Genomic DNA, 57,671 nt, shown 5'->3' with positions numbered 1-57,671 from the left:
GGAGAGTTTTACGAATTCGCCAATGTTCACAGCAATCGCTACGGCACGCTCAAGAGCGAGATCCAGGACAAGCTGGCCGCCGGCACCGATCTGCTCCTGAACATTGACGTGCAGGGAGCCGCCACATTCCGAGAGGCGGGCCGTGAAGATCCGCTGCTTCGGGGCAAGGTCGTGACGGTTTTTATCATGCCTCCGAGCATGGAGGAACTGGAGAGCCGTCTGCGCCACCGCAGCACGGACGACGAGGACGAAATCCGGCGGCGCATGCGAGTAGCCCGCGACGAGATGAAGCAGCGGGAACTCTACGATCACTGCATTCTTTCCGGCACCCGCTATGAGGACTTCGAGGCCCTGCAAAAAATCTACCGGGAAGAAAAAGCCCACCGTTCGTAGTGTGCTGAGTTAGTCGTCGAGGTGATTTATCCCCCGACCCGAAGACAAGTCTGGTGTCAGAGTGCCCTGAAAGCTTCAAGTGGATGGAAACGCTCCGCATGCCAGTCGATTCGATGTCGCTACTACTCTCGATCGCGCGATGAATCACCCCGACGACACTTCCAGTTTTGATTTATATCGATTAATGCTAATTCGGAACCCTAGTGACCCTACTCCATGTAGCGGCTCATTTGACTTTTGAAGCACTCCCCTCTTTGTAAAGAGGTATGAAGCGAACTGTTCTCTACCCAATCTTTGCGATTCTCTTTTGCACCGTCGCCCAGGCCAAACTGGTGCACGAGCAGGTGACCTACGAATTAGACGGCACGAAATTCCGGGGCCATCTCATCTACAATCAGGACGCTGCCATGGGGCGACAAAACCTGCCCGGCATTTTCATGGTGCCCAATTGGATGGGGCCGGACAAAGCTTCCACTCTTGAGAAGGCAAAACAACTCGCCGGAGAGACGTTTGCCGTCTTCGTGGCCGACATGTACGGTGTCGATGTGCGCCCAACCAGTGCCAAGGAGGCCGGAGTAGCCGCGGGATTCGTCCGCTCGGACCGTGAACTGATGCGCGCCCGCGCACAAGAGGCACTCGATTCTTTTAAGGCACTCGCCAGCGAGCACCCGATTGATACGAGCAAACTACTCGGAGCCGGCTTCTGTTTCGGCGGCGGTACGCTTCTTGAATACGCCCGCACCGGATCAGAAGACCTTGACGGTATCGTCTCGTTTCACGGCGATCTGGCTTCGCCCACTTTGCAAAGTGATGCTCAAAAGGTAAACATTCCGCTGCTCGTGCTTCACGGTGCCGATGACCCTTACGTACCACAGGAAGACGTGCAGGCATTCATCAAAGCGATGCGCAAGGGCGGAGTCGACGACTGGACGCTCGTGCAGTTCAGCAACACTGTGCATTCCTTCACCGACCCGACCGCACAATCCGATGGCGCCCACTATCAGCCACGCACCGCCAAGCGCGCTTTTGCGATGATGGAGGACCTTGCCAACGAGGTTTTAGAGTTGGAGAACTAATTTTTTGCCCCCGCCGAGCGTGATACATAGTATTACATTATGGTCAAGAAGTTGGCTAAGGTTGGAAACTCTCGCGGCATCATCTTCGATGCGGCTTTGATTGAGCAGGCCCACCTAAAAGAAGGCGATGAACTTAACATGACTGTGCACGATGGTGGCACGATCACACTCACCCCGATTCGTCGGTCGATTGACACTGCCCGTGAGTCAGCCAAGCGCATCATCAGTAAAAATGAGAAGCTTTTTAAACGTCTTTCCTGATGAAACAGTGTGCGCATCCGAGTTTGGACGCCATTCTTGTTATCCATGAAGAAGTGCTCGCTGCGCACGGCGGCTCGAGTGGCATTAGGGAAAAGCTTACTGGAGTCAGCTATCGCTGCTCCGCAGGCGACTATGTCCGGTCATGCCATTTTTGAGGACGGTGTCGAAATTGCAGTCGCTTATCTCTATTATCTATGCCAAAACCATCCCTTCGTTGATGGTAGTAAACGCGTCGCGCTGGCAACTTGCTTGATTTTCCTTTCTGAAAACGGGCTGCTTGAAAGGGAAACTCTCGACTCTGATAAATTCGAGAAATTCACCCTCGATGTGGCTAAAAGTCAGCTAAATCGGGAAGAAACGACAGTCAGACTAAGGAAATTACTAAACTAATTCTTCGTTTAAATGATAGTAGCTTCTTACTTTTTCCGGTAAGATCAGATTTTTCGCAACTCGAACACCCCGCTTTGACAAGCGAGGCTAGTAGCCTTGACGGAGTTTTTACGGAGATGGCGCAGCAAACTCTGTTTCGTGGTTTTCGCATTACCGGATGATGTCCGGCATTGGTATTCGTTACCAAGTATACTCCACCGTATAGCTGACGGTTCTGGTTCCATCCGGATCCACAGTGACGGCAAACTCGATGGTCTGGGCATCTTTCTTTTCAAACTTCTGGCTCGGGTTTTGGATCTCCCAGTTCGACCAGCGGAAGAGGTTCTCGACCACCTGTACGGTAACTTCCCCTTCACTGCGGTTGCGGATCTCAATTTCGTATGTCTCCCGGATCAGATCACGACTGGGATGCTTATAAAAATCGGTCCGGGTACGTTCGCCTACAAGGTCGAATGCATTCCCCAGATAGACACGGATGGTCTCGTTCTTGGGCGTGTGGTCGATGGTATTCTCGCCGGTAAACTCCAGTTGACCATCGCTGTCCATACGATAGAAACGGGTTTTTCCTGCCGGCAAGGCCACGCCGAGTCCGTTTTCCTCGCTGTTCTTGAACTCCCGGTAAATGGCCACGTCCGGCTGTGAATTCGTCCCGTAGTTCGGGTTGGTGTTGCGCCCGCCATGAAAGCGCCCGCTGAAGCCGTCGTACACGTAGAGTTTCTTGGTCTGCACTTTTTCCGCACGTACAAATTCGACCTGCTTGGTCTCTCGGTCACGCAGAGTGGTGGCGAGGGGAAGCGAATACATGTGAAACTCGTCGAACTTCTTGGTCTCGACCTCGGGAGCAGCCAGGGCATCACTCGCCATCGCTCTGGCGTATACCATTTGGCTCTGCGGTGGCTGAGCTTTCTCTTTGTTTACGTCGCCGGCGATCAGCTTGATCTTGGCTTCCTCGAAGGAGGTTCCGGTATTGTTTTCAATCGAGACCCATCCGGTCAGGGAGACCACATCGCCCTCTTCCGGAAGCACCAGGTTGTAGTCGGACTTCCAGGACATCCCATCGGTGAGATAGCTGAGCTGAGCTTCCAACTTGGCGGCCTTCGACGAGAAGAGTTTCCAACTGAGTGTGGGCTCGAGAATGGAATCGTCACCAAGACTGGGGAAAAGCGGTTCGCCCGGAAGCCGGGTCAAAAGCTGTCCGTCCACCTCGATGATCGGCTCGAGATTTTTCTGGTATTGGCCGCCTCGCGGGTTTTTCGCCATCACCAGTTTCGGGGCGCGGATGACGCGACCTTTGACGACGACTTCCTCGTCGCCCACCGTTTTGTAAAAATCGATGGTCTGTCCCTCAAACATCTGCAGAAGGCGCGTCTGATCGACGGGGTCGCCCCGGTAGCTTTGCTCGACGATGCTTAGATCAATCTTACCGGAAGGGTCACGCAGAACCACCGACTCGGGCTCAAGCTGAGAGGTCACACCGCTATAGCTGGCCTCGCTGACCCCGGCACTGAGATCGAGTGGCACCCTATCGCGCACCACCCCGAAGTTCTCGTTGTAGACGGTGATGGCAGGACCGGTCGCTTCGGTGGCGTCCTTTGGCTCGGCTTGCATGCAGCCGGCAAACAGCACTGCGGCCGCGGGGAGTAGGGATAAGTGTTTCATTTTCATCATGAGTAATAGACGTGTGGATGAATGTTTTTATTAGAAAAAATTCCAATTATGTGGGAGATACCTTAGGGCGCATCCAGCGCATCGGCCAAACGGAGCAAGAGTTGCAAAACCGCCTCAAACCGTTCGCGACAGGCATCGCTGGCAATCAAACCCAATTCGGCATACGCCATGACGCCGGATCCGATGTAAATGCTCCCTTTCCCTTTCTTCAGGACAGAGATAATGTCAGACTGAAGATCGCCTTCAAGAAGACGACCCAGTACGCCGCCGTCGTTGGTCCGGGCATCCACCGCATGGTCGAAACTTTCGTTGCCACTTTTCCAGCGTTCCATCCCGCGGCTGTCGCGTTGGCGAAAGCTTCCCAGCAAGCCCGCTCCGGTGAACTGGGCGGCAAACTTGTTGTCGGTGATTTCCAACTTCAGGACCGTCTCGATCTGCCGGGTGTTTTGCAGACCTTTACCGGGAACGGAGATCGAAATCTCACGCTCTTTAATTTTACCATAGACGGAAGGCTCGGGGCGGATGAAGCCAGCCATGACCGGCTCGGGCTGATTCAATTCAAGCCCATAACTATCTGCGAGCGCAACATATTGCTTGGCTATCTTCTCCGCCGAGTTTTTCAGCACCAGCCAGTAAAGTGCTCCTATCCCAACAACAAGAGCGACGAAGTATGCAACCACCATACCCTAAGCTAAGCTGCCGGCTTGGAAGCTTCAACAATCTTCTCATAGATCGCGTCAACCGACATCTTGGCCAGCTCACGGGTGGAAATACGAGGCAAATTGATCTCGGGTAGTTCGTCCAGAGACTCGGAGAGACAAACATCGCGGTTGGCCTCGACCTCCTCCACCCGGTCAATGGGGGTAAAATGCGGCGCCGAGAGCAACGCTTGCGGGTGCTCCGTGATCAGCCGGCGAATGGCCTTAACCGCATCCGCAAAACGATCGAGTTCCGCCTTGGTGTAACTCTCCGTCGGCTCAATCATCAGACCCAGCGGCTCGGGCCAGGCCACCGTCGGCGCGTGAAAGCCAAAGTCGAGAAAGAGCTTTCCGATCCGCATCGCGGAATCCGCTTTGCGCAGTCCGACAGACTCGAGCTGCGCGTAGTCCTCGTCGTGCAACGTAATGATAAACTCGTGCATGCGCGGCTCGCTATCGGCACCCTTGGGTAGTAGGGCATACTCTTTGTCCAAAAGGTTCTGCGTGTAACGCGCGCTGAGCACGGCCACGGCGGCCATCCGTCGCACACCTTCACGTCCGAGCCGGAGCAAATAAGTGTAGCAGCGCACCTTGTGGGCAAAGTTACCCCAGTGCCGGTGGAAGGACCCGATCGATTTTTCCGGTTTCACCGGCCGATACATCTCGCCGTCCTTCTCGATTTGATAACCGGGCAGATACGGCAAGAGCCGTTCACTGACGGCAACCATGGCATCGCCCGGGCCACCGCCACCATGAGGAATCGTCCAGGTCTTGTGCAAATTATTATGAACCGCATCGACGCCGAGCGCGCCCAGGTCGACCCAGCCTGCGATGGCATTCATGTTGGCACCATCCATATAAACCAGCCCGCCGATGGCGTGAATCTTCTCGGCAATCTGCTTGAACGAGGTTTCGAAAATTCCGGAGGTATTGGGATTCGTGATCATGATGCCCGAGATTCGATCCCCGTATTCCTCAATGCGGCGGTCTAAATCTTCATTGAGAACACGTCCGGCCACATCCGCCTCCAGATAAACAATCTTACCCAGCTTACCCGCGAAACCCGCCATGGTGGCGGTGGCGAAATTGGTGCCGTGCGCCGAGCGGGGAATGAGCATCACGTCACGTTTCTCGCCGCGATCACGATGGTAGGCCTGAAAAAGCTTCAGCCCAACCAGTTCCCCCTGCGCCCCGGCCAGCGGCTGCGTCGTGACACCGGGCAGCCCGGTAATCTTTTTGAACCATTCCTGGATTTCGTGAAGCAGATAGAGGCAACCCTGCGCATCTTCAATCGGTGCCTGCGGATGCACATCGGTGAAGCCAGGCAGCCCCGCCGCCCAGTCATTGATCTTGGGGTTGTATTTCATGGTGCAGGAGCCCAGCGGATAACACCCGTCGTCCGGGCTGACATTCAACTTGCCCAGCTCCTGGTAGTAACGAACGACCTCATCCGCATGATAGCTCGGGAGCTGTGGCGGCGTAGCCCGTGCAAGGTCAGCGTTTGGAGCCTTGAGCTTGCCAGCTTCATCGGATGCCTCACCAAATAAATCCTTAAAGACCTCGATCAAGGGAGCCAGGTCTTGTTCACGATTGCTGAAGGAGAGTTTCAACAGATGGCGTTCCCCGGAAATACGGTCCGAAACATCCGCCCCGGCCAAAATTCCGGCCGAGTGGGCCGCTTTCAGTACCTCTGGAGTCGCCTTCGACAACTCCAGTGTCACTTCGTGGTAACTTATGGAGTCCGGGAAAGCGAGCTTTACGCCTTGGAAGCGGGTCAAGGCATCGACCGCTTGGCTGAGCTGGGACTTCATCCCGCTGAGAATCTGCTCCAGACCGGGATCGCCCCGTTCCAGTAGGGCAGCACCAACCAGTGTAGCAATAAAAGCCTGATTGGAGCAAATGTTGGAAGTAGCCTTGTCTTTCCGGATGTGCTGCTCACGGGTGGACAGCACCCCGACGCGGCATTCACGACCCGAGCAGTCGCGGGCCCGCCCGATGAAGCGCCCCGGCGCGGCACGCACGCCATTGCGGTCTTTTTGCGAGAAACGAACACCGAAGAGCCCAAGGCCGGGACCGCCAAAATTCGGCGCCAGAGCGAGGTGATGGGCTTCACCAACAATAATATCGACACCTTCCTCACCGAACTCGGAGGGCGGCTTAAGCCCGCCGGGGCCAAGCAAAAGCGGGTCAATGACCGCAATCGACTTGATCCCTGCGTCAGCAGCACGACGGGTCAATGCATCCACATCTTCAACCAGCCCGAATGTGTTGACATGCGGAAAGACGAGCGCCGCCAGTTGGTCCCCCACCTCGTCGATGGCAACTTCCAAGGCCTGCGCATCAATCAGGCCGGTGCTTTGATCGGCCGCGACTTTGACCAAACGAACATCCATACCTTCGACCAAAGTCTCCAGCACCTCGATGTCGCCCGGATAGAGCGTTTCCGGGATGAGGGCGGTATTCTTGCCCCGGCTCATGCGGATCGCCGCGCAGATGCCCTCGAAAATTGAGGTCGAGCGGTCGTAGAGCGACGCATTGACCGCTTCAAAACCGGTCAACCGTGCCATGGAACATTGATAAATCCAGTGGGCCAGCAGCGTACCCTGGCTAAGCTCGGGTTGGTAGGGCGTATAGGCCGTGGTCAAATTCCGGATATTGCAAATTTGTGCGACCACCGGCGAAGGGGAGATGTCGAGCAGACCATCACCGAGAAAACTCAGTCCCGTGCGGTTTTTGTGGGAGATTCTCTCCAGTTCCTCGCTCAGTTGCTCATAAGGGAGCTCTTCGGGCAGGTCCGGCAACTCCTGAAAGCGCACCGCTGCGGGGATATGCCCAAAAAGGGCATCCAAATCGGGCTTGCCCACGGCATTGAGCATAGCGGTGATGTCCTGCTCGCTTGCCGGAATGTAGTGGCGGGCCTGTTCGCGAAAGTCTGTTGTGGAAGGTTCCATAATGTGTTTACGAGTAAAAAGCTGCGGTCTGCACTTGTCCCGCCTGCAATTTGTACAATTGTCAGGCAAGCAATCGGTTCAACCTTAGCAAGTAATCTTCGAATTAATTTAAGCGACTAACCCATACGATAAGATGTCGGAAATACAAGAGATCCCCCTACGAGAGTTCCACGCCAAGCATGGTGCCCGCTTCGTCAACTTCGGCGGCTGGAATATGCCGGTACAGTATACCAGTATCCTGGAGGAACATCAGGCCGTCCGCAAGGCCGCTGGCCTCTTTGATGTCAGCCACATGGGTGAGTTCTTCGTTAGAGGGACCGATGCCGGCGCGTATCTGGACCGGTTGGTCGTGAACCGTATCGCCAAGGCTCCGGTAGGCAAAGCCATCTACTCGCCCATGTGCACCGAGGATGGCAATGTGGTCGACGACCTGATCGTTTACTGCATCAGCGCCACCGAATTTCTGATCTGCGTCAACGCCGGCAACATCGAGAAGGATCTGGCCTGGTTCCGTGATAAGGCGGCCGCCTGGCAGCTCGAGCTGACGGTCGAGGATCAGTCTGAGCAGTTTGCCTTACTGGCTCTGCAGGGGCCTGTGGCGGAGGAAATTCTTGTGGCAGCGGGACTCGATGCCGCCGCGGAGCTACAACGCTTTTACCATCAATCCCTAGCTTGGGACAACGCCGAGCTGCGCATCTGCCGAACCGGATACACCGGTGAGGATGGATTTGAAATCTACGTCCATCCGAATGATGCCGAGAAGCTGGCGCAGCGCATCATGGAGGCCGGGGCCGAAAAAGGTCTGAAGCTTTGCGGACTTGGGGCGCGCGACAGTTTACGCCTGGAAGCAGGCCTGCCACTCTACGGACATGAGATTTCGAACGAAATTTCCCCGCTGGAAGCGGGACTGGGCTGGACAGTGAAATTCAAGAAGCCCGACTTCGTCGGTAAAGCGGCCCTCGCCCAACAAAAAGAGTCGGGGCTCAAGCAGCGTGTCATCCACTTTAAGTTGGAAGGTCGCCGTATCGCCCGTGAGGGCACGGATGTGGTCAGCGAGAACGGCGAGCGCGTTGGTCGGGTCCTCTCGGGCACACTTTCGCCCATGACATCCACGCCCATCGGCAGTGCTCTCGTTGCTACAGAAGCACTTGACGCGGCACTCTACGTAGACCTGCGGGGGAACAAACAGACGCTACTGACCGCCAAGCCACCTCTGCACAAGTAGTTTGGCTACTGAGCAACTGCCTGTTCCGGGGTTGTGGCCCCTTCGCCGGTCTGACTTTCTGCCTCTAGATCAGTCTCGCCTGGGTCGTTTGGCTTCTCGCTCTCTTCAGACGGGGCTATTTCCGGGACATCTTCCGGTCGGGGCAATGTCTTAACCGAAACTTCCTGAATCTGTTTATCCCGCTCAAATTTGATCGAGGTATATTGATTCGCCCGAGTGAAGAAAATTGCCCCACGCACATCGGTCACTTCCTGAATCTCACGTCCACCGATGGCGAGCAGTCGATCTCCCTCCCGTAAACCCGCTTTGGCCGCTGGTGCATCCGGGTGTACCTTGGAAAGAATAACCTCATTGGAATCCAAATCATTCAGCTCCGCTTTCACTTCAAAGCCCAACCAGCTGTGAATGATCTTACCTGAGAAAATCAGATCGTCGCGCACACGCACCAGCGCATCTACGGGCAGGCAGTAGGACCCACCTACGTCAGGAATCGAAGCAACCGACATGCCGATAAACCGTCCGTTGATATCCAAAATGGGGCACCCGCCTTGCCCTGCATCGACCGGGATTGTCGTGCGAATATACTCGGTCGGGAATATTTGACGGGCCAGTTTTTTATCAATTCCTGTGAAGATCCCCATTGAGGGAGAGGGGCTGAAGTCCAGAGGACAGGCAATCGCAACCGCAATCGCTCCGAGCTTGGGGTGACCCACACTCGTATCCAGATTGATAATAGAAAATTCTTCCGGGGGAGTCAGGACCCGCAGTACGGAAATATTGGTGAGTCGGTCATGCCCGATCGGTTCGGTGGCATAAGACTTGCCTTCGTATTCGACCCATACCCGGTTGGCTCCGGCAGCACGACTGGCACTGACCAGCACATGCCCCTCCTTACTGATAAAAAAGCCCGTGCCGACGCGCAGCATGATCTTGGCCTTACCATCGACCACCTCGGGCTGAGCATAGGCCGCTTTAACTCTGACAATCGCACCTTTGTTCTGCTCAAACACCTCGATCAGGCGTTGTTGCAGAGCCAAAGCGTTGGGAAGCTCTGCGCTGAGAAATTGCGCAGCGAAGCAACCTAGCGTGACGATCCAAGCAAAGCGTGATAGCATTTGTAATGCTTAATACACGAGGCTCGCGACGCCTGTCGAGGTAAAGCCGGAAAGCGACATGTCTGCGGAATACGCATCGCTTTCGTAACTGGCCACCTCGATGCGATCCAGGCCGAAGTCCTGAGTAACCACATCCGAGTCGTGGGCAGATGCAGCGGAGAGCACTTCGATTTTGTAGTCGGCCTCGGCCATAAGTTCCGTGTTGAGATCATCTTCCGAAGCTTCCGGCGCCACGGACTGCTCGATGCTGGCAGTCGCCATCGTCGCTTCGCCCTGCTCGCCGGATGCGACAAATGCGGGGCGGATGGCCATCAGCGCAAGAATTGCCGCCGCGGCCCCGATTGCCGTGGTTTGCGCAAACTTGCCGGAGATTCCGCGCAAGAGCTGTACGGGCCAAGGGTCCTTCTTCACCAAGGTCTGCATCATCCGCTGATGCAACTCACTGTCGAATTCTTTCCAGAATTCCTGGTCGGGCTGCTCTGCTTTTTTAAAGCGAAGCAGCTCTTCCAAGCTGACTTTGTTACCGCTGTCTTTGGTAGAATTTGCCATGTAGTATTGGGTTATCCGGGGAAGTCGTAAAAGGTTATCTACGTAAGGTAGTCTTGTAGGTAGGATTGTAATTGCTGTTTGGCGTAATGAAGGCGGGAGCGCACCGTGCCAGGAGATGTCTGGGTAATTTCAGCAATCTCGGCATGTTCCAGCCCCTCAATTTCATGTAAAACAACAACAGTGCGATGTTTAGGAGACAATTTTTGCAAGGCGTCGTTCAATTTTTCCTGTAATTCGCTGACCAGAGCTCCTTTTTCGGAACGGTTTGAGGCCGTCAGGCGTTCCACGATTTCCGAGCTGGAAGCCTCCTCATTGATATTCTCGTAGCTAATGTAGCGACGTCGGTTACGCTTTTTGAGGAAGGTCATCGTGGTGTTGACCCCAATACGGTAGATCCAGGTAAAGAACGACGACTTCCCCCGAAACCGGCCAATCGCCTGAAAGGCCTTGATAAATGTTTCCTGAGTCAGATCCGAAGCATCCTCTCGATTGCTGGTCATGTTGTAGATGACCGAAAAAATTTGCTCCCGATACTTTTGTACGAGCTGATCAAAAGCACCGACATTCCCGGCCTGCACCTTTTGGACCACCGCCCAGTCCAAATCACGATCCGTCACAGGCGCGTCCTGTGCCGGGAAGATTGATTCGGTCACTGAGCCCGAGGTAGACATGGTATAAGAATCAATCAGATTTCGCCCTAAAAGCAAAGCCTAATGATCAAAGCCTCAGCGAGGGTCCACCATCCTTCTTGGAAACGACATTACTTCCCCTTCGTGACAGAGAAAAATTTGACTTTGCGCATACCAAACCACGTCATTTGAAGAAGAATAAAGCCGTGCCGGAAGCGCGAAATATTGGTATCACCATACTGACGGTCACGATAACGCACCAGCACATCGCGGATACGTAAATCCAGCATCGAGCTGCCAAAAAGCAGATTAAAATCACCGAACGGATCAAAATCACCCAACACTTCGATTCGCGCCAGCAGCCTTTCGTAATCCGAGCGGAGCATCATCTTCGTGCCGCATAAACTATCCTTGAGATTCTGCCCCAGCACGAAGCTCAGGGACATGGCAAAGAATTTGTTTCCCAGCAGATTGAGAAAGCGCATGGCCTCGGACTCCATGGGGTAGACCAACCGGCAACCATTGGCAAATTCACAATGCCCTTCCTTGATTGCCTCGAAAAATTTCGGCAGGTCTTCCGGGGGTGCCGTCAAATCTCCGTCCTGGATCACGAGCACATCGCCCTCAGCCACCTCGAATCCGGCATGCACCGCGTCCCACTTCCCTTTGCCCGGTTGTTGCAGGTATTTAATCTTATGTGGCCCGTTGTACGCTTCGGCTTCGCGCTGGATCACCTCCCATGTATCGTCCGCGCTGTTCCCTTCCACGAAGATGACCTCAGTTTGCTTCCCGAGCACCGGGATGCGCTCCAAAGCCGCTCGGATGTTCCCCGACTCGTTTCGGGCCGGCACCACCACCGAGCAGGAGACGTCTCCCTGGAGTTCCGGTTTGGCAATAGGGCGGCTCACCACCACCTCCGACATACCAAAGTGGCGGAAGAGAGGAAGGCGCGCCAAAAAGTTATTGAAGATGGCACTGAAGATCGGAAGCCGGAAGGGCAGGATCTGCTCAGTCGACTGTTCCACCACCTCAAAGGAATTCAGCTCCAGGATATTACATAAGTCCACGCTGCTGATCCAGTTGCAATCCTTCGGCTGTTTGGTGACCAGCCCGCAGAGCTTGCCGAGTTCGAGCAGCGGTTTCCAGGCGTGGTTTAACGAGAGCACGTAAATACGGGTCCTCGGGTGGCACGCCGTTCTCAGGTTGGCCACGCACTGATGAATGTCCTGAAGATAGCCCGGCAAATAGTCCAGGATGATGACGTCGAATTTCTCGTCCACCTCCATCTCGTGAAGGTCCCCTTCCCGAAATTCCAGATTCTTGTCGGGATGAGCCGCCTTGGCACGCTCGACCATCTTAGGGCTAAGATCAATCCCCAGCCCCCGTGAGGGCTTGAGCGCTGCCAGCAGATCACCGGGCCCACAGCCCCACTCCAGCACCCGCATGCCCTCCTGAATGTGAAAGCGTAGAAACTCCCGGGTCTGGGCCCGAAAGCCACGTTGCCATTGGCGCGGTCTCGTATCGTTCTCCGCGACCCAGTTGAAATGCGTTTTTAGATTATCCATCCTAGCAGTCATCAAGTCCAACGCCAAGAACACCCTAAAACAATCTCGAAAACGCAGCATGTGCAGATAATCGGGATGCCGGTATTGCTGGAACACTTTATCGTCACGACTCCATCCGGCCGGCAAAAAGGTTCAACCCAACTCAGCTGCCGAATCACCGCATGAAGGCGTATTTCATGATCACATAGAAAGCCCGAACGCCATCCTTCCAGCCGATCTTCTTCCCCTCTTCGTAGGTTCGGCCGTAGTACGAGATCCCCACTTCATAGATACGCACGCCCAGCTTGGCCACTTTTGCCGTCAATTCGGGCTCAACCCCGAAGCGATTCTCTTTCACCTCGATCCGATCGAGGACCTCCTTACGAAACACTTTGTAACAACATTCCATGTCAGTGAGGTTCAAGTTCGTCGTCATGTTACTCAATAACGTCAGCAATTTGTTCCCCAGCATGTGCCAGAAAAACACGACCCGGTGAGCTCCGCTTCCCACAAAACGTGAGCCGAAGACGACGTCCGCCTGATCCTTCAGGATCGGCCGAATCAAAGCAGGTAATTCTGCTGGGTCGTACTCCAGATCTGCGTCCTGAATGGCCACAATCTCACCGGTCGCTTCCGCAAAGCCGGTGCGGAGCGCCGCCCCTTTTCCACGGTTCACCTCGTGAAAACACTTCTTGAAAATCGGCTCGGAGAACTCGGACTCGAGCAACTTTCGAGTCCCGTCGGTCGAGCAATCGTCCACCAGAATTATCTCCTTAACCGGCATCCCCTCGACCGCACGTACGCGGTTGACGATTTCGTGCAGCGTCTCACGTTCGTTGAAGACCGGTATGACAATAGACACTTGCATGTCAGGAAAAAATGCCAGCCTGCACCGGAGCGCAATATTTATAGTCACTGCGGAGGGAAAGTCTGCTTGCCTCGAAGCCACCCAAGGCCAAGCTCCATAGCACTTTCCTATGTCTGCCGAAGCGAAACTCTCCATCGTCATACCTTTGTGCAACGAGGCGGAAACATTGGTCCCGCTTTATGAAAAAATTTCGACGACTGCGGACGCAAACGACATTGACGCATTTGAAGTCATTTTCGTCGACGACGGCAGCACCGATACTTCCTGGGAAGTCCTGGAGTCTCTAAAATCAGAGCACCCCGAAAGGATTAAGGCGCTTCGCTTCCGCCGTAATCTGGGCAAAGCTGCTGCTCTTTCGGCCGGCTTCGAGGTCACCCGGGGAGAAATTGTCATCACTATGGATGCCGATCTTCAGGATGAGCCTGCGGAAATCCCGCGTTTTCTGGAAAAACTGGGCGAAGGTTACGATTGTGTCTCCGGTTGGAAACAACTCCGCAGGGACCCGCTGGGCAAAACATTGCCTTCGCGGGTGTTCAATGCCGCGACCCGGGTCGCTTCCGGCGTCAAAATCCACGACTTCAATTGCGGCTTCAAGGCCTACCGCGCCGAAGCAATCCACAGCATTGAGCTTTATGGCGAATTGCACCGCTACATCCCCGTGCTCCTCGCGGCCGAAGGATTCACGACCACGGAAATTCCGGTAGAGCACCACCGGCGCACGCACGGCGTCTCCAAATACGGCTGGAAACGACTGATTAAAGGAGGCCTCGATTTGATTACGGTGGTTGTCCTGACCCGCTACCTGAAACGACCGGGACATTTTTTCGGCGGTTTCGGCCTGCTCAGCGGACTGATTGGTTTCGCCATCCTCGCGTGGCTCACTGCCGACAAAATCATTTTCGGCAGCAGCATCGGGCAACGCCCGCTTTTGCAGCTGGGCATTCTGCTGGTCATCCTCGGCGTCCAACTGGTTTCCACCGGCCTGATCGGTGAACTTCTCAATTTCAACAGTAAATCCAAAGGCTCAAACGCGCCGCATGTCATTGAGGAACTCTGATTCCGGAAGCCCGCTAATTTGTCGTCTATAATTTTCTGCTTTAATCGACTCATGAGGATAATAGGTAGCGCAGTTCTATCCCGTCCACCTGTCGTCGTTTAGTCTCCAAGATCCGAACGAGAATGCGCATACTGATTGAAACCCATCATCCCTCGGACATCCACTTCTGGAAGTATGTCGTTCGTCAGCTGATGGCTCAAGGGCATACGGTGAAGTTACTGAGCCGCGACCGGGATGTGATGAAACAGCTGTTGACCGCTTACGATTGGATTCCATCAGAGATCATTACCTCAATGTCGGGCAATAATAAGATTCCGCTTTTGGAAATGCTTGGCCGGCAGTTCAAAGTCGCCTCGGCCATCCGGAAATTCAACCCCGATGTCGTGGTCAGCCTCTTTGGCAGTTATACCCAATCCGCCAAACTGCTGGGGAAACGCAATTTGATCTTCACCGACAGTGAGTTTCAGCACTTCAACCACAGGATCGCGCATCCCTTCGCCGATCTCGTCTATACGCCCGAATGTTTCTGGAAAGACCTCGGAAAAAAACACCGGCGCTACCGGGGCTACCACGAACTCGCGTTCCTTCATCCCAAATATTTTACCCCCCGCCCGGAAGTCCTCGAGAAACTGGGCGTAGCTGAGGGGGGCTATTTGATGCTCCGCCTTTCCGCCTGGAACACACTGCACGATATCGGACAAAGCGGATTGGGAGACTTAGCCTATAAATTTGTAGAGGAGTGGAAAGATCGCTACCGGATATTCATCGTGCCCGAAGAAGGGAAATGCGACCCACGCTTACGGGATTATATTTTCAAACTTCCGCCGGACTGGTTTCACGACGCGCTCTACTACGCGAGACTTGTCCTGACCGAGGGCGCTTCCACCGCAAGCGAGGCGGCCTGCATGGGCGTGCCGACCGTTTATGTCAACTCGACGGAACACCGGGGCTATCTCGATGAACTGGAAACGAAGTTTGGTCTTGCGCACTGCTATGCCGAAGGAGCCCCCGGCATCGAAAAAGCAAGAACACTCCTGAACGAAGAGGCGACCCTGCAGCGCAAGCGACTGGAAGAAGCCCGCGAGAAAATGCTCACCCACAACGAAGACGTCACTGAGTTCGCGGTGAAGGCCATCACCGGGCAGACCGCCTGACAGCATGACGGATCGTCCACGACAACTCCTATACTTCACCAACAACGATTCGGGCCGCGACGTCGAAATCACGCTGCCCGTGCTTCACTTCGCGGAACGTTTTCTCAATTGTGAAGTGCGGGCAACCCTCACCACCAACATCCATGAAATCCACCGCCTGCGGCCGGATTGCGTCGTGGTCGCCAACACCATCGGCGCACTCCTTCATTTTCACATTTCCAGGGAGGCCCACAAATTGGGCATCCCCGTTTTCGCGCTGATCTCCGAAGGCAACTTCAAGACCGATGGCAGCTTTGATTATTGGGGCTACAATACGGACAAGATCTTCTATCAGAGCTACCTTTGCTGCTGGTCGCGAAGGACGCGCGATTTCCTGCGCGAGGAATTACCGCAGATGAAGGATCGTATTGTCCTGACCGGCGGCACGGGCTTCGACCGCTACCGCATCTACCAGTTCGAAAGCCGTCGCCCCTTCCTCTCAAGGCACGGGGTAGACCCCGCGAAATTCGACCGGATAATCGGCTACGCGGGTTGGGGATTCGGTAAGCTCGCCCACCCACGTGGACGGAGCGAACTCCTCAATTACTTCAAAGGCGACGCCGCCATGCTCGATTGGGCGGAGACCCAAAGACTGGCGGTGGAGGACATACTCCGCCGGTCGATTGAAGCCCATCCTGACACCCTCTTTATCCTGAAAAAACACCCCACCGAGACAGTTGCCGCCGAACCCGGCGCTGAAGATAACGAAATGGCGGCGCTTAAGGATTACCCCAATGTCCTCTATCTATTGGACGAGCAACTACACGACCTGATCAACATCGTCGACCTCTGGTGGGTCTACGAATCGACGACGGCACTGGAAGCAGACATGATGGGAAAACAAACCCTCTTCATCGTACCGGATCCGGATTTCCCACGCGTCACCCTTTTTGAAGGGTTCCCGCAGGCGGAAAGCTTTGAAGAGGTGGATGCAATGAGCGAAACCTTCTTCACCTCCGGAAATCTGCCCGGATACCGAGCGGAGGAGCGCATCCAACGCCGCAGGGAAATTGTCCGCGAAACCATCGGCTACGACGATGGCTGCAACCACATACGGGCCGCGTATTACCTGAAAAGGACTCTTGAGCAACCGCCCCGGGGCAGGAGGGCACGCTTATCCCTCTACTACTTTTTCGTTTATTGGACTCTGAGGGCCTTGGTTCCGCTTTACCGCCCTAATTTATTTGCAAAGATTCCCTGGTTGAGACGCAAACTCTGGGTCTTTGACAAGTACCCTCTGCGCGGGCTACCCGAACTAAAAGCCAGATATGAAGCTTATCTGGACAAATTTTACGAGGATGCGAACATTGCCGAACGCTTTAAACAAGGAACGCTTTTTGACGACCTTCTCGACTCACCCCCATCGGAGAAAACATAGAAATGGATCTTAACGGAAAATCGATACTCGTCACCGGGGGCACCGGTTCTTTTGGCCAACATTTTGTACGCACGATCCTTGAGCGGTGGCCGAAAGTTCGTCGGTTGGTGATTTTTTCCCGCGACGAACAGAAGCAGTTCCAGATGGCGCAAGGCTTTCCTGCCGAAAAGTATCCGGCGCTGCGTTATTTCATCGGGGACGTGCGTGACGCGGACCGCTTGCACCGGGCCTTTCAGAACGTTGACTACGTGGTTCACGCGGCCGCCATGAAGCACGTTCATATCGCGGAATACAACCCGGTCGAGTGTATCAAGACCAACGTCTACGGAGCGCAGAATGTGATCACCGCCGCCCTGGACACGAATGTGACACGTGTCGTCGCTCTCTCCACTGACAAGGCTTCAGCCCCCATCAACCTCTACGGGGCGACGAAGCTGTGTTCGGACAAGCTCTTCATCGCGGCCAATAACTTCAAAGGAGACAAAGACATCCGCTTCTCTATTGTCCGGTACGGCAATGTGATGGGCTCGAATGGATCCGTTATCCCCTTTTTCCTAAAGCAACGAAGTTCCGGCGAGCTTACGATCACGGAGCCGAATATGACCCGCTTCAATATCACTCTCAGTGATGGCGTGGAGATGGTGCTCCGCGCCTTGTCCGACGCGAAGGGTGGCGAGATCTTCGTCCCAAAAATTCCGTCCTATCGCATCATGGATCTGGCCGAGGCAGTCGGGCCGAACTGCGAGAAGAAAATCGTGGGCATTCGCCCGGGCGAAAAGATCCACGAGGAAATGATCAATCCGGGGGACGCCCCGAATACGGTCGAGCTGGACCAAGGCTATGCAATCCTGCCTTCGGGAGATCAAAGAATGCGTGACGCTTACGTCCGGGAGCACGGGGCACGCCCAGTGGAGAGTGGGTTCGGTTACAGTTCGGGCGACAACAAAGACTTTCTCGATATCGAAACCATCCGCCAGCTGATCCGGCAACACCTCGACCCCGACTTCTCCGTGTGAATCCGACGAATGCTCAAAGCTCCCCTGCCCATCAGGCCAGTTGGGCGACGACTTGGGCATATCTGGGCATCGCCATTGGCGCGGCCAACTTTATCCTTCTTCTGCCACGCCTGCTGGATGTCGATGAAGTTGGCCTCGTCCGGCTGGTCGCCGCGGGATCGCTTATTTTTATAAAGTTCGCTTTCTTCGGGCTCGATACTTCTGCCGTACGCTTTCTCGCCGGGGAAGAGCCAGGAAGCTCCAGGTATCAGAGCCAGTGGCGCTTACTCCTCCTCCTGTGCGTCATCGGACTTTTCGCAGCGATCGGCCCAGCTCTCCTTATCTTGCTGAAACAATGGTCGGCTTCAGGAGTCAAGTCGATCGGACGAAACCTGGCGATTTTCCTGATCCTTGCTCTCTGCATCGGCATGCTCTGGCAACGCTTTGCCGAAAGTATTGCCCAAGTTGCCGGAAAGACCGCCCAGGCCGCCTTTTGGAGAGACCTCGCGCCACGGGTTTCAATTCTCATCGGTGCCATTGGAATTGCCCTCCAGAGATGGGATTTCGCCGGCCTTCTCATTCTTTGGGCGTCGACTTATCTAATCGGCGCAGTCTGGCTCAATCGATCCGTCCAACAAGGCGGGCTTTATGCGCCACCGTTTGGCCCTCTGCCCGGAGCCAGGCAAATCCGCGAAACGCTTCGCTTCGCCAGTTACAGTTTCATGGGCACCGCTGCCGCGACGATGCAAACGACCCTCGATTCCATCATGCTCGCGGCGCTGGTCGGCCTCAATGAGCTGGGCGTCTACACGCCCTTTGCCTATGCCGCCACGCTCATTATGATTCCGATGCGTTCGCTGACGGCAGCCTGTTATGCCCGCTTTCGCCAAGCGGTGGAAACAGCCGATCTTAAAACGGGGCGAACGCTGTATACAGATGTTTCCCTACTCCAGCTCAGTGCCAGCGGCCTGATCTTTGTTCTGCTTGGCATCAATCTTCCGATTCTTGTCTCCCTGCTGGGCGAGGGAGCGTATGCCGCGGGCGCTCCGGTTCTCATCATTCTCGGGATGGGCTTTTGGTTCGAGGCCGCGCTCGGACAACCCTCGCAAGTCATCCTCAGCTCCCCCCATTATCGCCTTCACGGCTTTATCAATACGCTTTCCTTACCCGTCGGCATCCTCTTGAACTTTCTCTTAATTCCCCTGCTCGGGGGTATCGGGGCCGCGCTTGCGACCGCAGCCACGCTTACGCTTGCTGCAGCAGTGAAAGCCTGGCTTGTATGGCGACAGTACCGCATGCACCCATTCTCCACTCCCTATTGGGCCACGCTTGGTCTCTTGCTTTTTATATTCGCCTTGAATACCGTTTTCTCCATCGAGCGAAGCCCATCGTTTTCCAGTTGCGTCTTCCGCTCCGCCATTAGCTGCATTTTTTTGTCAGCCTTCGCATGGAAGCTAGACCTTTTGCCTCATTTCCGACAAACCTTGTCGCGTCTGAATCGAACCAATGCCTGAACCCAACCAGTCCCCGATCCCCTACGGACGGCAATCGATTAGCGAGGAAGATATCACAGCCGTCACCCGGGCGTTGCGCTCCGACTTCCTGACGACGGGTCCGGAAGTGGAGGCTTTCGAACGGGAGTTCGCGCAATTTGTCGGGGCGAAACATGCGGTGGCTGTGGCCAATGCCACCGCCGCACTGCACCTCGCCATGCGGGTCGCGGGTCTCGAGCCCAACGAGCGGGTTGTCACCTCCCCCAATACTTTCGTCGCTTCGGCCAACTGTGCGGCCTTTGTCGGGGCACGGCCGGACTTTGCCGACATCGACCCGACCACTTACAACCTTTGCCCCAAATCACTCGAAGCCAATTGGCAGAAGGATACCCGTGCGGTCATCCCCGTCGCTTACGGTGGCCAAAGCGCCGACATGCCGCGTATCGCCGGAATTGCCCGCAAGCGCGGCGCCGTCGTGATCGAGGACGGGTGCCACGGAACGGGCGGCGGCTTTATCCACGACGGAGAATTCCACCGGATCGGCGGTCACCCCTGGGCCGACATGACGACCTTTTCATTCCATCCCGTGAAGACCATGACCACCGGCGAAGGTGGTATTTTGCTGACCGATAACGACGGCTACGCCGCGATGGCGCGCCGACTGCGCAGCCACGGCATCGAACGCGACGAAGGTCATTTTACAGGCCTGGGCGCTGGCAGTGGCCCTCTGGCCGAGCGCGGACCGTGGAGCTATGAGATGCAGGATCTCGGCTACAACTACCGGATCACCGATTTCCAATGCGCCCTCGGTCGCAGTCAGCTCAAGCGCTTACCCACATTCATCCAACGACGACGCGAGATCGTTGCACGCTACAATGAGGCCTTCAAAGACCTCGACTGGCTTCGCACCCCAGCGGTCTCGGACGAGGCAAACCGGGCCACAATTTCCTGGCACCTCTACACTGTACAGATTGACTTCCCCGCCCTCGGGCTGACGCGAAGCGAGGTGATGCAGCGCCTGCGCGAGGACGGCGTCGGCAGCCAGGTGCTCTACATCCCGGTTTACTTGCAACCATGGTATCGCCGGACTTATGGCTACGGGCCGGGTAAATGCCCGCAGGCAGAGGCTTTTTACGCCAACTGCCTGAGCCTGCCTTTATACCCCGACTTGACCGAAGATGAAATCGGGCGCGTCATCGAATCCGTTTCCAAGCTAAAATGAATCTCGCCATCATACCGGCGCGTGGCGCCAGCAAGCGAATCCCGCGAAAAAACATCCGCAATTTCAGCGGACGTCCTATGATCGCATGGTCGATTGAGGCGGCGCGGGAAGCCGGCTGCTTTGAACGTATTATCGTCTCCACGGACGACCGGGAGATCGCCGAGGTCGCTGAATCATATGGGGCGGAAGTCCCCTTCATCCGACCGGCTGACTTGTCGGACGATCACACCCCGACCATCCCGGTCATCCGCCATGCCATTGATCAGCTGGAGGCAGAAGGCTGTAGACCTGATTATATTTGCTGCCTTTATGCCACCGCACCATTCGTCACAGCCGAACTACTTAGGCAGGGGCTGGCGGACCTGCGCGCGAACCCCGACACCGAATTCGTCTTCTCGGCTACGGAATTTAATTTCCCGATCTGGCGCAGCCTGAAACTGAAACCGAGCGGCACGGCCACCATGAATTGGCCGGAACATGAGATGACCCGATCCCAAGACCTCCCGCCCGCCTATCACGACGCCGGTCAGTTCTACTGGGGCACCCCTGAAGCTTACCAAAAGAACGAAGGCATTTTCTCTGCCAAATGCAGGCTGTGCCTCGTGCCCTCTTATCGTGTGCAGGACATCGACACCGAAGACGACTGGCGCCGGGCTGAGCTTGCCTTCCAAGCCCTCAAAACAAAGGAGACATCATGACCGCAGCATCTCCGAAGAAAACAGTTTTGATCCGCGCCGATGCCGGCGGGCTTCTGGGCTCGGGCCATATCATGCGGATGATCGCCCTCGCGCAGGCGCTGCGGCAGCGTGACATCAAAGCAGTTTTTATCAGTGTACTCTGTCACCCGAGCATGCGCGAGCGCCTGCAAAAAGAAGGCTTCCGACATGTGCTGATCGAAGACGCCGAAGTCGGCGACACCCGCGACGCGCAGCAGACCATCGCACTGGCCAAGGAACTGGGCGGCGAATGGATCGTCCTCGACGGTTACCACTTCGACCTCCCCTACCAAAAGCAAGTGCGGACCCCCGGCTTCAAGGTCGCCGTCATGGAAGACAACGACCACTGCGAAGAGTGGTACGCCGATCTGATCGTCAACCAGAACCTGGGCACAGAAGGCAAGGTTTATCAAAACACCTTAACCGAAGGGAAGGCCCTGACAGGCTGCCACTTCACACTGCTACGCGAAGAATTCCAAGCCTACCCGGAAAGGGAGAAAGCGCCGGCGTGGCCGCCGAAGCGAATCCTCGTCACCATGGGCGGAGTCGACTCCGACGATGCCACAGGTCTAATCTTACGCAGCTTGGAAGTAACCGAACTGACGAATCTTGAGGTGAAGGTGATCGTCGGCGGCGGCAACCCGAACGAGGCAGGATTGCAGAAGGCGGCAGCCAAGTCGAAGCATCGGGTCGAACTACTCGTCAATGTCACTGACATGCCCTCGCTTTACCAATGGGCAGATGCCGCCATCACGGCCGGCGGCAGCACCTGTTACGAATGGATGCGCTACGGCCTGCCGGCCGCTGTCGTGACCATCGCAAACAATCAAGAGCCTATCGTCGAGGCGCTGATTCAAAAAGAAGCCGCCCTCTCTCTGGGCAAGATCGGGCACTTAAACGAAACGGCCGCGGCGAAGCAGCTGCAGGAATGGTTCAAAGAAGCCCCCAGAGCGGCCACCAACCCACTCGTCGATGCTCATGGGGCACGCCGCGTCGCCGCGTATCTGGACACGAAACTTATCATCAGTATCGCCTCCGCCAAAGATTCTTGGATTAACCCATCGATCAAGAAATTCATTCAAACCCTATCAGAGAATGGCCACGAGGTCGTTTGGGTTCACAATGCCAGCGAGGCGCCGCCGTCGGACATACTCTTTCTGCTTTCATATTGGAAAATCGTTTCGGCGGCGGTGCGCGCGAAACATGCGCATACTCTCGTCGTGCATGGAAGCGACCTGCCCAGGGGTCGCGGCTGGTCGCCGGCCACTTGGCAGATTTTGGAGGGCTGCAACCGGATACCGATGTGTTTACTTGAAGCCGCCGACGCCTTCGACACAGGTGACATTTACCTGCGTACGCAAATGAAACTCAGAGGCGACGAACTGATCGACGAAATCCGTGAAGAACAAACCGCCGCGACCTTCAGGCTCTGCGAGATGTTTATTGACCAATATCCTGCGATCACCACCCGGGGCATACCGCAAGAAGGAAGCCCAAGCGAGTATCCGCGTCGCCGTCCCAAAGACAGCGAGCTTGATCCGGAGCAAAGCATTGCGGAGCAGTTCAACCGGCTGCGAGTCGCCGACAACGAGACCTATCCGGCTTTTTTCAAGCACAACGGACACTGCTATACTCTTAAAATAGAACGAATGGAGGCACCGGAATGAATAAAGGCAGCCGCCTCCGTCCGAACGATCGGGCCTCTCAGTGAACTATGAAACCTTTTGCAATCAATGACCGCCTGATCGGCCCGGGGCAGCCCGCGTATATCATCGCGGAGTTATCGGCGAACCACCACCAAAACGTTAATGAAGCGATTCAGCTAATCCGCCTCGCCAAAGAGTCGGGTGCGGATGCAGTAAAAATTCAAACCTACACCGCCGATACGATGACGATCGACTGCGGGAACGAGCATTTCCAAATCGGCGCGGGCACGATTTGGGAAGGCAAGAGCCTCTACGAACTCTATGGCGAGGCCTACACCCCTTGGGAATGGACGCCCCGGCTTATTGAAGCCGCCGAGAAAATCGGCATCACACTCTTCTCGACACCTTTCGACGAAAGCGCGCTCAACTATCTGGAGCTGTTGGAAATGCCCGCACACAAAGTCGCCTCATTCGAATTGGTGGATCTGCCATTAATCGCGAAGATCGCCGCCTGCGGCAAACCGGTTATCCTCTCGACAGGCATGGGCACGCTGGAGGAAATTGAAGATGCGGTACGCACGCTTCGTGAAAACGGCTGCGAGCAATTTGCGCTTCTAAAATGCACGAGCGCCTACCCCGCACCTATGGACGAGGCGAATCTATCGCGTATCCCGGACATGATTAATAGGTTCGGCGTTCCAGTCGGGCTCTCCGACCATACGATGGGCGGGCTCACCCCAGCCATCGCAGTGACACTCGGCGCATGCATCATCGAAAAGCATTTTACCCGATCCAGGAAAGTCCCTGGTCCGGACAGCGCTTTCTCGATGGAACCAGCTGAATTTTCGGAGATGGTGCAACAAGTTCGTGCAGCGGAGGCGGCACTGGGCTCGGCAAACTATGAGCTGACCGCCAAAGAAGAATCCAGCAGGGTTTTTCGGCGTTCTTTGTTTGTCGTTGAAGAGATGAAGGCAGGCGAAGCGTTCACGGAGCGAAACACCCGCGTGATACGCCCCGGGTTCGGCCTGGCACCCAAACATTTGGAAAGCATACTGGACAGTACCGCCGCATCCGATATCAAGCGCGGCACGCCCCTGACCTGGGAACTGGTTCAGAGAGTAACTTAATCGCCGCAAGTAACCGGGTCCCGCCCCGATCGGGGAATATAGTTGCCGCGACTCTTCCTTCATGGTTTCCAGTCACCTTGCGATGGAAAATTTAAAGCGGAACTGGAGACATCTCGTACTCTGCGCACTTACCGTCGCGACGATCTTGCTACTCTTCGGCAATACCGCTCTTTGGCAGACAGCCATTGGCCCCATGCACAATGCCGAGCTGACCGGCTATCCCTTCTCAGACATGGGCGCGCGGCTCTGGATGTCAGAGAAAGCCGCCGGTGGCCACGACATCAACCAAGAGTTCGGCAACAATAAGCCTCTCTACACAGTTACCCTGATGAAGTGGTTGGGCCTGAATTCATCCAATAAGGTTGCATTGGGAATTCTTTTTCTCGGCCTGTATACCCTTTGGAATCTCTTGCTGTTGCGACCACGCCGCACGGTCGAGTTGTTGATCTCGATTGGCGTATTGCTTTCACCGCCGTGCTTGATGCTGATTGAGCGCGGCAACGACGACATCATTATTTATTCTCTCATTTGCGGGGCCCCTTTGTTGTTGCAGCTGAACTCAGGCCTCGGCCGGTTTGGAGCCTGGGCGGTAATTTCCATTCTACTGCCCATGAAGTATTATCCGGCAGCGGCTTATGCAATTCTGTTACACCGGGAGCATTCATTCAAACGGCTGACCGGCTTCGTACTACTCTCTTTTGCGTTCCTGATAGCGTTTTCCTTATTCGCTTGGCAGGAAATGAGTGAAATTCACGACCGCATACCGGTCGCTTCAGTCTTTTGTTCTTTCGGAGGCGGCCTACTTTTCGATGCGGTGTGGATCGATCCCGCAATCGGACAAATCTTCCTCATTTTCGGCTTTGGGGGCCTCTTGTGCGCCGCTTTCTTTGTTCTATTCCGGGCTGAGCCGATCGCAGTAGAGCGCCATTCAACGAAAGGATGCTATTTCCTGCTAGGGAGCTCCGTTCTGACATTTTGCTTTTTCATGAATGGCAATTGGGACTACCGCTTGGCCTTTTTAATTCCAACCCTTCCGCTCATTTTCCGGTGGCTCAACACCGACAATAAAAAGGCCCGCGTGCTGGCGACCATCTATGTTTCGTCGATGCTGTTCACCCTTTGGCCGGAGTACGTGTACTACACCAGCGTCCATGAGGGTTACAGCACTTGGGTCCACAAAGACAATTTGCACGTTGCCTCGATCGTCCTGAAGCACGCCGCTTCCTGGGTGATGATCGGAAGCCAGATGCTGATCGCGGCTTACCTGCTTCAACCGGACCTGCGGTACCTGATTGAAGATTCCCCCTTCTCACCGAAACGGAAAGCCCGTGCGAATACCTGAAGAACTGTCCGCAGTGCCCTACTCTTTATTTGAATCAGGCATTTTGAACACAAAACAAAGCGGGACTCCGTGTCGCTGGACAACATGCAGGATCTCCGCCTCCGGATAGCTCGTATGAAGATTGAAACGCGTCACAGAGACGAAAAAGTCCGCTCCCTCGCGGGGCTCCCACATTTCAAAGCGTTCCGGGTTAAGCGCTTCCTTTAGCATCCAGCGCGTGTAACGTTGATGGACCTTATAGGTCTTGCCACCAACCGCATCCACGTTCTCGACATATTCATTCAGCCATTCCCCCGCTTCTTTGTGGGACAGTCCCCAATAATCCGTTTCATCCCGCATGTAGGCTCCCGGAAGACCGCCTGACGTTTGATTGAAATATACGTATTGGTAGGGGTGCAGCCGTAACATTTCGTAGGCGACAAGACCCAGGGAAAGGAAAGCGGCCGCTTGAATAGCTTGAGGTAGCCATCGAACCGAAGTCGATGCGGTTTGCCGCAAAAGCCATTCCAGACTCAACGCGCCGATCGAGGCCATGGGGGGGAGAACAAATAAGAAGTGGCGCATCCCGTCGTAGAGAACCGGATCTCTAAAGACCATGTAAGCGACAGGAAAGACACCGGCAAATACGATGAAAAACCTCGGCAGCCAAATCTCCGGCTCCGGCAAGCGTCGCCTCCGAATCATGGCATAGAATTTCAGGAAACCTGCGACACTCCCCAGGCCGATGAGTAAGAGCAATGGCTCCGGCAAGGTACGGAACAACCAGTAGGGCACGTAATAAATCGGCAGGTCCTGAGCCTTCCAAAAGTGCCCGTCCATAAGCACCAAACCGCCCCAGCCAAAACTCTGCGCATCTTGAACGGAGCTCTCTAGCGCGAGGAAAGGATTTATATGCAGCTTTGGCCAAAAGACGAATAGGATGGTAAAAGCGATTGCACCGGAAAGCCCTCCAAGAAGTGCCCAGCGGAGCAGATCACGGGGCAGGCTGGAGATCGCCTCCCTACCCTTGCTGTATTTAAAAAGCAGATAGATCCCTACAAACAAAGCAAAATAGGCCAGAATCAAAAGACCGGCGATACGGCAGGACAGGGCGAGCCCCGCAGCTAGCCCAACCCAGACGACTTGACGTACAGTAACGGTAGAAATTTTGCCTAGAACTGAAACCAGAGCCCAACAACCGAATGCATACGTGGCGGCAAAGGGAATATCCTTCGGATTGAAAAACATATGCCCGTAGTAACGCGGCAAACAGGCTAAGAACAGAAGGGCCCAAAAACCTGCTCGCTCGCCGCCGATCCGCGCAGTAAGACGCCAAACCGAGAGAAGCCCCAGCAAGCCGAAACACAGGCTCCACACATGCCCTTTTTGGCTGCGCGTACCCCAATCAGGGAACACCTCGTGAAAAAGCGCGAGCGGGAGATCGAAAAGTGCCGGATAATTGCTACTGGGGGCATCGGAGGCCTCTCCTTTGAAAAGCTCGGAGTAGTATTCCAGATTGGTGTCGCCTCCCTGAAATCGGAAAGTCTCATCCCAGGTCATCCCGTAATCGGAAACAGTCAGCACCGCGATCAAAACAACCGCCAGATACGCCACCAGCGATGCCTTGAACCATTTTGAGGCATGGGGTTTCGAACTCGTCTTTTTCATCAATGGCAAGGGCTCACTTGGTAGGGATTTTCAAAAAAAAGACTAGAGAGTAAGTTTCGACAGGGGCAACGAATATCCCCCCGAAATGATGCTCAGCGCTCCAGCACTTCTCCAATCTGACGCGCCAGGGGAGACAATTTTTCCTGCGGTTGCACTGTCGCCCACTCCAAAGCACCCGCACTTGAACCGGCGTTCGGGCCGTAGCGATCGACTGCGGCTCGCCAGGTGGCTTTCGCATCTTCGGGCTGCCCCTCTCGCCAAAAAGCCACGCCACGGATAAACAAAGTTGTCGCGTCGTTTTGGCGCAGGCCCGCGAGAGCACTCTTGAGATCCTTCCAGCTGCGTGCCGCCGCTTCGCCTTCGCGGCTAAGCCACAGATTAAACAGGGCGGCAAGCCGTACACGCTTTGCCGCGTCGAGATCGGGATCGGCGGTGAGAGCTTCCTCCGCCCAATCCAGCGATGCCTCATCCTGACCGGATTCCAGTGCCGCCTTTGCTAACAAAAGCTGATCCTGCCGGAAGGTTTCACGGCTACGGGCGTCAAACCAGTTACCATAAGTAAAACCCGCGACAATCAGGGCTCCCGCTCCGACCAGAAGGCCCCGCTTTAATCTTACCCTCCTCCAGCTTATCGTAGCCAGACCGCCGCATAGCACCACCAGTATCGGGGCCAGGGGCAAACGGAAGCGCGCGCTGACAAAAAACAATAACACCCCCGCCGTGTAAGCGAGTGCAAGTAGCGCCAGAGAAGCGGACTCGGCCTTTTCCATCTTCCGCCATCCGAATGACAAAGCCACCGCCGAGCCAATCAAGAGCAGACCCCATCCCAGGGGGTTCCAGGCTAACAAGGGCCATCGTTCCTTATGATAGTGATAACTTAAGTTATTGTATTGTTCCCAGTCGTTGACCAAGTAGGTCACTTTTCGAACCATAAGCTGCAACCAATCAAAGGGGTTCGCCGCAATATGCTGGAAAAGCCGTTGTCTCCAAAACGCATTCATGTCGTCGATGTCAGGAGAGGGAGACGCGTCTCCGGTCTCTTCCCGGTAGAGATAGACCGACTCCATACGAGTCGGGTTCATCCCCTCCGGCACATCATCAAAGGCAAGCCGTTGTTTATAAAATTTTCCGTTAGCCCCCTCCCGGTTGGCTGCGTACAGATTATACGCCCCCTGCCATGGCAAGATTCGGAACTCTCCGGACAACTGCTTATTCACCAGGCCCTGAGCGAGAAAGGACAGTCCGAGCGGAGTCGCGGCCAACAATGCGAGGCCTACCGCAGTCGCAATTCCTTTCTGACACCGGCAGGATAACCCAAATACGACCAAGGGGCAGGCAAGCGCAGCTGGCAAAAAGTTGGGGCGCGCGAGAAACGCTATGCTTAGCATCAACCCGGCAAAAAGGGGCAGGAACCATCTCGGAGATTCGGCAAAGCGCAACAAGCAATAGATAGCGAGTAGAAAAAAGGATAGTGCGAAGGTGATATCCAGAACCTGGACCGCGAAAAACAGCGCAACCGGATAGATTCCGTAGAACGCGCCGGAAAAAAAACCTGCAGCCGAACTCCGCCAAACCTGCCGAGCGATAAGACCGCAGAGTAGTGCGTTCAACAAATGGCAAAGCACGCCTAAAGCCGGAGCAAATACTTCGGCTTGGGGGACCCAGGATAAAATCCATGGGTAAAACAAAGCTCGATATAATGGCTCCTCCGGCAATTCACTTTTCGAGATCTTCTCAGCCCAGGCGAGGTTTTCCCGGGCATCCAGAACTGGAGCCTGTCCCAGGGGATCAGCTAGAAAATTGAATAGAAAGCAGACCAGATAAAAAATGACAAAGCCTGAAGCCATTGCCACGAAACCTTTTTTCGAAAGGAATAGATTTCTCGAACTTTTAGGCGAAGTATTCTTTCCAGACATATAAAACTTAATATCGCTAACATCGTTAAATCCATGCCGCCAGCATAGACTTCGTGATAAAGGCTTAACCCATATCCGTTTCTGATCAAAAATATCCAGACACGCGCCCCTAAGAAAAAGCTCTGTCACTCTATAAATTTTGTACTTTCTGCAGGTATTGCCTCGTTGACCCAATTATTCTGTGACACCTATAATTGCGCTCAATCCGAAGACCTCCATCTCGCCAGCGACAGAAAAAGATTGATACCGCAGCTATTTCCTCCGTCTCCCCTCGCCCATACAGAATGAATGATTCTTCAAACCAAACATAAGATATTTCTCGCTTCACTTGTTTACCACCCGAATCGGTGGTTGCGGACAATACTGGGAAAAACGGATCTCGGGCAGTTTTCTCGAAATGGGTTTAAATGGGAACTCGACCTTTCTGAAGTTGTTGACTTCTCGATTTATCTTACTGGTGGATTTGAACGCTATCTAAACAAGTTTATCGAAAGCAATCTCTCAAACGGCATGATTGCCCTCGATATCGGAGCCAACATTGGCGCACACACTCTTACAATGGGCCGCTCGATTGCTCCTGAGGGGCAAGCTCACGCAATCGAAGCGACTGAATACGCATTCAGAAAGCTTTCTCAAAACATAAAGCTCAACCCCCGGATTTCGGATCACGTGATTGCGCATCATTGCATGCTCATGCCGTCAAGCGACCAAGACATAGAATCCAATACGCCAAATGAAATCCACTCAAGCTGGCCGTTTCATTCCCGCCAATCTAGGCACCAATCGCATCAGGGTGTTTTAAAAAGCATCGGAACTGCTCGCAAAATAAGCCTAGACTGCCTATGCGCCGAACTGGACCTGAAACGCCTGGACCTCATGAAAATCGATGTGGATGGCAACGAATGGGATGTGCTGAGCGGGGGGCTTGAAACCCTTGAACGATTCTCTCCGGTAATTGTTATGGAAGTCGCGCCGGACTACCACCAGACGGGAGCCACTAAAAGCTTCCCGAACATCCATCGCCTCCTAACCGATCTAGGCTATTGTTTCTTTCACTTGGATGGCAAAAGACTCCCGACAACAGCAGAAGCTCTCGGTAATTCCGTTCCTGATGGCGCAAGTATGAACGTTGTTGCGTCCCACCCGAACAGCCGGCCCCTAAGCTTCAGTCACCGGCCATGTTTCTGAAAGAAGACATCCCATTCCCGAAGGTCATCTGTGCGATAGTCGCTTCAACTCTGGCACTCGCCTTACCGCTATTTTTTTTGCCAGATGAAGAAGCGATAATATTGGTTAAAAGATGTGGGTTCTGGTTTATGTTTGTGACCTGCTGCTTCTTTCTCTGGCAACTCTGGCATGAGGCGCGTCACCTTTCTTTTCGAAAAATCCGAAGCCTACTTTCCGAGAATTATATCGGCGTCTTTATTGTACTCTTCGTCACAATTTTTCTCCAGTACCAGGATGAACAGAAATACAAGATCCTCTACGACGAACACCTTTTGAGTTCGACTGCGGTGAACCTGTATGAAAATCAGTTCGCCTATGTAGAAGCAGCTTCCCATGTTCACGACGGCGAGACGGTCGCCAGCATAGGGCATGTCGATAAGCGCCCGCTGCTTTTCCCGTTTATTCTTGCGACTGTTCATAATGTTCTAGGCTACGATTACGAAAACGCTTTTTTATTGAATGCTCTGCTTGCCGGCTTGTTGCTTGCCCTGGTTTACAGTGTTGTCACTATTCTCACTGATAAACGATACGGTTGTATAGCTGTTCTTCTGTTAGGTGGATTACCACTTCTCGCGCAGAATGCGACTGGTGGCGGCTACGAACTGCTGAATCTTTGCTTTATAATCGGACTGGCTCTAACCAGCTACCTTTACTTTCGCCAAGAAGATGGAGTGAAGGGGCTGAATCTGATGCTAATTACGGCAGTTTTACTGGCTAACATTCGCTATGAGTCATTGCTGTACGTACTGGTTCCTGTCGGACTTTTTCTGCTCAAATGCTATCTTCTAAAAGAAATTCACCTTACGTGGTTCAGTGTCTTTAGTCCGCTACTCCTGATCCCCCCATTAACAAGCTTCGCAATTTTTCAGAATGAGCCTGTTTTCTTCATCACTTCCAAAGAAGATTTTTTTAGTTTATCCCATTTCCCTCAAAACCTATCCCACGCTGGCAGCTACCTTTTTGATTGGAGTGGCAGCCACACGAACTCCATCCTTTTATCAATAGTCGGTATACCATGCACACTCGCCTTTCTCGTCTGGCTCGTGCCGCAAATCCGAAAGAATTCTTTCACTGGTGATAAAGCTACGATTGCCTTTTTCAGCGTTCTTTTAGTCGTACTGAGCAATACATTTCTGGCTCTGTGCAACCATTGGGGGGCATGGACGGACCCGGCCACTTCAAGATTTTCGCTGCCCCTTCACTTAATTATGGCCGTTTGCACCGCCCTGGTCATGCATAGACTCTTCAAAAGAAAGTCAGCTACTTACTCGCTGATTATCGGGGCAGGTTTGTATCTCATATTTGTCACGCCTGCCCATTGTTACCGGATGCGCCAAGAGCCTCGTCTTGCCATTGCCGATGGTTACCATTGGTCCATGCACTGGATTAAGCAAAGAGCCTCGAATCGCAATGAACTTTACCTTGTCCACTCCGCTACGGGCATCGGACTTCTTCCCGTCGGCGCTCTCCCCTTCAGGACTGCAAATGCTTTACCGGAGAGGATCTACAAGCTTAAGAAAATAGGTTTTTATGAAGACATTTTTGCGGTGGAAGCTCTTGTCAAAAACGAGCGGGGCATGAGCCCGCTCGTTCCCGGCCCAGGAGCGCTCAGCCATCTATATGAGGTAGAAACAATTGCTCAGGCCCAAATTACTAAAAGGCTTACGTATCGGATAAGCCGGGTCATTGGCCTGAATACCCATGATGGGAAACTCGATGATTCCTACCCTGAAACCCAAACATTCGATCCTGTCGATAATTACGATTTTTACAGGCAATTGCCATTGAGTCCATAAGCATCATTGCTGATACCAAATCACTCGATCGTACCTAATCCTTCAGTAACTTTTTGGTACGACTGCTCCCCATCCTGACCCTTCGTATCATTACCAAAGGGCACCTTCGCTTCACTCAACTCCCCTTCAATCGTACCCACCCTGTAAATTCGGGTTATCCGCAGCGGGGAAAAGGACTTTTCCGCTATCAAAATCTTTTCAAATCCTTCCGCGTGATAGTTGGGCTTAAAAGTGACTTTCTTGTCTTCATCAAAAACGGCACGCGAACGCTCGATCCAATAAATCTCCGGGAGTTTTCGACGCGCTCTTTCACGGCTGAGGCGCCCCCGGTTGGAAACGGCCTCGGAAGGATTGATGCTGTGCCATTCATAAAGCGTCCAGATAATCGCGTTGGTATCTACAACCAGGCTCTTCGGCTTGAACAGACGATCGGCATGCTTCATCAACCACTCCGTTTCCCGCACCACAAAGTTGCTTTTGCTGTAGATACCCTTGGCCTTGTTCGGAAGGGTAAAACCTAACATGGATACGATCACGATGATCGAAACCACCCACCAGGTCGGCCGCCAGGGGGGGCGCTTCGCCAAGACCACGACGATAGAAACAACAAAAAGCAAATAGAGCGGAAGTGAAAACCGCGAGGTAATCCTATTATCGAGCTGTCCATGGTAGAACGCCATGATGAAGATAAAGTGCCCTACGATTCCTATCCCGAATATCAGCAATGCAGTAGCTTGGAACCGATCTGATTGGTGCTTCTTTATTTTATCTACACTACGCAGAATAAACAACACAAGGAACGGGATTCCGGCGAGCCCCAGCAAAAAAGAATTTGCGAGTTCATCGCCAGGATTGAGAAAGAAATAGAATGCTCCGTATAAATTCGGGATTAGATACTCACTGCTGAAGCGGGAGAGCTCTGCATTCGGCAGCTCCCAAAACCTGGGATTATTGTAATTATGATTCAGTAAGGCAGCCAATCCGAACAAAAGTGCGGGTGCGGCAGAGAAGCCGTACGACAGGATGACCTGTTTCTCCCGGAGCCATCCAATCGCCACGACAATCAGAACAGGCAGCCAAAACAAGACAGACTCGTAACGTGTGTAGCTCAGAAGTACCATCCCCAGTACTAACATGTTGAGACGCCCTCTTTCCGGCTTTTCGATGTAATAAATCCCGCAGAGGATCACGACGAAGAGCATTAGCAGGTTCAGCATATCCAAACCTCCGCCCGTTGCGTTCTGTGAGAGCAAGGGTAAGCTGGCCCAAAGAAACGGCCCTAAAATCCCCACAGGCAGGCCGCCCACTCGGTAACCAAACAATGCAGTCAAAGCCAGTAGTATGATGGCAAACCCGGCATTGACCAAAAATCCGTTAATAAGCCGGTAGCCAGTCAAATCGTGTACGACAGATACTGCAAAAGGGTACAGCCATGGTCGCTTATCCACATGGCTATCCACTCGAATAAAATACTCATTAAAGTTGCGCCCCTGGGTCAGCACTTCGACTTCTCGCTCCATGGAAAGGCTCTTCGCCGTGGAAGACAGCGTGTAGTCGTCCATTGCAATTTTTGGCCCGAGTTCACCATGTAGAAAAACAACATAAACAGCCAGGAGAACTCCGCCCGACAAGTAGATCAAGTGCGGCCCTTTCGGAATTTCAAAACGCACAATACGAAGAACCGAATAGCCGAACAATAAAGTAATAATTACGGCAAAGTAGTACCCGGTTTTATTCACAATCCACACCGCGGTCTCAGGGCTCGCACCCCAAAACGCGTACAGGGAACCGATGATGCCTAGCGCTAATAGCGCAATCATGGCGTATAAATCAACTGTACCGCGTAGGTGCTTCATTCTCTCTATGGTAATGTTTTGGCGAAAACTTCCATCTCCGTGGCTGTGTCATTTATACCTGAAAGTACGGATTCGTCATAAGCCGGCCGATCGCCCTTCCTATAAGTCACACCCCGCACTCGACCCATACGTAAGTACAGCTCGTCGGTCAGCTTAACTTCTTCCAAAACCTCGATATCGAAATCCTTTTCAATGGGTGTTTCCACTTTCCAGTCCCCCCGGCCCAATTCGGACTCCACCAACCTGTAAAAAACAATTACTTCTGAAAAAGTCCTTAACTGCATGTGAAGATCGATCTGCCTCTTTGCTTTCGCTGCTAAAATTTGTGGCAGACAGGATTCCTGTTCCGCAAGAGCCGCAGGGAGTTTATCCGTTATAAATAGTACGCCTTGCCCTTTCCTCTCCCTTACCTTTTCAACTACCCATTCAACGTTGCGTTGCGCGGCCAGACGCACGAGGTAATCCGTTCGTGCATTTTCCGGCCGAGTCACCAGAACAAAGAACACGGCAACTGCGGTAATACAAACTGAGTATATTATATTGCGCCATGGAATAATGTGAATGGTCAGGACAACAAATATGATTTGAAAAGCGATAAAAGGAAGGACGAGTCGTGTGGCGACAATATCGTCGATCTGCCCCCAGTGATAGGCCATCAATAGAAAGAAATTGAAAACGATCAGAAAAGAGAACCATAGCACTGCAGGTGCATCGTTTAGAGAGAGAAAGCTTTTAACCCGCCCCATAATCGTCAAAACGGGCGCAAGTAACAGTGCGGCACAAAAGAAGATGCTGAGAAGAGGACTGCCCGGCTGGATAGGCAACAAAGTGAAAAAAAAGTTAAGCGACTGGCTAAGGTTCTCCGGTATAATAGAAAGGGTAAATGGTGCCTCCGCATTGTTTTTGATCTGCCATAAGTCCGGATATTGATCAAAAACCGTCTGCTGCAGCGGAACGCAGACCAGCAGTAGTGGAACAAGGACTGAGACCCAACTGAGTTGCATGCGGCGCTGTCTCATCCACGATAGGAAAATAATACCGGCGATCGCTAAAACATAAGATCCTGATTCATAGCGCGTCTGAGCGAGCAGAACCGCCAGAATAATCATTAAATCAAAGCGGGCCTCTGTGGGACGCTGCAAGTAAAGCATGCTCACATAGAGTGTCGCCAGAATCATGACGGCGTTGAGTAAATCGAATCCTCCACCGTTTACGTTGATTGCGATCAAAGGGACAGTCATGCTTAGCGCAAGTGCGAGGTACCCTCCCCGTCGGCCGGCGAAACGGTGGCTGATCAAATACAGCAGCCCTAGAAAAACAGGCGTTAGCAAATGATTTAAAACGATAGTCTGATTGGCTCTATAGCCCGTGAGGTCGTGCAAAAGACTGACAACAAATGAGAAAAAGTATGGTCTCTTACCGACATAGCCTCCCAACAAGTTGAATGTCCCTCCAATATGATACCCGCGAGTGGCCGTCATCGCCTCTTTTTCATGATGCATCTGTAACGCTGTCACCGCCAATACCGGTTCATCCAGGACGACCTTATAAGCATCGTCCTGCAGTAAATAGGACATCAGACTCAAACCGATGATAACGAGCAGTGGGACAGTTTGCCTCCGAACTGAATTCAGCCCAACCCGGAAGCGAGATTCCCGGTAAACACGATAGCCCGCATGGACTCCGAGTAGTGTTGTAGCCAGCAACACCCAGTAACCGGAATGCTTGATGACCTGAATTGCAGCCGATGGCTCAAAAGCAAAAAACCCCAGATAGATCGCAAGGATAGCTGAGAAAACCTGAGCACTTAACTTTGCGCGAAATCCCATTGAAGCATAAAAAAAGCCACCTGATTAAACAGGTGGCTTGATAAAGATAAGAACTATCTCGTGATGCAATTAGAAACTAATTGTGGCGCTCACGTCAGTGCCGGTAGCTTCAAGCTGTGTGAGATCCGTCGTAATAGTACCTGTATATGTTTCGTCAGCAACTTGATCGACAGACTTTACGTACTGGTCAGAACCGACAAGCGAAGCACTCGATACTGTGGTGACACCATTCTCGAGGAAGTACTGGTCCGCACCGGAAGCAAGCTGGCGAAGGTTGTTAACCATAGTCTTTTTCTGTGATGTTTCACGAACCTTTTGGAAGGCTGGGATAGCCATCGCAGCAAGAAGGCCGATGATAACGACCACGATCATAATTTCAACGAGGGTGAAACCCTTTTTGGATTTATTATTCATGATGATATTCCTTTTTTATGTTATTATTGTATTTATAAACACTGGGGGCAATACCCCAAGCGTCGCACATAACAACCACGTAGAACAAAAATTCCAAGCAAATTCTTTGGTTACCAAGGCTTTAACAAATTTTTTAATATTTCGCCTGGCCGCCTAGATTTGGGATTTCAGGCTGGCAAATACCATTTTTCCGCCCGAGGACGGCACCACAGAGTCAACTTCGACCCTCACCTCTTTCCCAATATGGCTTTTAGCGTCGTTCACCACCAACATCGAGCCGTCCGGCAGATAGCCGACGGCTTGATTGGCATCCTTGCCCGCACGCACGAGTTCGACACTGAGACGTGACCCGATCGAAACTTCCTGGTTCACTGCCTTGACCAAATCGGTGATATTCAACCAGTCCACATGATGGAACTCCGCCAACTTCGCCAGATTGTAGTCTGTCGTCAGCAATTTTCCTTTTAAAGTATCGGCCAAATAGACCAGCTTTGAATCCACCGCTTTCCTGTCGGGAACATCGCTCTCGTATATTCTCAGATCGAGATGCTTCATATTCCGTAACCGGTTGAGAACATCAAGCCCCTTACGCCCCTTTTCTTTACGGGTAGGATCATTGGAATCTGCAACCGATTGCAGTTCATCCAGAACGAATCGCGGGATCAGCAGGGCAAACCCAAACCAGCGGCTTTCACAGATTGCCGCGATGCGGCCATCAATTAGCGCACTGGTATCCACCACCGCCAGCGGGGTCTCGACATTCTCTGAACTGAAGCGGACGTAGGGGATCACCAGATTGAACTCGTCCTTGCCCCGAAGCGCGATCACCGTCGCTAGGTACATACTGATCACGTAAAGGGCCAGTCGCGATAGAAAAAGAGTTTCCGCCAAATCCTGATCCTCCTCAAGTGGTTCGAAAAGAGGTGATTCCGAAAGCAGAAATGCGATGAGTGCACCAATCGCCAGGCCAAAAGTTATGGCGGAGAGCCCTCTCAACGAAAACCCCTCAAGTAACAGGTCGATCAAAATAACCAGCACCGAGATACTCATGCCGACGGAAATTACTAAGAATAAATTCCAGTCTTCGACGACGTAATGAAGTAGAATGCAGGCAAGCAGGCTAACGATAAGAAAGAAAGCTCTCAAGATATAGAGTGTCTTTTTCATAGCGAAAGGGCCTTAAAAACTAACCGCATCAGTCAACCAGATTAGGACGAAAGGAAGTAAAATCAGGAAGAGCATGACCCAGACAATCACCCGCTTGGCATTCCGGGCCTTGTGCTCAGCATGGCCAGCGTCTAACGATTTCATAACTCAGTAGTTTGGGACGTTCTCGTAGATTGGCAACCAGAACTTATCTTCGGGCTTCTATTTGACCTGCATGACGACACGAAAGCCGGTCATCCGGTTTCGCTCCTCGCGGGGCGCCTCACGAATCGGCACAGTAAAAATGGTTTCGAGGCGATCCAAAGCGTGTCCTCCGATATGACGGGCGTCCTCCGTCTCAAAGCGGTCCACCGACTCGAGCCATTCACTGACATTCCCCAGCAAATCGTGACACCCACTTGCGAACGGTTCTTTTGTTCCTATGGGCTGACTGGTGCTGTTTGAATTTGACAGGCTCCAGACATGTTCCTCGAGCACGACATAGCGAAGGCGCCCCAGCGCGGCGCGAAACTCGTTTTCTGTCGGCAGGCGCACCGGTTTCCCCATGATCCATGAGAGTCGCTCACAAAACTGCTTGGCCTCGATCCAGCTGACGGAGTCGACCGGCTTGACATCACCCCGATTCCGGCTGGGATTCGTACCCATAATCATGGAAAAAAGGGCCTGTGGCACTTCGGTTTTAAGGATACGCCATTCATCTTCCTCCGGGATGGGCAGCAGGGCCTGATACACTCGATCCTGAATAAAGCCCAAATCACTCTGCACCAAATTCAGATAGCGGACCTTGAGCTCAAGTTCCTCATCATTCAATGAGCTACGGGGATAGGCCTCCCTCATTTGCTGAATATCCTGACGCAGTTCCACAATCACCTCCGTAGCTTCAAAGGTCTGCCGTTTGCTGAGCAAATCTTTCAGGCGATTGTGATTTCTTTCAACCGCCCGACCAAGCTTGAAACTCTGGGCGGTCTCGGCCTTGCGCTGATATTCCGCCACGAGTTCGGAGGACGCGTATGGACTGTCGCGGAACGCTTCATTCAGTCGACGCTGCAGGCGGGCAGCTTCAAGGTAGAGCTTGGCCGCTTCAAGGTTTTTACCCTCCGATTTCCGAAGGTCGCCGAGTGCAGCTAATTTTTCAATCTCCACATGGCTTTGCCCGGACCGGATCCCGACAAGCTTGACCCGCAGACGCTCCAAACGGGCGACACTTGCTTGATTCGTGCCCCGAAATTCACGGTTAAGTTGATCCTGTATCGCAATGGCCCGGGCCAGCTTCTCTTCGGCCTGCTCCCAGTTCTCCTCGGCGATAAACTCCTCCGCTTCGGATTCCAGCTTCAGGCTGTTTTGCAGCAACGGCTCTGCGGTCAAGTAGCTGGCTTGGCGCTCGAGCGCGGTCGCGCGACCGACATTATAGGCATTACTCTGAGGAAAGTCCTGATTAATCTTATCCTGCAGGGCATAAGCTTCACGATATTTCGTACGGGCGGCTTCATAGTTTTTTTCCTGAGCCAGGCTCTCCGCTTCAGTCTCCAATTGTACACTCCGCTCCTGCAAATCCGCCGCGGCGAGGTTCTCGTAACGCACGGTCAAATCCCTTAATCGCCTGGCGGCATCTGCATCGACACCTCCAACACCTTCCAAATAAGCCTTTTGTAGATCGCGCGCCTTTCGAATCAGTTCGATATCCTGAGGTTCCGCCTCTCTCAAGGCCATGAACTCTTCAAACTTGGCCTCCAGTTCGATACTTTCTTCTTTAAGCGCCAGAAGATCCTCGGGCACTTCCTCCGTCTGGGCGATTTCACGATAATCAACGTCACGCGGCCCCATCTTGGATAAGAACCAAGCGCCGCCGAGCACCAAGACGGCCAGAGCGAATACGAGAAAAGTCAGGAGGAACTTTTTGAATGGGCTGCTCTCGTGGGGAAGGCGTGGGCGATGTTTCTTTTTAAATATTGCCATTTTAAAATTGGGACTGGCACTGAAAAATTGGTCTGCCTAAATGACCTGCGACCATCCACGCCGCAAGGCTAAAGGCGAAATGCAAGTGAACCTCTGCATCCAAGTAACTTAAGAAAAGAGAATAAAGAAAATGTTCGATCAGATTACCATACTGGGCCCCGGTCTGCTAGGGGCTTCTATCGGCATCGCTGCGAGCGAGCGTGGCCTGACGAATAGAATCGTCAGTTGGTCGAGACGCGCGGAGACCCGGGGCAACTGTCAGGCCCAATCCTGGTGCGACGAAGTCTTCGACACCCCCGAAGCCGCTTGCCGCGGGAGCCAGCTCGTCATCATTTGCACGCCCGTACAAACCATCGTCCCTCTGCTCTCAAAGATCGCGGAGGACTTGGCACCCGAGGCATTAGTTACCGACGTCGGTAGCACGAAAAGCCGGATCTGCCGGGACGCCATGGGGGTTGACTTGAATGGCGCGACGTTCATCGGCTCCCACCCGATGGCCGGATCCGAGCAGACCGGGTTGGCTCATGCCCGTGGGAACTTGTTTGATGCGGCGGCCTGCATCGTCACACCCCTGGAAGACGCACCCTCCGGGAAAGTGCGGCAAATTAGCACTTTCTGGGAATCCCTCGGCATGCAAGTAACACATGCATCGCCGGAGCATCACGATGAAATCGTCGCCCATATCAGTCACTTGCCGCACCTGCTCAGTTCGGCCCTGTGTAGTTTTCTAGCCAGCAAAGATCCCACCTGGAAGGCTCTGGCGGGTGGCGGGCTGCGCGACACCACCCGCATTGCTTCCGGCGATCCGGGCCTTTGGCGGCAGATCCTGGAAAGCAATCGTGAGGAAGTCATCCGCGCCATAAGTGGCATGGAAGAGGAGCTTCACCAGGTCAAGTCGGCCCTGACCAACGAAGATGCAGCGACGCTGAATCAACGTCTGGAGCGAGGAAAGCACTACCGCGATTCGCTCTCTTCCTAGCTGTCGACCGGGCGACTCATGTCCAGGCATCACTCATTAATCATTCAAGATTAATCATTACTCATTCCATGCAAGACCCACTCCACATCACCCCGATCACGAAACCATTGGGCTCACGCATTCAGCTGCCCGGCTCGAAAAGCATCACCAACCGGGCCCTGATTCTGGCCGCTTTGGCTCAGGGTGAGACCACGCTCAAAGGTGCACTTTTCAGCCGTGACACCCGCATCATGCTTACTGCCTTGCAGGCACTTGGCTACTCCGTCAGCGCCGACGAAGCCAACGCTGAGATTACAGTTGGCAGCGAGGACGGTAATCTCCCGGCGGAAAAGGCGGAACTCCATGTGGGCAACGCCGGCACCGCCGCCCGCTTCCTCACCGCGTTTCTGGCCCGGCGACCAGGCGGTCGCTACCAACTGGACGGTGATCCTGCCATGCGTGACCGCCCCATGTCTGGGCTGCTGGATGCCCTGGTGGAGCTCGGCGCGGCCGACTTTGAATTTCACGGCAAGAAGGGGCACTTCCCCTTCACTCTGGTCGCAAAGGGCTACTCCGGCGGCACGGCCCAGGTGGATGCCAGTGCCAGTAGCCAGATTCTCTCTGCCCTATTGCTTTCCGGCACCTCGGAGGAGGCCGCCCTGAGCTTGATCTGCCCCGGAGTCCGGCCGGCCTATGTCGCCATCACATTGAAAATGCGCGAAGCTTTCGGGGCGCCACCACTCGAAGCCGATGCTTCAGGGCAATACCATCTGGAACCTCTGACCTACAGTACTCCCGGCAGCTATTCCATTGAGCCCGATGTCTCGGCGGCCAGCTACTTCCTGGCGCTTGCATTGATACAAGGTGGGGAGCTGCGCATTCCCCACCTGGGGCCGAACCCGCTACAAGGCGATGCCCACTTCGTCGAGGTGCTCGCCCACCATGGTCTGGTGGTGGAGGCGGAGGATGAGGAATGGGTGGCCACCCGAGCGCCCGGTGAAGACATTCAGCGCGACCACCGCGAAGTCGACTTCAACATGATTTCCGACACCTTTCTTACTTATGCGGCCATTGCCCCGCTGCTCGGGGGCTCCGTGCGCATCACCGGGATCGGACACACCCGTCACCAGGAGACCGACCGCGTCGCCGGGATGGCCGCGGAGCTCTCCAAGCTGGGGCAGCTGGTCAAAGAGGAGGACGATGCCCTGACCATTCGCCCCAAGCCGAACGAACTTCGGGCCCGGGCCCTCGCCGCCCGGAACCGGGGCGAACTCCTCACCATCGAAACCTACGAGGACCACCGCTTTGCCATGAGCTTCGGCATCCTCGGCAGCTTCGACCTGCTCGGTGACGGCAAACCATGGCTCGCGATCAAGGATCCGGCCTGTTGCGGCAAAACCTTCCCGAAGTTTTTTGAAGTCCTGAGCGATTTAACCCCGTCGAGGCCTCGTTTACGCTAGCGCGCGTTTTCGATCGACTCGATATAGCTGGCCAACCCGGGTCGTCGGGGGGCCTGCTCACGGGCCGCGCGCAGGTGCTTGAGCGCGGCATCGAAATCACCGCGGCGGACTTCCAGACGGCCGAGCGCAACCAGGGCTTCCACCTTTTCCTCGGGGATGGAGAGCACGCGTTGGAGATAGAATTCGGCCTCCTCGAAGTCCTCCTCCCTTTGGTAGGCCTCCGCCAGCAGAAGCAGAGCCTCCGCCGCCAGAGGCTGGGCTTTGACGACGGGCTTTAATTGCTCGATCGCTTTCGCCCGGTCCCCGCTTTCGAGGGCAATGCCAGCTTCCGCCACAATCAGGCGGGTGCGGTCCTCCGCTTCGAGTTCGGCGGGCAGCTCCGATTTCAGGGTGGTCAGGTACTCGGCGGCCTCGTCAAAGAGGCTCCGGTTGATCAAATACTCCAGCGGGCGCAGGGCGTCCTCGACGGCGGCCACGCCGTGCACCTTTAGCGCATCCTGATAGGTGACCAGGGCGAGACGGTGGTTATCATCGCGCAAGTATAGGTTCCCCAACAGCAGCTGACTCTCCAGCGAAGCCTGCCCGCGGCCGGCGAGAATTTCCAGATTGGCCATGGCGTCGTCGTAGCGCTCCAGTTCGAGGTAGGCATTGGCTTGGAGGGGCCAGTAATCGGCCACATCGGGCTTTTCCGTGATCAGTTCGTCAAAGAGCGCAGCGGCCTGTTGGTATTGCGCGGTCTGCAGGAGGCACTGGGCCTCGCCCCGGCGAAAGTCGGTACTGTCGGGCTTGAACATGAGGGCCTTTTGATAGGCGGTAAGCGCGCTGCGGTATTTCCCTTCCGCGAGATAGGCGTAGGCCAGCAAGCCGTAGCTCTGGGCATCGCCTCCACCCAGGGTGATCACTTTGAGCCAGGCCTTGATCGCGGGCTCGAAACGGTCGGACTGGATGTAGATCAACCCAAGTGTGCGGTAGGCACGGCGAAAGGAGGGAAACTTGGAAACGGCCTGCTCCAGAGCGCGTTCGGATTGGGGATATTGGCCGGTCTGATAATAGAGATTGCCCAGCAGGAAGTAAAAGGCGGCGTTGGTCTCTGGGCCGAGCTCTCCGTTGACAATACGAATCGCCTCCCGCGGATTGTTTTTCAGGTAAGGCTCGATGCGCTCGTAGAGCGGGCGGTCCTCCTGAGTCACCTCCGGCTCGATTTTCGGGTTCACACCATAGCTGGCAAGAAATTGCTCACGGAAGTCGGGCGCGGCCGCGCCGGTATCAGTCAGGTCGAAGGGTTGGGCGGCTGCGGCAACCGTGAACAAACATGCGGCGAGGATGGAGATGGTTTGGTTGTGAGTCATCATGGAATGTTGGAAAACCGTTAATGGACGTTAATGAAAAAATGCTCCAGGGAGAGATCAGATAAGGAGAAAGGTAAGTGCAAAAGCAGGCCGACCTGAACCACTGTCTTTCGATTGATCGTAGTCACAGCGCTTTAGCCCTGTGAGTCTACAACGGGCAAGCGGAGTCGTTTGCACTTGCGGGCAGCCGGCTGAAGCAGACTGCTTACGTTGGCAATCTGCAAAACCGACGAAAGCCTCGAGATACAGTTCTGATAAAATTCCACTCATAAAAAATTAACGTCCATTCACGTTCATTAACGGTTAAAATGAAAACTAGTTCTGGAGGATCAAAGGGAAGCGCCCCCGCACGGTTTGCGGACGGCCGTTGACTTCGGGCTTGGTGAATCGGGCGGAACGGACGATCTCGCGGGCGGCCTCTTCCAGTTCGGGATGGGTGGAGGAAATGATGCGGCGCAGCTCGGCCCGCCCGTTGGGTAGAATGTCGATCTCGACAATGACTTTGCCCTCATCAATCCCGCGGCGGGCCAGTCGCGAAGGATAACGGAAGCGTGGCTGATTGATAAGGCGCGGGCTTTCGGAAAGGTCCTCGAAAGTAAAGAGCTTTTGTATGTCGCCGGTCATGTCCTGCTCCATGTTCAAATCCGGAGTGGGGATACCCATGGCGACGGCATCACCGGCACCGGGATTGAGCGCGACATCCAGCGCATCGATCTCGATGGGCGGCGGTTCTTTCGGCATCTCGGGGGGAGGCTCTTCCGCCTCGGGAGGCTCCATCTCATCGGGAGGTGGGGGCGGTAGTTCGGGAGGCGGCGGGGAGAACGTGACCTCACGGACCTCCAGGTCGGGCTGCTCCACCTTATCGAGCAACTGCGTCAATGGAATGAGCAAAAAGAGCAGACCCGCCGTGCCAAGGGCGCCGCCGATCGCGATAAGCGGCGTCCATTTCCATCGGCTGTTGGGGAATTCCTTTGGCATGTATTAGCGGGTATGCTGCGTGGCCAGATTGATTCGGGTGGCACCGGCCAGCGCGGCTTCGTCGTGAACCTGGGTGTAGAGATCGATGGAAGCCGCTTTGTCCGCCTGCACGATAACCGGCATTTCGTCGTCCTGCTTCATCAAACGACGTACCACGCCACGCACGCCACGCACCCCGATCTCGCGCCCGCCGTAGACGACTTTACCCTCGGCGGTAATGGCGATGAGGATGGACTCCTTTTCAAGGTCGCTGGCCGAAGCAGCCTGGGGTCGCTGCACCTCGACGCCGGTCTCCTCCACAAAAACGGTGGTGACGATGAAGAAGATGAGTAGGATGAAGACGATGTCGATCAGGGGAGAGACGTTGATCTCTTCCGTCTGCGTGTTGGTGGCGTAGAGTAAGCGGCGTTGTTTCATGAAGAAAAGTTTTTTGAACCGTTAATGGACGTTAATTTTTCCGGGCGGTTGCCCGTAGCGGCTCCGCTTGCGGATGCCAGCGTCGCCGTTCAGGCGATGCTTTCCCTTGTGTGCGAATTGCGGCTTCTCCACGAAGCCGAGGCATCCGCAAGCGGAGCCACTACGATAAAATGCTTTTTCGTTCATCATAAGGTCCATTTACGGTTTAGGGCTTTGTTTGACTTTCGGCACCGGACAGTCCGAGCGCAGAGCCAGCCGAACGTTATAGCGTTCCAACCGCGCGATGCAGTGAACGAGGGTGTTTCGGCGCTGAATGATCAAGGAGAGGAGCACCATGGCCGGAATGGAGATGACCAGCCCGGTCTGGGTCGTAATCAGTGCCTCGGAGATCCCGGTCACCACGCTGTCGAAGCGGTTGCCGATTTGGTCGACCATACCGCTGAAAGTGCTGAGCATACCGGTGACCGTGCCGAGCAGACCGAGCAGCGGCCCGGCGGTAATGATGATTGCGAGGAAACGGATGCGCCGGTCGATGGGCGGGAGATATTCGTTCCGCACCTCGGCAAAGTGGCGCTTCACCTCGTCGCTGGTCAGCGCATCGAAGCGTACCAGTTCACGGGCCATTTTCAGGGCCGGACGAGGGTCCCGGGCGAGCTCGCCGGCTTCGCGCTTGTGCACCTTTCCCCGCACGAGAAAGTGAAACTGCACCCGGCAAAACAAATCGAAGGCGGTCAGATAAATGAACACCGTCAGCAGCAAGAGGGGCAGCATCAGCCAGCCGCCGCTCGTCCAGATTTGAACGGCTTGATCCAGTAGGCTGTTGGTTTCGGTGGGCATTTTGAACCGTTCCACCTATGCTAAAGCTTCGGCGGACATGTAATAGAGATTAATTGACGTTAATGCTTGGGGCAGAACATCGTAGGGGTGCTGCTCGCGGCACCCGCGAAGGTTCGAAGCTTTACACTTGTCTTTGGAAGCCCAAAGACCGCTACGGGCTTCGCAAGCAAAGCCCCTACGGATTAGGAGATCTGAAATAAAGAATCTCACTTCGCGCTCCTCGAGAGACCGTTGACGAAAGTCACCGCCGATTTTTCTAGGTAGGCCATGATTCCGGCGACCTTGCGCGAGAGCAACGCGTGCAGCACCAGCGCGGGAATAGCCAGAACGAGGCCGAGTTCCGTGGTGATGAGTGCCTCGGAAATACCGGAAATGAGGGGCTTGGGATCGCCTGCGCCGAAGACGGTCATCAGCCGGAAGGTCTTGATAATACCGGTCACCGTGCCGAGCAGGCCGAGCAGGGGGGCGGCCGCGGCCGTCACCGCGATGACGTTAAGGAAACGCTCCAACCGCGGCTGGGTGCCGAGCATGGATTCATACATCACCTCTTCGATCATTTCGATCGACTCGTCGGCGTGGTCCACCGCCGCAATCAACATATCACGTGCCGGTTGCGGTTGGGCGGCGGCTAACTCGCGGGCCTCCTTCTGGCGATTTTCACGCAACGCCTTCACGATCTCGTGGATGACCATCGGTTTCGGGTGTCGAATGGTGAAGACCTGGACCAGTTTGATGATGGCGACGATCGTCGCGACCACGGCAAAGACGAGGATCGGATAGACCCAGATACCGCCTTTGGCGAGGTGTTCGAGAAAGGTATCCTTGGTCGCGTCGACCGCCAGGGCATCGCCGAGGCTCGGATCAACGGGCAACTCACCCCTCCCGGTCGCCGCGACTTGCGCCACCGACTGGGCCGCCTCCCCTTCCAACGGCAGGACGCGGGCGTTGAGCGATTGCGTCTCTTCCACCAGTCCGGCCAAGGCCCCATCGTCGGTCGCGAAGTAGAGCAAAGGCCCGATCTGGATGAAGCTTCCGTCGCGGAGTGTGCCTTCGGGTGAAAGAGCCTGACCTTCGATCCGTTGGCCGCCGAGCAGCGCTTCAACCTGTGCGAGCGACTCCTGCATCAGGGCCAGCCCGCGATCGAGCTTCTCGGATTCCGAAGCTTCGGGGGCCTCAAGAAACAGATTATAGGCACGAACCGCCTCGCCGGCTTTGGGCCGCTCTGCCGGGGAGAGGCTGGCATCGTAGTCCGCCAGATAATCCGGAAGAAGCGTGCGTTTGACGTAATCGACCTGACGCTGCCGTCCGTCTACCCGGGCACGGAGGGTTTCCAGTTCCACGCTGCGGTTGTCCCGCACCCTTTGGACGCGGTCGACCTCGTCAGCCAACTCGTCGGCGCGGGCTCCCTTCTGGTTTAACTCGCGGGCCAGGGGCACTTGCTCGGCCTGAATTTCAGACCGAAGCTCGCGCAGGCGCTCCAGCGCATTCTCCAGCTTGGCCTCGCGCTCCGTCGCGATCTGCTCAAGATTTTGCGCGGGGGCAGTTAGCGGAAGAAAAAACAGAATCGCGAAAAGGAGACCAAACGCCCGCATTGCACGTCGGCAGGCAAGGGTTGACGTCCCGCCTCTAGGCGGGGATTTTCCTACGATTGGGCCGCCTAAAGGCGGAACGCCAACTTTTATGCTTCGCATGTATGATTGCGATTGCCTCATTCCGCACCTCCTTTCGCGCTGCTCAGTACCACAGGCAGGTCGACAAACTTCGGCTCCATCGCCCCGCCTTCGGCCAGAACGATAACTTCCTGAATCGCCTTACGCAGCTTGAGCTCGGACTGCCAGACCCAGCCTTCAGGGCCGGGGCTGCCATAACCGGCATCCTCCGGAGCGAGATAGTAGGCCTGCCCCAGGCCAATGTAGAGCGTACGAACAGAAGCGACCTCGTCACTACCGGGAAGCATTTTGAGAGATTCCGCTAAAGTCAGCTTGCCATCGAACTGACGGATCTTGGCCAGCAAGCTTACGGCCGTACGCATGCGCTCGCCCAAGGCCAATGTGGTTTCTGCCGGATCGGCGGGGATACGTTGGTAGATCGGCGCCAGCTCTTTCTCCAGCGGTTCGGGTAACTGCGGCCGCAAGGCTTGCAAGCGCGCTTCCAAGTCGGCGAGGAAGTTCTCAATCTGTTCCGCTTCGACAGCCACCGCTTCCTCACGGTCGAGCAACTTCGCCCGGGCCTCGTCGGAGGCGGACAGGCTATCCTGTCCCTTCTCCAATTCAGCCTGCAGACGATCCATCCGCTGCTGCGCCACTTCGATTAAATCCTGCAGCAAGATCTTGCGTCCACTCCATTCCGCCGCTTCGCGGGAGATGGCCTTCTCGGTTGCGGCCCATTCCTTGACCGTCGCACGGGCGGTGTCCAAGGCTTCGGGAGATGAAAGCAGGGGATTCGTTCCCCATAAAAGTGATGCCACACACAGAAAACTGCGCAAGGGTTTGCGGTAGATTATTGGAATCATGAATATTGTGTTTACCTGCTCTGAGAATGAAACCGAGTCAATTGGACGATTCATTTATTGAGACGCATTCTCATTCAGTCAAGCGCACTTTAGCTAGACGATGAGCCTGCCTTTGCCCGACCACAGTTACCCCACAGAAAGGCTCGCGCCATTATCTTGCGCCCTCAATTTGAGGATCATGGGCACCGCCCGCTTTGCCCAGCTTTCCGGGCTCTGATGTCCGGCCGCGCCCTCGCCAAAGCAGGCACGCAGCATGGGCGTATCGATAATGCCGGGGTTGAGCGCGACCACAGCCACGCCGTCGGCCACCTCTTGCGAGACCGCCCGGGAAAGGCCCTCGATCCCCCACTTTGACATACAATACGGCGCAACATTCGGCGCGGTGGATCGGCCCCAACCGGAACTCAGGTTCACCACCACCCCGTGTTGCGCGTCGTTCATAGCCGGGAGCAGGTAGCGCATGGTGGAGGCCACCCCTTTCAGGTTGATCCGCAGGAGTTGATCGATCTCGTCATCGGGAATCTCCCAGAGCGGCGCGTTACGGTTAATGATGGCAGCGTTGTTAATCAACAGATCCGGGCTGCCCCAATCGGTCAGCACTTTCTCGGCGTAGGCTCTCACCGCTTGATCGTCGCTTACGTCAACCGCATCGAAACGGTGCGGCGAGGGATAGGTCTCTCGAAGCTCTGCCAGTTTCGATTGGTTGCGTCCCAGTCCAGCTACAGTTGCACCGCTTTCAATAAAACTATGCACCATAGCCAGACCGAGCCCCCCGGTGCAACCGGTAACAAGTATTTTCTGCGACATGTTCAGTAACAAAACAAAAAATCTCCCCACGCGCAAAACCGGAGTTTTGCGTTCCCGGGAACGCAGCTCTCCCGAGCTGTGACTGCATCCACCTGGCGCGTATCGAAGTACTCCACTTTAGCACTGCCTGCCTCAACCGAGGTGGCAGTCCTGAAACCGTCTCACTGCCCGAAAGAATAGCGCAGGCGCAGGCCTGCATACCCGTTGCGCCCCAGCGCAGGCTCGTAATAACGTCCGCCGAAGGCATTGATCCGGATATTAGCCGAATAATCCTGATCAAATAGATTATTCACTCCGGCAAAGGCCTCGAAAGTCCAGTCGCCAAAGGCATGCTCCCAACTGAGTCTGAGGTCGGAGAAGCTGTAACCGCTAATTTCGGTCGTGTTGGCATCGTCGGCCTGCAATGCCCCGACAAACCGCGTGTTCCAAATTGCTGAGAACCCACTGGGGTGGCGGTAATCGATGCGCAGGTTACCGAAGTGCTCCGGAACCCCGGGCAGTCGGTTGCCGCCGTAGTCACCTCCCGGACTGTCAAAGTCTTTGTATCTAAAGTCTGAATACGTATAGCTCAGAACCGCTGAGAGCCGTTCCGTCGGTTGCAATGCCAGCAGCGCCTCAAGTCCTTCCTTTCGGGTCGATCCGGCATTTCGAAAAAAATCACGGCCGGGAAAGTTTTCGACTTCATAGGGCACGAGCGCGTCTTCGACATCGATGGAAAAAACGGTCAGTTCGAGCTTCGGGCGCCAGAACGCATTCGGCAGTCGCCCAATGAGACCGAATTCGAGGCTCTGCGCGGTCTGCGATCCGAGTGCTGAATTGAAACCGCCACCGGCGGGGTTATCCAGCTCCGTTGTGGTCGGGGTTTCAAACGAAGTCGTCCAATTGGCAAAAAACGAGAGCTCCGGCCGAGGCGCCCAAAGGAGCCCGAGCATAGGGCTGGTCTCGCGGAAAGTCCGCTTCCCACTGTCGTCACCGTCGCTGAGGAAGTCGTCGTCCACGTCAAAGTGCACCTCGTCATAACGCAGCGCAGCGCTCAGGCTGAGCTGATCCGAGACAGCCCACTCCGAGGCGACAAAACTGCCTACATTCGTAACTACTTCGTCCTGCTCCAAAGCGACAGGCCCGCGTTCCCCGTCGAGATTATCGTAGTTTTTGCGGGCATCGTCCTGCCGCCCGACTTCAGCGCCCACTACCCAACGGAGCTTCTCCCCGCCAAAGGCGTAGCGGGCCCCCATGCCTCCGAAAAACCGTTCGAAACCCACCTGCCCTCCGTCGGTGAAGGGCAGTTTGTTGGCAAAATCGCGGTTAACGAGAAAAGCGTGAACGTGAAGGGACTGGGCATCGGAGAGAGGACGACGGTAAGCAAATCCGAGCTTCTGCTGGCGAACCTGCTCGCCTCCATCGAATTGCAGGTTGCGAGCACGCGCCTGCCGGCGGTCAGCTTCGACCTCGGCCGCGGTCAGACCGCCGGGATCGTCCTGTACCGGATAATCGATCGCTTGGATTACCGTGGTCAACTCGGAGCCGTCCTCGAAGGCATAACCAATCCGGGTATTCAAGGAAGTGTTCTCCGTCTGGCTCTTCTCCCGGTAGCCTTGATAATCAAAGTGAGTGCCGCTCACGAGAACGTTCCAGGGGCCTTCGGCATAGCCCGCCTTAAACTGGCTCTTGAACAGGCCGTAGGAACCGCCCAACAATCTTAACTCGGTAAAAGGAACCGCCGGAGCTTCCTCGGTTTTGATCCGGATGACCCCACCTGATGCGGGCCCGTAGATCGCCGCTGCCGGACCGCGGATAATTTCCATCTCTCCGGTCGAGCCCAGGTCGATACCATCGACCCCGCCCTGCCCGTCCGGCAAGGTGGCCGGAATACCATCCACCACCAGGCGAATGCCTCGAATGCCAAAGTCCGAGCGGGCCCCGAAACCACGAATGGCGATGCGACTGTCCTGCGCATAGTTGTACGGGTTGAGGGCAAAGACCCCCGGCACGGTTTGGAGGGATTCGTTGATCGAGAGCTGGGCGGAAGCTTTTTGAATATCATCGCGGTCGAGCCGCGTAACGGAGGCGGGCAGTGCCAATGGAGGTGTCTCCAAGCCCCGGTCCCGAATGACCAGGGGCTCCAGCACAAACACCGGATCACGCTCCGGCACCGGATCTGCAAAAGCGAGCCCGGCAATAGAGACGGCGCAGAGCGTTGTCATGAATATTGGGAAAGTCATGAGATGCAGATTGATGCGTAGGACCCGATAAAATGCGAGCACGAGCTGAACTTCCTCGCATTAGGGTCTTGTCCGAGCGAAAACATGGGGCTTTGCTTTTTATCCCATGCCAGCCTTATCCTCAGAATTCAAAATCATTGCCATCGACGGCGGTGCCGCCGTGGGCAAATCCAGCACCTCGAAGGGACTGGCGGAACGACTCGACCTGATGCACGTGGACACCGGGGCGCATTACCGGACGATCACCTTTGCCCTCCTCGCCACCGGAGCCTCCCCGGAAGATGATTTGCAGGATACCCTGGCTGCCCTGGATCTGAAGACCCACCTCGATCGACGTACTGCCCGACTCTGTATCGACGGGCGCGTTCCGACCGAAGTGGAAATCCGCTCGCCGGAAGTGAATGCCTCGGTTTCCAAATTCGCCGCGATACCAGCCGTACGACAGTCACTCTTCGAATATCAGCGGAATCAGGCGAATGTCGGACGGGAAGAAGGCTTCAGAGGTCTGATCATGGAAGGTCGTGATATTGGCTCGATCATTTTCCCGGATGCCCAACACCGCTTTTTCCTCGAAGCCGACGAAGCGACGCGCGCCGCACGGCGCGCGAAGGAAGGGCAAACCGACTCCATCGCTGACCGCGACAAGATGGACAAGGCCAGGAAGACTGCTCCACTCGTCTGCCCGGAAGGGGCCATCCGTGTCGATACCGGTCCACGCAGCCTGGAAGAAGTGATCGAGCACATCATAAACCTGATCGGCACCGGAAATACCTCCGATTAGCAATTAGTCTTTAATCATCAGCCATTTAATGAATTCGATCCCGAATCCAAAACTCTACGAACTGACGCGTTCCATCGCGAACTGGTATTTCAGCACCTTCTACGATTACACCCAGAGCGGTAAAGAAAACATCCCCGCTAAGGGCCCGGTCATTTTTGCGGCCAACCACGTCAGCTTCTACGATCCGCCCGCAATCGGCGCCTGCCTTCACCGGCAGATCAACTACTTCGCCCGCGACACCCTCTTCAAAGGACTTTTCGGCAAGGGCCTGGTGCAGATCGGCACCATCCCGGTCGCCCGTGAGAACGCCGAGGTCAAATCGCTCAAAGCCATCTTCAAAGCCCTCAAGGCTGGCGGTGCAGTCGCTATTTATCCTGAAGGCACCCGCTCACCTGACGGCTTGCTGGCAGAGCCCAAGCCCGGTGCCGGCATGATCGCCTGCAAGTCACGCGCCACCATCATCCCCGTCCGCCTATTCGGCACGTACGAGGCTTACGGCCGCCAGCGCAAAGCCCCGAAAATCGGCGGACGCATCCACATCGCCTACGACCGGCCGATGACGCCGGAAGAGCTCGACCCCGGCAAGCAACACCCCGAGAGATATCTCGAAGCCAGCCGCCGGATCATGGCACGGATTGCCGAGTTGCGCATGCCGAGCGAGGTTGTTTGTTGAACCGTTAATTAACGTGAATTAACGTAAATTTTTTACCCATGAACGAGGAATCAATCGATGATCTGATCTACAAAGTTGTGGGCGCGGCAATGGCCGTGCACACAAGCACCGGGTATGGGCTACGCGAAAAACCTATGAAAGAGCTCTGGTTGTCGAACTGCGCTATCTGGGAATTCACTATAGCCAGCAATCAATCTATCCTGTTATCTACAAAGGTGAAAAAGTGGATGAATACATCCCTGATTTGGAAGTCGAAGATGTACTTTTCGTTGATACAAAAACCATTGAATCCATTGGCGAGAACGAACTCGGCCAAATGCTAACCTACTTACGAATCACAGGTAAAAGTACCGGCATCATCATTAACTTCAAACACCCCAGCCTCCAATGGCGCAAAGTCACCTTAAAAAACCATTAAACTCTCTTAAATTCCTCTCTCAAAATTAACGTAAATTAACGGTTTCAAAAAATTCTCTTTCCGTCATGTCCAATTCAACCGATCGCTACGCCCAACGCGGGGTCTCTTCTTCCAAGTCCGAAGTCCATGCCGTCGTGGACAATCTCGACCGCGGGGTCTTTCCCGGTGCCTTTTGTAAAATCGGCAGCGATATCCTGACCGGCAGTCCCGACAAGTGTAACATCATTCACTCGGATGGCTCGGGCACCAAGAGCACGCTTGCCTACCTGCACTACCGGGAAACCGGCGATCCCTCAGCTTTCCGTAAGACCGCCCAGGACAGCCTGGTCATGAACATCGACGATCTGCTTTGTGTGGGCGCCGTCGACGGCATCCTCATCTCCAGCACAGTCAACCGCAACGCCCGCGCCATTCCAGGCGAAGCGCTCGCTCAATTGATCTCCGGCACGGAGGATTTTCTCGCGACCCTGCGTGAATACGGCGTGGGCGTGCACAGCGGCGGCGGCGAGACCGCCGATGTCGGCGACCTGACCGGCACGGTCACGGTCGACTCCTGCGCGGTCGTCGTGATGGACCGCGCCCGGGTGATCGACAACGCCAACATCAAGCCCGGCCTCTCCATAGTCGGACTCGCTTCCTCCGGGCAAGCCAACTACGAAACTTTTGAAAACTCGGGTATCGGGAGTAACGGCCTGACCAGTGCGCGGCACGACCTGCTGGCCAAATACTATCTGGAAAAATATCCGGAAACAGTCGACCTCACCACCGACCGGGAATACCTCTACTGTGGTCCCTACAAAATGAGCGACCCGTTGCCTGACTCCGGGATGACCGTGGGCGACGCCCTGCTGAGCCCGACCCGCACCTATGCTCCCGTGATCAAAAAGCTCCTCGCCGAAAATCGAGACAGCATCCACGGCATGGTTCACTGTTCCGGCGGCGGGCAGACCAAGTGCATCCGCTTCGGGACCGGGGTCCACCATATCAAGGATAACTTCCTGCCCGTGCCCCCGATCTTCAAAGCCATCCAAAAAGCCAGCGGCACCAGCGACGAGGAAATGTTCCGCGTCTACAACATGGGCCACCGCATGGAAATCTTCTGCGAGCCGGAAGCCGCCGATGCCATCATCGCCCAAAGCGAGTCCTTCGGCATCCCCGCCCAGGTCATCGGCCGAACCGAGGCGACCGAACGCAAGGACGGACAAAACCAGGTGACCATCAAACACGAGGGCAAGGAACTTAAATACGCGATCGGGCACTAAGCATCTATTCCTTCGCTCTATGTCCGATTCCGCTCTACTCGAAAAGCTCCGGGCAGTCGTGGGGCCAAGGAATATACACAGCGGAGAAAAGAAGACTGCTTATTACCGTTCCGGCTTCCGATCCGGCAAAGGAAACGCCCTGGCGGTGGTTTTCCCGGAAACACTTTTGCAACAATGGCGTACTTTACAGGTCTGTGTCGACAGCGGCTGTGCCATCATCATGCAAGGGGCCAAGACGGGCCTGACCGAAGGCTCCTGTCCGAGTGGCGATGACTACGGTCGGCCTGTGGTCATCATCAACACCACCCGACTGACCAAGCTCATCCTGCTCGATGGCGGCAAGCAGGTACTCGCTTTTCCCGGAGCCTCTCTCCACGAGCTGGAAAAGTTACTCCAGCCCCTCGGCCGCGCCCCTCACTCCGTCATCGGCTCGACTACCATTGGGGCGACTATCGTGGGCGGGATCGCCAACAATGCCGGAGGCGCACTCTGCAAGCGCGGGTCCTCCTACACAGAGCTGTCGCTCTTCGCGCGGGTGGATGCGGAGGGACAACTGAAGCTCGTCAACCACCTCGGCATCCGCGGCCTGGGCGACACGCCGGAAGATATTTTCAATCGTCTGGAAGCGGGCTCCATCTCAAGCAGTGATCTCGAAGGCTGGGATGAATCCGCATCCGACCGGGACTATGCCGACCGTATCCGCGATCTCAATGCCAACGTGCCCAACCGCTACAACGCCGACCCCAAGCGGCTGTATGACGTCAGCGGCAGCGCGGGAAAAGTCGCCGCCTTCGCCGTGCGCGTGGATACTTACCCCCTGCCCAATAAGAAGCAGGTCTTCTTTCTCGGGACCGACAACCCGGAAGATTTCACCCAGCTGCGCCGCCACATCCTGACAAAGTTTCAGGAACTGCCGGAGATGTGCGAATACATGAACCGGGAGATCTTTACGGTAGCTGAACGCTACGGGAAAGATGTCTTTCTCTCCATCAAGCACCTCGGCACGCGCCGACTGCCCAAGGCCTACGCGCTGAAATCGGCGGTCGAGTACCGGCTTAACAAGCTGCCCTTCCTCCCCAAATTTCTCCCGGACCTGTTCCTCTATCATCTCAGCCGGCTCTTCACGCGGCACCTGCCCCAGCGTCTGCTGAATTATCGCGACCGTTTTCAATACTACCTCATCCTCAGCATGGCAGACGACGGCATCGAGGAAGCCCGCACTTACCTCGAGGAGGACTGGAGCCGGCATGCGGGCGTCGACTTCTTCGAATGCACACCCAAAGAGCAGGAGGCCGCCCTGCTCCACCGCTTCGCCGCGGCCGGTGCCGCCATCCGCTACCAAACCGTCCACCAAAAGACGACCGAGGAAGTGCTGGCACTCGACGTCGCCCTGCTCGGGAAAGACCCGAACTGGGCCGAGCCCCTTCCGCCTGAGCTTGAACCGCATCTCGATCTCGCTCTGGATTACGGCCACTTCATGTGCCACGTCTTTCACCGCGACTACATCTTCAAGAAAGGCACCGACCTAAAGGCCATGAAAGCCAAGCTGCTGGAACGCCTCGATGCGCAGGGTGCCAAATACCCCGCCGAGCACAACGTCGGCCACCTCTACGAAGCCGAACCCCAACTCAAGGCTTTTTACGAAAAGCTCGACCCGACCAACACCTTCAACCCCGGCATCGGGAAAAGCGGGAAGCGACCAAGGGCTGTCATAACATGAATATTAAGTGCTTTTAAGCACCTATTACATTGACAATGTGCCTATTAGCACTACACAGTCTTTGTAATGCGACAGCCCGCTCCGCCGAGAACCGCCCCTGCGGGCGTCCGCGAAATCATAATCGAATGCCTGAGGACACCAAACCGGAGATTTCTGGGCGAGCATCCGACACGGGCATGGCTCGACAAATGGGGCATATCTGATGTCGGCCTTTACGAGGAGTTGGCTTTCGCTCTTGAGCGCTACCAACTCTTTTTCAAACCGAGAACGAATCCAACCAAGTATTAATTCGTGCTGCGCAGCGAGAATCTGGAGGAAGAAGATTTACTCATACACATTACACTATCGCCGAAGGGCGATCCTCCCCGCGTGAAAATCAACGTCCATCCTCACGATATCCCCGAAAAGCCACTACCGCTTATTCCCATCGACCCTTCTTTCCATGAAAAATCAACCAACAAACCAGACTGAAATCCCGTGCTTTGAGTGCGAGAGTGGGCACCTGCATCCCATCAAGAAAGACTACACAACTTCACTGGAAGGTCATCCTGAAATTACCATCAAGAGTGTTCCGATGCTATGCTGCGACCAGTGCGGTGACGTGGTTTTGGGCGACGAAGGCAACCGCAAGATCGAAACCCAGCTCAGAAAACTCACCCACTCACTCTCCCCTGAGGATTGGCAGGACTTTTTAGATACATACGAACTGACGCAGCGCGAAGCCTCCGATATCACTGGGTTAGGTGAAAAAAACATCTCTCGCTGGCTAACCGGGAAAGCGCGCGCCTCGGAGTCGATTAGTAACTACATCCGCTTGCTCATAGCCGAACCTGTAGCCTTCGAAACTTTAAAGCAGCGGCGCTTCGGAGTGAAAACTCATACCGTGCCCTTCACAGATAAGCAGCCTGATGTTGAAGAAAAAAAGATACTTGAGGCCATTGATTATACTAAACTTGCGCAAATTGGTTTGGTCGAGACGACTCGCAGCCCCAAAAGCCGAAGAACCGAGCTTTGCCAGTTTACCGGACACGGCAATCTAGTTGAATTCGGTCAAGCGATGGAGACCTATTGCCTCGGCCAAGCCGCCTACAAAGACACAAATCAGACATTCAGCACAATCAGCGGAGGCCTCTGGATTAAGATCGGAGAAATGGCCGCGCATCAAACCAAGGTCGCACCTTACGACCGAAAGAAACTAAGCGATGCCACCGATGACCTTCGCGAAATGACACAGGAAGAACCCCATGAAGTTTTCAAGGACATCAAAGAACGCCTCGCGGAGGCGGGCGTCGCGCTGGTCGTTGTCCCAATTTTCAAGCGCTCTGCTTACCGGGGCTGCACCCGCCTGCTTTCTCCAACCAAAGCCATGATCATTCATGGACTAAAGTTTAAGAATACCGCCGAATTCTGGAAGGTTCTCTTTCATGAAATTGCTCACCTGCTCCTTCATATCGAAACTCCGGACGATGTCTTCGCGGAATATGTAGACAGACAAGAGGATACCCGAGAGCGGGAAGCCGACGAATGGGCAGACAAAGCGCTGATCTATAGCGAGGACTTACTTCAGTTTATGGTCCGCCACCGCGAGCGAAATCCAACGCTCTACGACTTACTTCGCTTTGCCCAGGACATGAAGGTCCATCCCGCTATTGCCGCAGAAGCGATCAACCGGAAAGCGGGTAAGGAAATACTTTCCTACGCTCACCTCCGCAACCAAGGCCTCTTCCCTACTCTTTCCCAGAACGAGGTGGATGCGATGTGGCGCTACTCCAGAGAGAAGATTGTTCCGAGTTCAAATTAGCGGAAAGCCCCTGCAACTTCCGGACGCAATCTTTTTGTAACCCTACCAAAATCGTCCCTTTCCCGAATGGCACTTCGATAAGACCGGTTGAGTCTGAACTGCAGCAAACGTAGCGGTGAGCCACCGCTCGCA

The 57,671-nt window shown here is 54.9% G+C and carries 50 protein-coding genes (1 of these 50 cut by a window edge); 25 read left to right on the top strand and 25 right to left on the bottom strand.

Annotated features, from left to right (window positions below):
- From gmk to DDZ13_RS01505, 4 genes are all read left to right on the top strand, one after another.
- Positions 1-393, top strand: the 3' portion of a protein-coding gene (gene gmk, locus DDZ13_RS01520; protein WP_110129659.1) for a guanylate kinase. The gene continues 210 nt to the left of window position 1, outside the view; the window shows 393 of its 603 coding nt (coding positions 211-603); its start codon lies off the left edge, out of view; it ends in the stop codon at positions 391-393.
- Between the two features lie 266 nt (positions 394-659).
- A complete protein-coding gene (locus tag DDZ13_RS01515; RefSeq protein WP_110129658.1) occupies positions 660-1,469 on the top strand; it encodes a dienelactone hydrolase family protein in 810 nt (269 codons plus the stop codon).
- Positions 1,470-1,508: 39 nt separating this feature from the next.
- Positions 1,509-1,730, top strand: coding sequence for an AbrB/MazE/SpoVT family DNA-binding domain-containing protein (locus DDZ13_RS01510; RefSeq protein ID WP_110129657.1), 222 nt, complete (start codon positions 1,509-1,511; stop codon positions 1,728-1,730).
- A gap of 45 nt (positions 1,731-1,775) precedes the next feature.
- Positions 1,776-2,120, top strand: coding sequence for a type II toxin-antitoxin system death-on-curing family toxin (locus DDZ13_RS01505; protein WP_146209196.1), 345 nt, complete (start codon positions 1,776-1,778; stop codon positions 2,118-2,120).
- Between the two features lie 180 nt (positions 2,121-2,300).
- Here the strand turns inward: DDZ13_RS01505 and DDZ13_RS01500 are convergent, their stop codons facing one another.
- From DDZ13_RS01500 to gcvPB, 3 genes are all read right to left on the bottom strand, one after another.
- Positions 2,301-3,779, bottom strand: coding sequence for a DUF4139 domain-containing protein (locus DDZ13_RS01500; RefSeq protein WP_158279733.1), 1,479 nt, complete (start codon positions 3,777-3,779; stop codon positions 2,301-2,303).
- A gap of 71 nt (positions 3,780-3,850) precedes the next feature.
- Positions 3,851-4,471, bottom strand: a complete 621-nt coding sequence (locus DDZ13_RS01495) for a hypothetical protein (protein ID WP_110129654.1) — start codon at positions 4,469-4,471, stop codon at positions 3,851-3,853.
- Between the two features lie 8 nt (positions 4,472-4,479).
- Positions 4,480-7,437 (bottom strand): aminomethyl-transferring glycine dehydrogenase subunit GcvPB, encoded by a 2,958-nt coding sequence (gcvPB, locus tag DDZ13_RS01490; RefSeq protein WP_110129653.1) that lies wholly within the window; start codon positions 7,435-7,437, stop codon positions 4,480-4,482.
- A 133-nt stretch (positions 7,438-7,570) separates the two neighbouring features.
- Between gcvPB and gcvT the strand changes: the two genes are divergently transcribed.
- A complete protein-coding gene (gene gcvT / locus DDZ13_RS01485) occupies positions 7,571-8,662 on the top strand; it encodes a glycine cleavage system aminomethyltransferase GcvT (protein WP_110129652.1) in 1,092 nt (363 codons plus the stop codon).
- A gap of 5 nt (positions 8,663-8,667) precedes the next feature.
- Here gcvT and DDZ13_RS01480 read toward each other — a convergent pair whose 3' ends face one another.
- The 5 genes from DDZ13_RS01480 to DDZ13_RS01460 form a co-directional block, all read right to left on the bottom strand.
- Positions 8,668-9,777: a S1C family serine protease gene (locus DDZ13_RS01480; protein WP_110129651.1), complete on the bottom strand. Its 1,110-nt coding sequence runs from the start codon at positions 9,775-9,777 to the stop codon at positions 8,668-8,670.
- A gap of 9 nt (positions 9,778-9,786) precedes the next feature.
- A complete protein-coding gene (locus DDZ13_RS01475; RefSeq protein ID WP_110129650.1) occupies positions 9,787-10,326 on the bottom strand; it encodes a hypothetical protein in 540 nt (179 codons plus the stop codon).
- 38 nt (positions 10,327-10,364) lie between these two features.
- Positions 10,365-10,997 carry a sigma-70 family RNA polymerase sigma factor gene (locus DDZ13_RS01470; protein WP_110129649.1) on the bottom strand — a complete coding sequence of 211 codons (633 nt, stop codon included), beginning with the start codon at positions 10,995-10,997 and terminating at the stop codon, positions 10,365-10,367.
- An 89-nt stretch (positions 10,998-11,086) separates the two neighbouring features.
- Positions 11,087-12,520: a glycosyltransferase gene (locus DDZ13_RS01465; RefSeq protein WP_110129648.1), complete on the bottom strand. Its 1,434-nt coding sequence runs from the start codon at positions 12,518-12,520 to the stop codon at positions 11,087-11,089.
- Positions 12,521-12,674: 154 nt separating this feature from the next.
- Positions 12,675-13,367, bottom strand: a complete 693-nt coding sequence (locus DDZ13_RS01460; RefSeq protein ID WP_110129647.1) for a glycosyltransferase family 2 protein — start codon at positions 13,365-13,367, stop codon at positions 12,675-12,677.
- 109 nt (positions 13,368-13,476) lie between these two features.
- On the opposite strand from DDZ13_RS01460, the gene DDZ13_RS01455 reads away from it, so the two are divergent.
- The 10 genes from DDZ13_RS01455 (at position 13,477) to DDZ13_RS01410 (ending at position 25,536) form a co-directional block, all read left to right on the top strand.
- Positions 13,477-14,424 carry a glycosyltransferase family 2 protein gene (locus DDZ13_RS01455; protein ID WP_110129646.1) on the top strand — a complete coding sequence of 316 codons (948 nt, stop codon included), beginning with the start codon at positions 13,477-13,479 and terminating at the stop codon, positions 14,422-14,424.
- 122 nt (positions 14,425-14,546) lie between these two features.
- Positions 14,547-15,578 (top strand): DUF354 domain-containing protein, encoded by a 1,032-nt coding sequence (locus tag DDZ13_RS01450; protein ID WP_110129645.1) that lies wholly within the window; start codon positions 14,547-14,549, stop codon positions 15,576-15,578.
- A 4-nt stretch (positions 15,579-15,582) separates the two neighbouring features.
- On the top strand, positions 15,583-16,995 hold the full coding sequence (locus DDZ13_RS01445; protein ID WP_110129644.1) for a BFO_1060 family glycosyltransferase: 1,413 nt from the start codon (positions 15,583-15,585) through the stop codon (positions 16,993-16,995).
- Between the two features lie 2 nt (positions 16,996-16,997).
- Positions 16,998-18,011, top strand: a complete 1,014-nt coding sequence (pseB, locus tag DDZ13_RS01440) for a UDP-N-acetylglucosamine 4,6-dehydratase (inverting) (protein WP_110129643.1) — start codon at positions 16,998-17,000, stop codon at positions 18,009-18,011.
- Complete coding sequence (locus DDZ13_RS01435) at positions 18,008-19,504, top strand: lipopolysaccharide biosynthesis protein (protein ID WP_110129642.1); 1,497 nt, start codon at positions 18,008-18,010, stop codon at positions 19,502-19,504. Before pseB ends, DDZ13_RS01435 begins: the two co-directional genes overlap by 4 nt.
- On the top strand, positions 19,497-20,705 hold the full coding sequence (pseC, locus tag DDZ13_RS01430) for a UDP-4-amino-4,6-dideoxy-N-acetyl-beta-L-altrosamine transaminase (protein ID WP_110129641.1): 1,209 nt from the start codon (positions 19,497-19,499) through the stop codon (positions 20,703-20,705). Before DDZ13_RS01435 ends, pseC begins: the two co-directional genes overlap by 8 nt.
- A complete protein-coding gene (gene pseF / locus DDZ13_RS01425; protein ID WP_110129640.1) occupies positions 20,702-21,403 on the top strand; it encodes a pseudaminic acid cytidylyltransferase in 702 nt (233 codons plus the stop codon). The genes pseC and pseF overlap by 4 nt, the downstream gene beginning before the upstream one ends.
- Positions 21,400-23,088: a UDP-2,4-diacetamido-2,4,6-trideoxy-beta-L-altropyranose hydrolase gene (pseG, locus tag DDZ13_RS01420; RefSeq protein WP_110129639.1), complete on the top strand. Its 1,689-nt coding sequence runs from the start codon at positions 21,400-21,402 to the stop codon at positions 23,086-23,088. The genes pseF and pseG overlap by 4 nt, the downstream gene beginning before the upstream one ends.
- 47 nt (positions 23,089-23,135) lie before the next feature.
- Positions 23,136-24,194, top strand: coding sequence for a pseudaminic acid synthase (gene pseI / locus DDZ13_RS01415; RefSeq protein WP_110129638.1), 1,059 nt, complete (start codon positions 23,136-23,138; stop codon positions 24,192-24,194).
- Between the two features lie 82 nt (positions 24,195-24,276).
- Positions 24,277-25,536, top strand: a complete 1,260-nt coding sequence (locus DDZ13_RS01410; protein ID WP_158279732.1) for a hypothetical protein — start codon at positions 24,277-24,279, stop codon at positions 25,534-25,536.
- Positions 25,537-25,554: 18 nt separating this feature from the next.
- Here DDZ13_RS01410 and DDZ13_RS01405 read toward each other — a convergent pair whose 3' ends face one another.
- Positions 25,555-27,183 (bottom strand): glycosyltransferase family 39 protein, encoded by a 1,629-nt coding sequence (locus tag DDZ13_RS01405; protein WP_110129636.1) that lies wholly within the window; start codon positions 27,181-27,183, stop codon positions 25,555-25,557.
- Positions 27,184-27,275: 92 nt separating this feature from the next.
- Positions 27,276-29,273, bottom strand: a complete 1,998-nt coding sequence (locus DDZ13_RS01400) for a hypothetical protein (protein WP_146209195.1) — start codon at positions 29,271-29,273, stop codon at positions 27,276-27,278.
- Positions 29,274-29,387: 114 nt separating this feature from the next.
- On the opposite strand from DDZ13_RS01400, the gene DDZ13_RS01395 reads away from it, so the two are divergent.
- Together DDZ13_RS01395 and DDZ13_RS01390 are read left to right on the top strand one after the other, a co-directional pair.
- Positions 29,388-30,287, top strand: a complete 900-nt coding sequence (locus DDZ13_RS01395; protein WP_110129634.1) for an FkbM family methyltransferase — start codon at positions 29,388-29,390, stop codon at positions 30,285-30,287.
- Entirely contained in the window at positions 30,278-32,122 is a 1,845-nt protein-coding gene (locus DDZ13_RS01390; protein ID WP_110129633.1) for a glycosyltransferase family 39 protein, read from the top strand. The genes DDZ13_RS01395 and DDZ13_RS01390 overlap by 10 nt, the downstream gene beginning before the upstream one ends.
- A gap of 20 nt (positions 32,123-32,142) precedes the next feature.
- Here the strand turns inward: DDZ13_RS01390 and DDZ13_RS01385 are convergent, their stop codons facing one another.
- The 6 genes from DDZ13_RS01385 to DDZ13_RS01365 all read right to left on the bottom strand — a co-directional run bounded on the left by DDZ13_RS01385 (position 32,143) and on the right by DDZ13_RS01365 (position 39,344).
- Positions 32,143-33,978, bottom strand: a complete 1,836-nt coding sequence (locus DDZ13_RS01385) for a hypothetical protein (protein ID WP_146209194.1) — start codon at positions 33,976-33,978, stop codon at positions 32,143-32,145.
- Between the two features lie 5 nt (positions 33,979-33,983).
- On the bottom strand, positions 33,984-35,807 hold the full coding sequence (locus tag DDZ13_RS01380) for a glycosyltransferase family 39 protein (RefSeq protein ID WP_110129631.1): 1,824 nt from the start codon (positions 35,805-35,807) through the stop codon (positions 33,984-33,986).
- 69 nt (positions 35,808-35,876) lie between these two features.
- The gene (locus tag DDZ13_RS15800; protein ID WP_110129630.1) at positions 35,877-36,221 is read right to left on the bottom strand and encodes a type II secretion system protein; all 345 of its coding nucleotides are present in this window, start codon (positions 36,219-36,221) and stop codon (positions 35,877-35,879) included.
- 153 nt (positions 36,222-36,374) lie between these two features.
- Positions 36,375-37,388, bottom strand: a complete 1,014-nt coding sequence (locus tag DDZ13_RS01370) for a PIN/TRAM domain-containing protein (protein ID WP_110129629.1) — start codon at positions 37,386-37,388, stop codon at positions 36,375-36,377.
- A 12-nt stretch (positions 37,389-37,400) separates the two neighbouring features.
- Positions 37,401-37,532, bottom strand: a complete 132-nt coding sequence (locus DDZ13_RS15795; RefSeq protein ID WP_269845158.1) for a hypothetical protein — start codon at positions 37,530-37,532, stop codon at positions 37,401-37,403.
- A 57-nt stretch (positions 37,533-37,589) separates the two neighbouring features.
- A complete protein-coding gene (locus DDZ13_RS01365) occupies positions 37,590-39,344 on the bottom strand; it encodes an SUMF1/EgtB/PvdO family nonheme iron enzyme (RefSeq protein WP_110129628.1) in 1,755 nt (584 codons plus the stop codon).
- Between the two features lie 130 nt (positions 39,345-39,474).
- On the opposite strand from DDZ13_RS01365, the gene DDZ13_RS01360 reads away from it, so the two are divergent.
- Positions 39,475-40,323 carry a prephenate dehydrogenase gene (locus DDZ13_RS01360; RefSeq protein WP_110129627.1) on the top strand — a complete coding sequence of 283 codons (849 nt, stop codon included), beginning with the start codon at positions 39,475-39,477 and terminating at the stop codon, positions 40,321-40,323.
- A 68-nt stretch (positions 40,324-40,391) separates the two neighbouring features.
- On the top strand, positions 40,392-41,762 hold the full coding sequence (gene aroA, locus DDZ13_RS01355) for a 3-phosphoshikimate 1-carboxyvinyltransferase (protein WP_110129626.1): 1,371 nt from the start codon (positions 40,392-40,394) through the stop codon (positions 41,760-41,762).
- Here the strand turns inward: aroA and DDZ13_RS01350 are convergent.
- The 9 genes from DDZ13_RS01350 to DDZ13_RS01315 form a co-directional block, all read right to left on the bottom strand.
- Positions 41,759-43,114 (bottom strand): tetratricopeptide repeat protein, encoded by a 1,356-nt coding sequence (locus tag DDZ13_RS01350; protein ID WP_110129625.1) that lies wholly within the window; start codon positions 43,112-43,114, stop codon positions 41,759-41,761. The two genes, aroA and DDZ13_RS01350, sit on opposite strands and share 4 nt — an antisense overlap.
- Positions 43,115-43,426: 312 nt before the next feature.
- Positions 43,427-44,089 (bottom strand): energy transducer TonB, encoded by a 663-nt coding sequence (locus DDZ13_RS01345; protein ID WP_158279731.1) that lies wholly within the window; start codon positions 44,087-44,089, stop codon positions 43,427-43,429.
- A 3-nt stretch (positions 44,090-44,092) separates the two neighbouring features.
- Positions 44,093-44,506, bottom strand: coding sequence for an ExbD/TolR family protein (locus DDZ13_RS01340; protein ID WP_110129623.1), 414 nt, complete (start codon positions 44,504-44,506; stop codon positions 44,093-44,095).
- Positions 44,507-44,527: 21 nt separating this feature from the next.
- Entirely contained in the window at positions 44,528-44,695 is a 168-nt protein-coding gene (locus DDZ13_RS15410) for a hypothetical protein (RefSeq protein WP_158279730.1), read from the bottom strand.
- 9 nt (positions 44,696-44,704) lie between these two features.
- A complete protein-coding gene (locus DDZ13_RS01335; RefSeq protein ID WP_110129622.1) occupies positions 44,705-45,343 on the bottom strand; it encodes a MotA/TolQ/ExbB proton channel family protein in 639 nt (212 codons plus the stop codon).
- Positions 45,344-45,549: 206 nt separating this feature from the next.
- Complete coding sequence (locus DDZ13_RS01330; RefSeq protein WP_158279729.1) at positions 45,550-46,935, bottom strand: MotA/TolQ/ExbB proton channel family protein; 1,386 nt, start codon at positions 46,933-46,935, stop codon at positions 45,550-45,552.
- Positions 46,936-47,051: 116 nt separating this feature from the next.
- Positions 47,052-47,810: a DUF3450 family protein gene (locus DDZ13_RS01325; protein WP_233246049.1), complete on the bottom strand. Its 759-nt coding sequence runs from the start codon at positions 47,808-47,810 to the stop codon at positions 47,052-47,054.
- Positions 47,811-47,981: 171 nt separating this feature from the next.
- Positions 47,982-48,662: an SDR family oxidoreductase gene (locus DDZ13_RS01320; RefSeq protein WP_110129619.1), complete on the bottom strand. Its 681-nt coding sequence runs from the start codon at positions 48,660-48,662 to the stop codon at positions 47,982-47,984.
- A 161-nt stretch (positions 48,663-48,823) separates the two neighbouring features.
- Positions 48,824-50,884, bottom strand: coding sequence for a TonB-dependent receptor family protein (locus DDZ13_RS01315; protein ID WP_110129618.1), 2,061 nt, complete (start codon positions 50,882-50,884; stop codon positions 48,824-48,826).
- Between the two features lie 106 nt (positions 50,885-50,990).
- On the opposite strand from DDZ13_RS01315, the gene cmk reads away from it, so the two are divergent.
- The 6 genes from cmk to DDZ13_RS01280 all read left to right on the top strand — a co-directional run bounded on the left by cmk (position 50,991) and on the right by DDZ13_RS01280 (position 57,539).
- Positions 50,991-51,665, top strand: a complete 675-nt coding sequence (gene cmk, locus DDZ13_RS01310; protein ID WP_110129617.1) for a (d)CMP kinase — start codon at positions 50,991-50,993, stop codon at positions 51,663-51,665.
- A gap of 28 nt (positions 51,666-51,693) precedes the next feature.
- Positions 51,694-52,338, top strand: coding sequence for a lysophospholipid acyltransferase family protein (locus DDZ13_RS01305; protein ID WP_110129616.1), 645 nt, complete (start codon positions 51,694-51,696; stop codon positions 52,336-52,338).
- 145 nt (positions 52,339-52,483) lie between these two features.
- Positions 52,484-52,756: a GxxExxY protein gene (locus DDZ13_RS01300; protein ID WP_199221030.1), complete on the top strand. Its 273-nt coding sequence runs from the start codon at positions 52,484-52,486 to the stop codon at positions 52,754-52,756.
- Positions 52,757-52,821: 65 nt separating this feature from the next.
- Complete coding sequence (locus DDZ13_RS01295; RefSeq protein ID WP_110129615.1) at positions 52,822-54,018, top strand: AIR synthase-related protein; 1,197 nt, start codon at positions 52,822-52,824, stop codon at positions 54,016-54,018.
- Positions 54,019-54,037: 19 nt separating this feature from the next.
- Positions 54,038-55,738 carry a D-lactate dehydrogenase gene (dld, locus tag DDZ13_RS01290; protein ID WP_110129614.1) on the top strand — a complete coding sequence of 567 codons (1,701 nt, stop codon included), beginning with the start codon at positions 54,038-54,040 and terminating at the stop codon, positions 55,736-55,738.
- Positions 55,739-56,180: 442 nt separating this feature from the next.
- On the top strand, positions 56,181-57,539 hold the full coding sequence (locus tag DDZ13_RS01280) for a type II toxin-antitoxin system MqsA family antitoxin (RefSeq protein WP_110129612.1): 1,359 nt from the start codon (positions 56,181-56,183) through the stop codon (positions 57,537-57,539).
- Positions 57,540-57,671: the final 132 nt, after the last annotated feature.

Origin of the sequence: Coraliomargarita sinensis (genome assembly GCF_003185655.1) — a bacterium.
In the GTDB taxonomy this organism is placed as follows: domain Bacteria; phylum Verrucomicrobiota; class Verrucomicrobiia; order Opitutales; family Coraliomargaritaceae; genus Coraliomargarita_B; species Coraliomargarita_B sinensis.
Note: the sequence above shows the minus strand (reverse complement) of the source record. Positions and strands in the feature narration are given on the sequence as shown.

Excerpts from the sequence above, each read along its gene's own strand:
- DDZ13_RS01515 (WP_110129658.1), top strand. The coding sequence starts at position 660 with ATGAAGCGAACTGTTCTCTACCCAATCTTTGCGATTCTCTTTTGCACC.
- DDZ13_RS01510 (WP_110129657.1), top strand. The coding sequence starts at position 1,509 with ATGGTCAAGAAGTTGGCTAAGGTTGGAAACTCTCGCGGCATCATCTTC.
- DDZ13_RS01505 (WP_146209196.1), top strand. The coding sequence starts at position 1,776 with ATGAAGAAGTGCTCGCTGCGCACGGCGGCTCGAGTGGCATTAGGGAAA.
- DDZ13_RS01500 (WP_158279733.1), bottom strand. The coding sequence starts at position 3,779 with ATGAAACACTTATCCCTACTCCCCGCGGCCGCAGTGCTGTTTGCCGGC.
- DDZ13_RS01495 (WP_110129654.1), bottom strand. The coding sequence starts at position 4,471 with ATGGTGGTTGCATACTTCGTCGCTCTTGTTGTTGGGATAGGAGCACTT.
- gcvPB (WP_110129653.1), bottom strand. The coding sequence starts at position 7,437 with ATGGAACCTTCCACAACAGACTTTCGCGAACAGGCCCGCCACTACATT.
- gcvT (WP_110129652.1), top strand. The coding sequence starts at position 7,571 with ATGTCGGAAATACAAGAGATCCCCCTACGAGAGTTCCACGCCAAGCAT.
- DDZ13_RS01480 (WP_110129651.1), bottom strand. The coding sequence starts at position 9,777 with ATGCTATCACGCTTTGCTTGGATCGTCACGCTAGGTTGCTTCGCTGCG.
- DDZ13_RS01475 (WP_110129650.1), bottom strand. The coding sequence starts at position 10,326 with ATGGCAAATTCTACCAAAGACAGCGGTAACAAAGTCAGCTTGGAAGAG.
- DDZ13_RS01470 (WP_110129649.1), bottom strand. The coding sequence starts at position 10,997 with ATGTCTACCTCGGGCTCAGTGACCGAATCAATCTTCCCGGCACAGGAC.
- DDZ13_RS01465 (WP_110129648.1), bottom strand. The coding sequence starts at position 12,520 with ATGGATAATCTAAAAACGCATTTCAACTGGGTCGCGGAGAACGATACG.
- DDZ13_RS01460 (WP_110129647.1), bottom strand. The coding sequence starts at position 13,367 with ATGCAAGTGTCTATTGTCATACCGGTCTTCAACGAACGTGAGACGCTG.
- DDZ13_RS01455 (WP_110129646.1), top strand. The coding sequence starts at position 13,477 with ATGTCTGCCGAAGCGAAACTCTCCATCGTCATACCTTTGTGCAACGAG.
- DDZ13_RS01450 (WP_110129645.1), top strand. The coding sequence starts at position 14,547 with ATGCGCATACTGATTGAAACCCATCATCCCTCGGACATCCACTTCTGG.
- DDZ13_RS01445 (WP_110129644.1), top strand. The coding sequence starts at position 15,583 with ATGACGGATCGTCCACGACAACTCCTATACTTCACCAACAACGATTCG.
- pseB (WP_110129643.1), top strand. The coding sequence starts at position 16,998 with ATGGATCTTAACGGAAAATCGATACTCGTCACCGGGGGCACCGGTTCT.
- pseC (WP_110129641.1), top strand. The coding sequence starts at position 19,497 with ATGCCTGAACCCAACCAGTCCCCGATCCCCTACGGACGGCAATCGATT.
- pseF (WP_110129640.1), top strand. The coding sequence starts at position 20,702 with ATGAATCTCGCCATCATACCGGCGCGTGGCGCCAGCAAGCGAATCCCG.
- pseG (WP_110129639.1), top strand. The coding sequence starts at position 21,400 with ATGACCGCAGCATCTCCGAAGAAAACAGTTTTGATCCGCGCCGATGCC.
- pseI (WP_110129638.1), top strand. The coding sequence starts at position 23,136 with ATGAAACCTTTTGCAATCAATGACCGCCTGATCGGCCCGGGGCAGCCC.
- DDZ13_RS01410 (WP_158279732.1), top strand. The coding sequence starts at position 24,277 with ATGGAAAATTTAAAGCGGAACTGGAGACATCTCGTACTCTGCGCACTT.
- DDZ13_RS01405 (WP_110129636.1), bottom strand. The coding sequence starts at position 27,183 with ATGAAAAAGACGAGTTCGAAACCCCATGCCTCAAAATGGTTCAAGGCA.
- DDZ13_RS01395 (WP_110129634.1), top strand. The coding sequence starts at position 29,388 with ATGATTCTTCAAACCAAACATAAGATATTTCTCGCTTCACTTGTTTAC.
- DDZ13_RS01390 (WP_110129633.1), top strand. The coding sequence starts at position 30,278 with ATGTTTCTGAAAGAAGACATCCCATTCCCGAAGGTCATCTGTGCGATA.
- DDZ13_RS01385 (WP_146209194.1), bottom strand. The coding sequence starts at position 33,978 with ATGAAGCACCTACGCGGTACAGTTGATTTATACGCCATGATTGCGCTA.
- DDZ13_RS01380 (WP_110129631.1), bottom strand. The coding sequence starts at position 35,807 with ATGGGATTTCGCGCAAAGTTAAGTGCTCAGGTTTTCTCAGCTATCCTT.
- DDZ13_RS15800 (WP_110129630.1), bottom strand. The coding sequence starts at position 36,221 with ATGAATAATAAATCCAAAAAGGGTTTCACCCTCGTTGAAATTATGATC.
- DDZ13_RS01370 (WP_110129629.1), bottom strand. The coding sequence starts at position 37,388 with ATGAAAAAGACACTCTATATCTTGAGAGCTTTCTTTCTTATCGTTAGC.
- DDZ13_RS15795 (WP_269845158.1), bottom strand. The coding sequence starts at position 37,532 with ATGAAATCGTTAGACGCTGGCCATGCTGAGCACAAGGCCCGGAATGCC.
- DDZ13_RS01365 (WP_110129628.1), bottom strand. The coding sequence starts at position 39,344 with ATGGCAATATTTAAAAAGAAACATCGCCCACGCCTTCCCCACGAGAGC.
- DDZ13_RS01360 (WP_110129627.1), top strand. The coding sequence starts at position 39,475 with ATGTTCGATCAGATTACCATACTGGGCCCCGGTCTGCTAGGGGCTTCT.
- aroA (WP_110129626.1), top strand. The coding sequence starts at position 40,392 with ATGCAAGACCCACTCCACATCACCCCGATCACGAAACCATTGGGCTCA.
- DDZ13_RS01350 (WP_110129625.1), bottom strand. The coding sequence starts at position 43,114 with ATGATGACTCACAACCAAACCATCTCCATCCTCGCCGCATGTTTGTTC.
- DDZ13_RS01345 (WP_158279731.1), bottom strand. The coding sequence starts at position 44,089 with ATGCCAAAGGAATTCCCCAACAGCCGATGGAAATGGACGCCGCTTATC.
- DDZ13_RS01340 (WP_110129623.1), bottom strand. The coding sequence starts at position 44,506 with ATGAAACAACGCCGCTTACTCTACGCCACCAACACGCAGACGGAAGAG.
- DDZ13_RS15410 (WP_158279730.1), bottom strand. The coding sequence starts at position 44,695 with ATGATGAACGAAAAAGCATTTTATCGTAGTGGCTCCGCTTGCGGATGC.
- DDZ13_RS01335 (WP_110129622.1), bottom strand. The coding sequence starts at position 45,343 with ATGCCCACCGAAACCAACAGCCTACTGGATCAAGCCGTTCAAATCTGG.
- DDZ13_RS01330 (WP_158279729.1), bottom strand. The coding sequence starts at position 46,935 with ATGCGGGCGTTTGGTCTCCTTTTCGCGATTCTGTTTTTTCTTCCGCTA.
- DDZ13_RS01320 (WP_110129619.1), bottom strand. The coding sequence starts at position 48,662 with ATGTCGCAGAAAATACTTGTTACCGGTTGCACCGGGGGGCTCGGTCTG.
- DDZ13_RS01315 (WP_110129618.1), bottom strand. The coding sequence starts at position 50,884 with ATGACTTTCCCAATATTCATGACAACGCTCTGCGCCGTCTCTATTGCC.
- cmk (WP_110129617.1), top strand. The coding sequence starts at position 50,991 with ATGCCAGCCTTATCCTCAGAATTCAAAATCATTGCCATCGACGGCGGT.
- DDZ13_RS01305 (WP_110129616.1), top strand. The coding sequence starts at position 51,694 with ATGAATTCGATCCCGAATCCAAAACTCTACGAACTGACGCGTTCCATC.
- DDZ13_RS01295 (WP_110129615.1), top strand. The coding sequence starts at position 52,822 with ATGTCCAATTCAACCGATCGCTACGCCCAACGCGGGGTCTCTTCTTCC.
- dld (WP_110129614.1), top strand. The coding sequence starts at position 54,038 with ATGTCCGATTCCGCTCTACTCGAAAAGCTCCGGGCAGTCGTGGGGCCA.
- DDZ13_RS01280 (WP_110129612.1), top strand. The coding sequence starts at position 56,181 with ATGAAAAATCAACCAACAAACCAGACTGAAATCCCGTGCTTTGAGTGC.